Raw genomic sequence first — 55,184 nt, forward strand, 5'->3', positions numbered from 1 at the left:
TTGAAGAAGTCAGCGTGGGCCTCGACGTGGGTGATGACGGCCTTCTGGTCGGCCATCTCGTTGGACTCCTGCAGGAACGCGTGGCTGGGGTTGTCGTTGTTGACGATCTCGAACGCCTTGCCCCCGAGGAACTGGCCCTGTTTCTGCTGGCGGTCGTACTGCATCCCCCACCGCCAGTGGGGGTACCGGTGCTGGAACCCGCCGTAGGCGATGAGTTCGTTCATCTCGTCGAAGTCGACGATCCAGTAGTTCACCGGGAACGGGTCGAGCCCGAGCTTCCGGGCGAGGGCGTTCGCCTCGCGGACCGGTTCCTCCAGTCCCGCGGCGATGCGCTGTCTCCGTGCTCGTTCGGCGTCTGACTTGCTGCTCATGCTTCTATCGCCTCCTGCTCGCGCGAGAGGATGGTGTAGATGGCGTCGACCACGTCCTCCGGCGAGGAGACGTAGGCGACCGCCACGTTCGACTCACGCCCGAAGTGGCTCTCCACCTCCTCGGCGTGGGTCGCGTTGATGGCGTTGCCCGAGGGCTGGGTCTCCACGTAGGCGTGGAGGTTCGCGGGTATCTCCTCCATCTTCGGGATGACCCGCTCCTCGGTGTCGTTCGAGGAGTTCTCGGAGTCGCCAGCCGCGAACACGTAGCGGTTCCACTCGCTCCACGGGTAGCGCTCCTCGAGGATGGCCGCGGCGAGGTCGTACGCGCTACTGATGCGGGTCCCTCCGCCGGAGCGGATGCCGAAGAACTCCTCGCGTTCGACCTCCCACGCCTCCGCGTCGTGGGCGATGTAGACGAACTCCGCGTTGTCGTACTTGCCCGTCAGGTACCAGTCCAGCGGCGTGAAGGTGCGCTCGACGAGCTCGCGCTTCTTCTCGCGCATGCTCCCCGAGACGTCGCGGATGTTCACGACGACGACGTTCTTCTCGCGCTCCTCGATGATCTCGGGGTAGCGGTAGCGCTCGTCCTCCCGCCTGAACGGCACCTCCTTGATGCCCTCCCGTCGGATGCGTGCCGCGGTCGACTCCTGTTCGACGTTCGCCTCCATCTGTTCGATGGACTCCCACGTGCCGAGTTCGTCGCTCGGGACGTCGTCGTACGCGTCCTCGATCCACGGGCGCGAGACTGGGATGTGGTTCTCGCGGGCCCACTCGTACACCTTCTGTGGCCCCCAGCCGTCGATCTTCAGCGCCTCGCGGACGTACTCCTCGTCGAAGTCCATCGCGAGCTTGCGCTTCAGCCCCTCCTTGAACAGGCGCTCGAAGTCGAGCGTCGAGGCCGGCCCAGTCCGGGTCAGGTCGGTGTAGTCGCCCTCCTTCTCCTCGACGACCTTCTTGCCCTTCGGTTCGAGGTCGAGCCCGAGTTCCTCGTCCAGTTCCTGGGCGAACTCCTCGGGGTCCATCTCGTAGTACTCGTGCTCGCCACCCTCCTCGCCCGGCTGGCCCTCCTCGTCGCCGTCACCCGGTTGCGGCTGTGGCTGGCCGACCGGCTGGCCCACGTCGGGCGTGCCGCCCTGCCCCTGTCCGACCCCGCCCATGTCGCGCTGGTCGTACTCGAACGAGGGCAGGTCGACGATCTTGATCGGGATGCGCACCTCGTCGGGCAGCGACTGGCCGAGGTCGCCGTACTGGATGAACTCGGCGAGGTCCTGCCGCCGCTCCTCGCCGACGATGCGGTACCGCTCGAGGTCCTCTCTCAGTCCCATCTGTAACTCACCTGGCTCATGACGTGTCGGCTGGTCAGTTCGGCCGAGGCCGGACTGTAGTCGAACAGCTCCTGCATGTTCCGGAGCGTGAACTCCTTCACGGTCTCCGTCTCCGTGCCGCTGGGCGGGTCGTCCCACTGGCTCGGCTCGAAGTCCTCGAACGCCCGCCGGACGTCGTCCCAGTCGTGGCTCCCGAGCACCGTCTCGATGACGGGGATCTCCTTGACGTTCACGTCGCTGACCCGGAACTCCTCGTCGCGGTTCCGCCACGCGTGGCGGTTGAGAGCGGTGACGACCTTCTCGCGGCGGAACTCCTCCACGCCCTCGTCGGGCACGGAGCCGTCGTAGTCGTCCTCGTCGAACCGGCCGAGGTGCTCCACCTCGAACACCTTCATCTTCAGCGGGTCGGGCTGTTCGGACTCACCGCGGTCGTTCTCGATGGTCTCGCCTTCGACCCACGCGTAGACGTGCTCGATGTACTCCTCGACGGTGGCCTCGTCGACCCGCTTGTCGCGCATGATTGCCTCGAGGACGTCCTGTTCCTGTCGGCCGAACACGTAGTTCTTCACCGGCACGAGGCGGTTCTCGAACTCCGTCCGCTCGGACGGCGAGAACACCGGCGCGTCGCCGAGACGCTCGGCCATCGCGTTCAGCACGTCGCGGGGCATGATGACGTTCTCCACGTCGAGGTCGGGGTGGTGGCGGTCCTGCGTCTCGTTCAGCAGGTCGGCGACGATGTCGCGCGTGTAGGTGACGGGGATGCCGGCCTCCCCGTCGGCCGCGTCGTCGTCGAAGTCGAACTCGTCTTTCTCGCGGCGCTCGTCGCCGTCCTGCAGGTAGCCCCGGTCGAAGATGACGGCCTTGTCGACGAGGTCCAGCCCCGGTGGCAGGTCCTCGCCGTCGAGTCGCGAGACGACGGCGTAGAGCGCGGCCGCCTCGATGGCGTGGGGGGCGAGCTCCCGCTCGCGGACGTTCCGGTGGGCGTCACGGACCGCGATGGTCACCGGCTCGCGAATCTTCGCCGACACCTCGTCGTAGCCGCCGGCCTCCCACACCGGCGTGTCGTTCGTGAGTTCCCGGCGGACGAGTTCCGTCTCCAGCGAGAGGTTCGTCAGGTACGTGAACTCGTGTTTGTCGAGCCGCCGTTTGAGGGCCTTCAGCGGGTCCGAACCCGCCCGCTCGGCGTGCTGGTTCAGCCGTGCCTCGAGGTCCGGGTTCGAGATGATGATCATCTGGGTGTCGATGTCCATCCCGATACCCTTGTCCAGTTTCACGCTCCCCTCGTCGGGGACGTTCAGCAGTTTCTGGAGCAGGTCGGCGTGCTGGGCGGCGTCCTCGACGATGGTCAGCAGGCCGTTGCCCTGCGAGAGCACGCCGTCGTAACTGAACGCCTGCGGGTTCTTCCGACCCCGGCTGTTCAGTTGCTGGAGCATCCCGTGCATCCACGACCCGACGAGTCGCTCCTTCGGGGAGCCGTCGTCCTCGGAGTGGAGCACGCCGATGCCCTGTCCGAGATCCGCGACGTAGTTCTTCACGCGGAGGTGCTGCGGGTCCGTCACCTTCGAGAACAGGTCGCCGGCGTTGCGCCGGCGGTACTGCTCCTCGAGGTAGTCGTAGGCCTCCCGCGAGAAGGGGTCGAGGCGCCCCTCGACGTGGACCGGGATGTGGTCGTCGAGCCGCTCGTTCAGCTCCGCGAGCAGGTCCCGACGGACCTCCTCGGGGAACACCGTCAGCGGGTGGACCTGCACGGGCGAGCCGTACCAGTCGTCCTCGTCCTCGACGGGCACGTCGCCGTAGGTCATCCCGGCGCCGGTGTCAGACGCGCCGGCGATGTTCCACTCCACGGTGTAGCGCCGGCCCGCCTCGGTCTTCGAGTACTCCCGCAGCCCGTTGATGAGACACCGCTTCAGTTCGGACTTCCCCGTGGCGGTCGGCCCGTCGAGCCAGATGATCTTCTCGTCCTTCCCGCGCCGGGCCGCGATGGAGCGCAGGTCGTCGACGAAGGAGTTGAGCACCTCCGTGTTGCCGAGGATGGCGTGCTCGCCGTCGTTGTGCGGGTCGTCGAAGAAGCGGTAGCGCTCCTTCTCCTCGCCCTCCTCGACGACGGTACGGGTGCCGGCGGCCTCGATGGCTTCGAGCAGGTACTTCGAGGCGTGGCTGGCGAGTGCCGGCCGCTCCAGCACGAGGTCCACGTACTCCGAGAGGCTCATCGGCGGCTCGTAGGTGTCCTGCAGCGAGTCGTCCGCCCGCTTCAGGTAGTCCTCACCGGTCATCTCAGTCGTCGCCTTCCATCTCCGTCTTGGCGACCTCGGCGCCGGCGAACTCGAGGACCTCCTTCGCACCGTCCTCGGAGTAGTGCTGGTCGGTCAGCGCCTGGATCCACGAGGAGCGCTGGTCGTCGTCCATCTCCCCGCTCGACACCAGGGCGGAGAAGTTGATGTTGTGCTTCTTGTCCTCCCAGAGCTTGCGCTCCAGCGCCCGGCGCAGCCGGTCGTTGTCCTGCGGGTTGAACGAGGTCCCCTCGCGGGCACGCCGCGAGACCCAGTTCGACACCTCCTGTCGGAAGTCGTCCTTGCGGTCCTCGGGGATGTTGAGCTTCTCCTCGACGTCGCGCAGGAACTTCTCGTCCGGGTCCTGCTCGCGGCCCGTGATGTCGTCCTCGACGGTGTCGTCGTCGATGTAGGCCATCACGTGGTCCATGTACTTCTCGCCCTGCCGCTGGATCTCGTCGACGTCGTAGGCCAGCGCGTGGCGCACGTCCTCGATGGCCCGCTCCTTGTACTCCTCACGGACGAGTTCGAGGTAGCGGTAGTACGTCTCGAAGTTCTCCTCCGGGATGGAGCCGTGGTTCTCGAGGTTCTCCTCCAGGTGGTTGAACGTCGTCAGCGGCGAGAGGAACCGCCGGCCGCGGTGCATCGAGTCCATGATGGCCTCGGCGATCTCGTCGCCGATGAAGCGGGGCGAGACGCCGTCCATCCCCTCGCCGAGGTCGGTGGTCTCGGCGGCCTCCTCGCGGAGTTTCTTCACGTCCACGTCGTCGGCCTCGTCGACCTCGCCGTTGTACGCCTTGGCCTTCTGGACGACGCTGACCTGCCCGCCGTCCGGTTCCTCGATACGGGTCAGGACGCCGAACAGCCCCGCCATCTCCAGGGTGTGGGGTTCGACGTGGATGTCCGGGACGTCGGCGTTCCGGAGCATCTTCTCGTAGATGCGCGCCTCCTCCTCGTACTGGAGGACGTACGGGAAGTCGATGCGCTTCGTGCGGTCGTTGAACGCCTCCATCTTCTCGTCGCCCTTCTTGTCCCGGTACTCGGGCATGTTCGTCCGGCCGACGATGACCTGGTCGATGTCGATACGGGGGTTGTTCTTCGGCTTGATGGTCTGTTCCTGCGTGGCGTGCAGGAAGTCGTAGAGGAACTCGCGCTGGAGCTTCAGCAGCTCCTCGCCCGAGAAGATACCGCGGTTCGCGTTGCAGAACGCCCCGCTGTAGTCGAACGCACGGGGGTCGGACTCGCCGTAGACGGCGATCTTCGAGTAGTTGACGTCGCCGGTCAGTTCGGTCTCGTCCTGGTTCTTCTTGTCCTTCGGCTCGAACGTCTCGACACACTGGCGCTTGTTCTCGTCGGCGACCAGCCGGATGACCTCGACGTGGTTCTCCAGCACCTGCTGCAGGTCGTCGTCGTAGTGTTCGAGCAGGCGGTCCATGTAGAACTCGCTGGCCGGGTCGAGCGACTGCTCGTTCCGGATGGTGTAGGGCGCGTCGTGGCGCTCGTTCATCCCTTCGAGGACGCGGTCACGCTGTTCCTGCGGGACCAGGACGAGGGGGTCCTGGTTCATCGGCGAGCGGACCACGTCGTCGGCCGGGTCCTGGTCGCGGATGACGTCACAGAGGTTCGTCCAGCGGAACGTGTACATCCGGCCGTCGTCCCGGAGCGTGTAGTCCTCGAAGTAGGTGCGGACCTGCCGGTCGAACTCGGACTTCCCGGAGCCGACCGGGCCGAGGAGCAGTTTGATGCGCTTCTCCGGCCCGAGACCGCGGGCACCCGACTTCACCTTGTTGACGAACTCGTGGATACTCTCGTGTATCGACCGGCCGTAGAACGTGTTCTCGCCGCCGTTCAGCGGATCCTCGCTCGCCAGCAGGTACTCCACCACGCCGGCGTCTTCGTCGTACTCCGTGCCGTAGAAGTCGAACATGTCCGCGACGCGCTGGTGCGCGTTGCGGGCGATGCGTGGGTGTTCGTACAGTTCCTCGAGGTACCAGTCGAACGTCCGTGTCTCGCGGAGGTCCGCCGGTATCGAACTCCGGTACTCCTTGCTCAGTTCTTCGAGCGTTTCCATGTCACTCATGCTTTACGTGCCCCCGGGAAGCGGGGACTGGGGGACGGCCACGCGGCCGCAGTTCCAGTGGCGAGGGACCCGCCCCGTCGCTCACGGGTGAGGCGAGCGGCGTGACGAGTCCATCGTGTGCCATGTCTGAACGTACCACCCTCGAGACTGTCCCGACCCGTCGAGGGAAGTCGACGGGAGGACGGCAGGGGCGGCGTCGTACAGGTGGGGCGTGCCACCGATACTATATTGTGTGTGAGGGATGGACCCGTATAAGCCTTTGTCCGAGTCCCTGCCGAGAGTCGCAGACGGCGGGCCGTTTGGTCCTCGAGACACTCTCGAACGCGGGAATCCCGACCACCGCCCGACCACCGCCCGACCACGCGACTGAAACCGTCCCGCCTCCAACACCGGTGTATGCTCACCGACGCGGAACGCGAGTCGCTCCCCGAGGGCTGGCGGGTCTGGAACGCCGACGACACCCGGCTGATACTCGCCTACCGACCCGACGTGTTCGACGGCGCTGGCTTCGACCCGGCCTGTATGCCCACGGTCTACCTGACCCGTGGCCGGAAGACGAAGCGGCCCGAGGGCAACCGCAACCTGCCGCCCGACGCGCCGTGGACGGTCACCCTGTTCCTCGAACCGGACGTGAGCACCGACCCCGAGTTCCACGACGGCCGCGAGCCGGCCGTCGAAGCGGCGCTCTCGCTGGCGGCGTCGTTCGCCGCCGGCGAGCTGGACTACCGCGACCTCTACCAGCTCCCGCGAGAGACGTACCTCGACGAACTGGACAGGTTGACAGGACGGGCCGACTGAACGACGGCCCGGCTGGCTGGACCGCCCGAGCGGGCCACCCCCGCGTGCGACGCAGGTGTTAACACCGTCACCGGCGAACCACCGGGTATGTCCAAGGTCACGCTCATCGGCAAGCGCCTCGCCGAACCCGGCGTCGAGTTCACGTACGGGGGCGAGTCGAGCGCCTGCGAGGGCTGTCCCTACCGGGACCAGTGTCTCAACCTCACGGCGGGCCACCGCTACCGGGTGACGAGCGTCCGCGAGAACACGCAGACCCTCGACTGCGCGGTCCACGACGTGGGCGTGCAGGCCGTCGAGGTCGAGCCGGCGCCAGTCCTCGCCAACGTCGCCAGCAAGGGGGCCTACGCCGGGTCGAAAGCCTCGCTCGAGGGGCCGTGTCCCTACACCGAGTGCCCGAGCCACGCCTACTGCGAGCCCGCAGGCGCCGAGTTCGACGAGTCCTACCAGATAACCGAGGTGCTGGGCGACCCACCACACGACTACTGCATGCTGGGCCGTGACCTGACGCTCGTGGAGTTCGCCGCGCACGACGAGTAGCCACGTCTGGAACCGACAGGTAGAACCGGGCGCTCCCACACCGCCCACCGTGTCCCCCGCTGCGACCAGATTCCAGCTCTGTGGCATCGCCCTGATACTGTTCGCTGGCCTCCGCGACCTGCAGGTGGCGGTCTACGGCTACGGCGACCCCGGCGAGGTCGGCGTGTACATCGCCACGACCGGTGCGCTGATGCCCGTCTCCGGGCTCGTCTTCCCAGTGCTGACCGGGACGTCGGCGGACGACTGAGCCGTCCCGACCACACACTTACGTCACTCACCCGCACACCGCGAGGTATGCCAGTCGACCCACTCGACGGCGTCGTGGCGTTCGTCACCGGCGCGAGCAGGGGCATCGGACGGGAGATCGCGGTCACCTTCGCCGAACAGGGCGCCGACGTGGCCTGCACGGCCCGGAGCGAGGACGCCATCGAGGAGACGGCCGAGATGGTCCGCGACGAGGGGGGCGAGGCCATCGCCGTCCCCGTCGACGTGACCGACGAAGCGGCCGTCGAGGCCGCCGTCGAACGGACTGTCGAGGAACTCGGCGGGCTCGACTGTGTCGTCAACAACGCCGGCGCGACCGGGGAGGTGGAGCCGGTCCACCGACTCGACCCCGAGGCGTTCACCGAGACGCAGGCCGTGAACGTGACGGGCGCGATGACCTGCGTGAAACACGCCGCCGGGCACCTCCGCGAGAGCGACCGCGGGAGCGTCGTCAACATCGCCTCCATCGGCGGGAAGCGGCCGTACCCGAACCGGGCGCCATACGCCGCCTCGAAGATGGCGCTCGTCGGACTCACGCGGACGCTGGCGTTCGAACTCGGGCACGACGACGTGACCGTGAACGCCGTCCTCCCCGGGCCGGTCGCGGGCGACCGCATCGAGGAGGTGATGGAGGCGCAGGCCCGCCTCGCCGACGTGGAGGACGCACACCCCGTCTCGTTCGGGGAGAACGACTTCGCGCTGCCGAACTACGTCGTCGAGGCGCGGGAGGTGGCCGAGCAGGTGGCCCACCTCGCCGGGCCACACGCACGACACGTCACCGCGCAGGAACTGGGTGTCGACGGTGGGGGGACCTGGTACTGAGGCGAGGGACGGCCCCCGGAGGGGCGTGACTCAGTCGTCGGCGTGCTGCGAGTCGGCGCCCAGCCGGCCACACAGGGTACCGGTGTAGCCGAACACGTCCTCGTAGCCGTAGGCGCTCATCAGGATGGGGTAGAACGGCTCGTCGGCCTCCAGTGGCTCCCCGTCGGCGGCGGCGAACCGCTGGCCGGCGTCCACCCGTTCGAAGTTCTCGACGAACACCTCGAAGCGCTCGCCCCCGATCTTCGGGACGGCAGGGCCGAGTTCGAAGACGGGCACCTCGTCGTTCCCGTGTGGCTCGCCCGGGAGCGCACCCATCGCGGCGAGGAACTCCCGGCAGAGCGTGTAGCCGTTCTCGGCCGCCTGGTCGCTCCCCTGCATCCCACACTCCACCTCGATGACGTCCGGCTGCTCGATGAGGCGCCCCTCGCTGAAGCTCCCCGTCTCCACGAGGGCGTCCACCGACAGGTACGGGACGACGGCTCTGGCGAGCGCGTCCAGCGTGTTGCACAGCGCGAACGGCCGGGCGTACGACTGCGTCGAGTGCATCGAGAACACCGTCAGCCCCCGCAGTTCGTGCCAGAGGTCGTGGGCCAGCCGTCTCTCGTGTGTCTCCGCGTCCGGGTCGCCCGGGAACGCCCGGTTCAGGTCCTCGTCGACGTACCGGAGGTTCCGTGACAGTGCCTCCTCGTTGGCGACGACGAGCTTGACCGGTCGCTCGACCGGTGGTTCCTCCCGGAGGAGCGCCTCGATGGCACGCGGGCCACACGGCTCGTCGCCGTGGATGCCGCCCACGATGGCCAACTCCGGCTCGCCCTCCCCCAGCTGCTCGACTCGCATCTGGACGGCCTTCGCCGTCGAACCCTATCAGTCACCCGCTTTGAACTGCGCCGTCAACCCGGGCGGTCAGCGTCACCTCGAGCTCCGTGCCGCAGTGGGTGCAGACCCCAGTCGAGAGGATCTCGCGCAACAACTGGTCGCGGAAGCACGTCGGACACGACACCCCCAGCATCGGCCCCGGGAGGAATTGGAACGTGTTGTCGGCGTCGAGTGTGAACGACTGCCGGTCGGGCCGAACGTCCGCCGTCGGGTCCTGTGCCATGCCCACTGGTACCTCGGTACAGTATCTATAGTTGCTGCCGGAATCGGCCCGCCGGTGCGAGTGGTCCGGCGTCCGCTCAGGCGGCGTCCTCGATGGCGGCCGCGAGGAGGTCGACTCCCATCGTTATCTCGCGTTCGGTCACGTCGAGCGGCGGCAAGACCCGGAGCGTCCGGGTCCCACAGCCGAGCGTGAGCAGGCCACGCTGGACGGCGGCGTCGACCACGTCGTCGCGGCGCTGCTTGCTGTCGAACTCGACGGCGAGCATCAGCCCCTTGCCACGGGCGTCGAGGACGTTGGGGAGCTCGCGCTCACCGAGCAGTTCGAGGAACAGGTCGCCCATCGCGGTGGCGTTCGCCAGCAGGTCGTGGTCGTGGATGGCCTCGATGGTGAGTGCACCCTGCATCGCGTCGGCGATGTCGCCGGCCCCCCACGTCGAGGAGAGCCGGGACGTCTCGGTGGGGAAGGTCTCGGAACTGGCGACGGTCGCGCCCACCCGGAGCCCCTTCGCCGCGCAGACGACGTCCGGGTCGAGCGGGTAGTCGTCGACGGCCCAGAACTCGCCCGTGCGGCCCATCCCGGACTGGATCTCGTCGGCGATGACGAGGAAGCCGTGTTCCTCGCGTAGCGCCGCGAGTTCCTCGACGAACGCGTCGCTCGGGAAGCGGTAGCCTCCCTCGCCCTGCACGGGTTCGAGTATGAGGTAGGCCACGTCGGCCGGGTCGACGTACCCCGACTCTGGGTCGAGCATCCGCCGGAGCTGTGACGGGGTCTCGGCGTTCGGGAAGAAGCCACACGAACAGGTCGCCCGGGTACACGCCCGGTCGTCGCAGTACGGCACCTCGTGGATCCCGTGGATCTCTGGGAACCGCCGACGGTACACCTCCTTCGAGCGGTTGAGCGAGAGTGCCCCGAGCGTCCGGCCGTGGAACGCCCCCTCGAACGTGACGCCGTACTTGCCGTGCGACGCGTCGTAACACACCTTCATCGCGTTCTCGACGGCCTCGGCGCCGGAGTTCGAGAGGAAGACCGTGTCGAGCCCGTAGCGCTCGGTGGTCTCGGTCAGGAGGTCCATCAACTCCGCGGGACCGGGGTAGGCCGGTTCGGTCGGGTCACCAGCCGAGAGGTAGAAGTCCTGACCCGCGATCTTGAGCGGGTCCACCAGGTCGAACTCGGCCATCCGGTCGAGGATCTTCGGATTGTTGTAGCCGAGCGGGGCCGCACCGACGTGGGAGGTGAAATCGAGGAGGACGTTGCTGTCCACGTCGGTGACGAAGGGGCCGGCGGCGTCGGCCAGCGTGTCCCAGACGAACTCGTAGACGTAGGTGGAGGGCGCGGCGAACCGGTGGTGGTACTCGACCCGCTGTTCGGCCTTCGGGCCGGGGAACGAGTCGACTGAGACGGTCGCTGTAGCACGGTCCATGGCCCGCCGTAGGCCGGTGGGTGCCTTAAGAATCGGTGGTGTCCCGTCGATAATTGCCGGTCAGAGCAGTGCCACGGCCGTGACGGCCCCGGCGACGGTGAGCAACGCGGCGCTCCACCCGGCCACCCGGAGGCCGAACGCGCGTTCAGGCGCGAGCATCGTGAGTCCCACCTTGACGCCGATGGAGGCACCGGTGGCGAGCAACACGGCGAGGACGGCCGCCCCCGCGTCGACGGTACCGGCGCGGTAGAGCAGGACCGCCGAGGTCGTGGCACCGGCCGAGGAGACGAGGCCGGTGAGCGCCGCCGTCGCCAGCAGCCCCGCGGTACCGAAGGTGGCCTGTGCCAGTCCGCCGGCGACCACCACCCCGAGGAACAGCCCCCCGAAACCCAGCGCATAGCGGAGGGTGAACGGCGACTCGAGTTCCAGCGCCACCGACTCCGAGCGGTCGGCGACCAGCGCCGCGACGGCGACGCTCCCGGCGACGACGACGCCGAGCGGCAGGGCCACCCCGAACAGCGGACCGGCCGAGAGCGTGAACGCGAGGACGATGCCGAGGTTGCGCAGCGCCATCGCGGCGTTCGCCAGCAACACCGCCGCCAGTGCGTAGTCGGTCGCGGCCGGCCGCCGCCTGACGTGCTCCAGCATCGACCCCACCACGGCCGTCGAGGAGGCCAGCCCTCCGAAGAACCCCGTCACGGCGATGCCGCGCGAGCCGTAGTTCTGGACGACGGCGTAGTTCACGATGCCGATGGCGGCGACGAACACGACGATGGCCCAGACGGCCCGTGGCTCGACGGCCACCGTCTCACCCGCGACGCGGAGTGTCGTCTCGCCGGCCGGCAACAGCGGGTAGCCCACGAACGCGAGGACGGCGAACTCGCTCGCCGCCCGGACCTCCTCGCGCGAGAGGGCGTCGGCGAGGCCGTGGAGTTCCCGCTTCAGGACGAGGACGAGCGCCGACCCGACGGCGACGGTCACCCCCTCGAGCAGCAGGCCGGCCCCGACGAGGACGCCCACCGCGTAGGCGACGAGCAGGGTTGCGGCGGTGGTCAGCGAGAGGCCCCGCTCCTCGGCGAGGAGACCCCGCACGGTGAGCGCCACGCCCATCGCCACGGTGAGGAGGCCGCCGACCACCAGCAACCCCGGCCGGTCCAGCGTCTCGAACGCCGCGCCCAGCAGGGCCACCAGCGACAGCGTGCGGACGCCGGCGTCCTTCTCGGACCACTCCCGTTCGAGACCGAGGAAGAGCCCGAGCGCTCCGGCGAGCACGAGGCGAACCACCTGCGTGTCCAGGCCGGCGTACGACATGTGACATATATTGCCGAATATAGCAAAGTAGGTTCCGCTCCCTCCACCACCGGCCCCCCTACTTATTGCGGTGCCGACGAACCGCGCACTATGGACCTCGAGTGGGAGCGGTCCCGGTACGCGTGGGTGCTCGTCGGCATGGCCGTCGCCCTCACTATCGGGTTCGTCGTCTACTCGTTCGTTGGCACCATCGTGTTCGGCGTCTTCCTCTACTACGCCAGCCGTCCAGTGTACAAGCGGCTGTGCAGACGCATCGGCAACCGGGCGGTGGCCGCGACGCTGTCGATATTCGTGCTGGCGCTCCCGGTGTTGCTCCTGCTCGGCTACGCCATCGCGATCGCCCTCCAGGAGTTCGACCGGCTCTCCCGGACGGCCGATCTGGGGGCACTCGAGACGGCCCTGCAACCGTACCTCGACGTCGCCGGCGTCGTCGACGACCCCACGAGCATCCTGAACGACCCGAACGTCGCCGACTCGCTCCAGCCCCTCCTCGACACCGTGCTCTCCTCGCTGGGGCTGGTCGGCAACGGCCTGCTCCACGCGTTCATCGTCTTCGCGCTCGCGTACTACCTCCTGAAGGACGGCGCGCGCCTCCGCCGCTGGTTCGAGCGACGGTTCGCCGACGCCGACGGCGTGCTCAACGCGTACCTGACCGCCGTCGACCGCGACCTCCACCGCGTGTTCTCGGGCAACATCGCCAACGCGCTGTTCACGGCCGTGCTGGGCGCGTTCGCGTACAACGTCCTCGTCTCGTTCACACCGCCGGCCGCGGCCATCCCCTACCCGACGCTGTTCGGGCTGCTGGCCGGCGCCGCGTCGCTCGTCCCCGTCGTCGGGATGAAACTGGTCTACGTCCCCGTTGCCGGCTACCTCGCGGGTGTCCAGTACCTCTCGGCCGACCCCATCTGGTGGCCCGTCGTCGCGTTCGTGCTCCTGTCGTTCGTCGTCGTCGACACCATCCCGGACCTCATCATCCGGCCGCTCATCTCCGGCGGGAGTCCCTCCGCCCGCGTCGACCGCACGCCCCCGTTCGTCCACCTCTCGCTGAACGGCGAGGGAGGCCTCCACGTCGGCCTCATCATGTTCGCGTACATCTTCGGACCCATCCTGTTCGGTTGGTACGGCCTGTTCCTCGGCCCGATGGCGCTGGTCGCCATCACCCACTTCGCGAAACTGGTGCTGCCGGAACTGCTCGCCGGCGAACGCATCGTCCCCGTCGCCGTCGACCCCGGCGCGCTCGCGAACGAACCGCCGGTCGAGTCGCCGGCCGACCCGCCCACTGACGACCCGCCGGTGGACACCGAGAACCGACCCGACAATCACGACCCCGCGGGGACCGACCCCGCCGACGACTGACTACCCCGGCGGGGACTCCAGTTCCGTCCCGTCGCGGGGACAGTACGCGAACGACGGGTCGCGCGTCTCGAACCCGCAGACCGGACAGGTTCGGCGCTCGGGCCGCGACTCCGGTTCCCCGCGACCCCGGAACAGGAAGGGGACCAGCGGGAGGAACAGGAACAGCAGGAACGTATCGAAGTAGTACCACGCGGCGACGCTGACGACGAGGCTCAGGGCGAGACCGACGAGCGCCGTCAGGGTGCGCGAGGAGAGCGAGACCATCGGCTACGGGGCGGTGAGAACGGGAGGAGTCGCCCGGTCAGAGGACCTCGTCGAAATCCTTGTGGCCCTGGATGCCGACGCCCTCGCTCGTCACCTCGGCGAGGAATACGCCGTTACCGGAGCCGGTATCACGCTCGACGGCGGCCTTGATACCGGCCGCGGCGACCCGCTTGGCCTCCTCGTTGGACATGTCGTCCTCGTAGAGCCGCTCGAGGGTACCGTACGCCACGGTCAGCCCGGAGCCGGTGATGGTGTAGTCGTCCTCCATCACACCCCCGGCGGGGTCGATGGAGTAGACGTGGTGACCCTCGTCGTCGACGCCGCCGAGGATGGGGTTGATGGCGAAGAACGGGCCGCCGCGAGCGAAGTTACCCGCGAGCGTCGCCAGCGCGCCGATGCTGATGTCCTCGCCGCGGCGCGCCTCGTAGAGGTTCGCCTCGGCACGGAGCGAGCGGATGAACGACTGCGCGCCCCCGACGCTGCCGACGAGCGTGAGCGCGGCGTTCGGGTGGATCTGCTCGACCTTCTGGACGTTCTTGTTGGAGACGAAGCGGCCACCCAGCGAGGCGCGCATGTCCGTGGCGATGACGACCCCCTCGGCGGTGGTGATGCCGATGGTCGTCGTCCCGGTGGAGTTGACCTTCTCGAGGTCCTTCTCCGAGACGTCCGGGAGCGTGCCGAGCTCCGGCTCGTAGGGCGACGAGTCGAAGTCACGACCGGTCCGTGGCAGGGAGAAATCTGTCTCGTGCATTACCAGCCGGTACACGCGAGGCGCTGATAAAACCCACCTTTCCGGGCAGTCCGCAGGACCGTCCGGGCCGCTCAGCGGTCCTCGACCGGACCGGCGGCCGTGTACGCCGCGCCGAGTCGCTGGACGACTCGGCCCACCGGCAGCGACACCCCGACCCGACGCGCCAGCAGCGCGACGGGGAGGAGCGCGATGCCGAGGAGGATGCTCAGCTGGTACAGGGCGAGGACGCCTGCGCGGTAGACTGCGGTTGCCATCTGCGTTCACCGGGGCGAGTCCGTACCCCAGTATAAGCTTTCCTCCCCGCTTCGCGTCTGTGATAACGTGTCACGCCCCGCCGACCCCGCCGCCGGCTTGCGATTCAACTGGACTTGTGGCGACCCCAACCGCGGTGAGTCGACCGGCCACGGTGGCGGTCCTTCCCCGTGAGGGGCGGGACGCTTCGCTGTAAGTTACAGGAATACTCGTGGTGGCGTACGCCGACGTGCCCGCGGGGACGCTCCGTGCGGAGTGGCCCGACGGGGACGAATCGGAAGGCACGTGGGGGCGGCCGCCCCACGACCGGTATGAGCAACTACCTCGTCGGCATGGAGGCCGCGTGGCTCGTGCGTGACGTCGAGAACATCGACGACGCCATCGGCGTCGCCGTCAGTTCCGCCGGTCGGCGCCTGAACGAGAAGGACCTGGAGTACGTGGACGTGGACATCGGCGCCACCCGGTGTCCCTACTGTGGTGAGGACTTCGACTCGGGGTACATCGCGGCCGACACCGCTCTCGTCGGCCTCGTCCTCGAGATGAAGGTGTTCAACGCCGACTCGAAGGAACACGCCCAGCGCATCGCCAAGAGCGAGATCGGCGGGGCCCTCCGAAACGTCCCGCTGAAGGTGCTGGAGACGTTCGAACTCGAGGACGACGAGTAGCGCACCCGGCCCCGGTCGGTACCTTTTTCAATTACCCAGAGTTATCGCCGGAGCATGAAGCTCCCGACGTCTGCGGACCTTCGCGAGCGCCGGAACGACCTGGGGTTGACCCAGAGCGAACTGGCGGACATGGCGGACGTCTCCCAGCCGCTCATCGCGCGCATCGAGGGCGGCGACGTGGACCCACGACTCTCGACGCTCCGGCGTATCGTCGAGGCGCTGGACGAGGCCGAGGGCGAGATCAAACGGGCCGGCGACATCATGCACGAGGACGTCACCTTCGTGCGCGAGGACGACGCCGTCGCCGCCGCCATCGACCTGATGGGCGAGGAGGGGTTCTCCCAACTGCCGGTCGTGGACGCCGGCGGCACACCGGTCGGCATCGTCTCGAACTCCGACATCCGCAAGCACCGCGAGGAGCACGACCTCGAGGAGCTCCCGGTCAGCGCGGTGATGAACGAGACCATCACCACCGTCAGCCCGGACGCCACGCTCGACGAGGTGAACAACTACCTCAACTACAACAAGGCCGTCATCGTCAAGCAGAACGGCGAGGTCATCGGCATCGTCACCGAGGCCGACGTGGCCTCGCACCTGTCCTGAGGTTCACGTAGGATCCCGCGCCAGACCGCCCGTGCGATAGACAGCGCCACACGGCGCGAGCGTGGCCGTGAGGCCGACCGGGAGACCGAGACGAGTGCGACACACCGCCGTGTGCCAGCCGCGAGTGTCGCCTGTTCGCCAGTCCTACAGCGAGAGCCCGCGGATCGCCACCTCGTCGCCGGCCTCGACCGTGCCGACGACGCGCCCGTCTTCGGTCGCCTCGACCAGCTCTTCGGCATCCGCCGGCGCCACCGCGGCGACGAACCCCGTCCCCATGTTGAACGTCCGGTGCATCTCCTCGGCCGCGACGTTCCCTTCCCCGGCGACGAACTCGAACACGGAGTGCGCCTCGAACGGGTCGGTCACGTCGTAGCGGAACTGCCCCATCCGCGAGAGGTTCGTCCACCCGCCGCCGGTGACGTGCGCGCAGGCGTGAGTCTCCACGGCGTGGAGCGCCGGCAGGAGGTCCGTGTAGATGCGCGTCGGCTCCAGCAGCGCCTCGCCGACCGTCTCGTAGTCGTCGTACGGGTACGGGTCGGTGTACTCGTGGGCCTTCGTCGCCGCCTTGCGGGCGAGTGTCAGGCCGTTCGAGTGGATACCAGACGACGGGAACCCGACGAGCGTATCACCCACCTCGGCCTCGCCCGCGAACGTCTCGTCCGGTTCTGCGAGGCCGGCGCAGGTGCCCGCGAGGTCGAGTCCACGCACGACCTCGGGCATCACGGCCGTCTCGCCGCCGACGAGTTCGATGTCGGCGCGGTCCGCCCCCTCACGGAGTCCCTCGCCGACCTGTTCGGCGACGGCGTCGTCGGGTGACTCGACCGCGAGGTAGTCGACGAACGCGACGGGCGTCACGCCGCCCGCGACGAGGTCGTTGACGTTCATCGCGATGCAGTCGATGCCGATGGTGGAGTAGTCGCCGAGCGCCTCGGCGACCAGCAGCTTGGTGCCGACGCCGTCGGCGGCGAGCGCGAGGTAGCGGTCGCCGATGTCGAGCAGGCCGGCGAAGTCGCCCTCGAACTCGCCGACGGCGGAGACCAGCGCCGAGGTGGCGGCCTCGCTCGCGTCGATGTCGACACCCGCGCCGGCGTAGGTCATCCCCTCCTCGTCCTCGCTCGCCTCGTCAGCGTGGTCCTCGGTCATACCCCGAGACGGGCAGAGGGGCGCGAAAAGTGCGACGGTTTAGCCGTCCAGCGCTCGCTCGAACAGTCGTACGTTCCGCCGGTTCGCACGGAAGTAGACGTCGAGCACGTTGCCGACGAGTGGGATCAGGCCGATCGCCCAGCCGATACCGACGTTGAGGAGCATCCGGACGAGGTACCACGTCGGGACGCCCGCCCGGAACGCCTCGAAGACGATGACGAGCCCGACGATGGCCGTGAAACTGTCGCCGATGACGGGAATCACCCCGAGCAACGGGTCGATGCCGATACGGCCGACGACCGGGAGTTCGACGGCGTCGTCGAGGAGCGTGGCGAGGGTCTCTGCGCGCTGGAGGTGTGGGTCGGCCGACACGACCACCGGTAGGCGACGCCCGCATTTAGCCGTAGCGCCGTCGTCGGTCTCCCCCCGCGGACAGTCACCAGTACCGCTCGGCGAACAGCGACACCACCACGCCCGCGTGGAGGAGCACCCCGCCGAGCGTCGCGACCCGACCGGCCGTCACGGCCACGGCCGGTCCCGTGGCGGCACCGACCACCTCCGCGAGGAGACCGGCCGCGACCAGCGCCATCGCCACGAGCGCCGTCCGGTCGCCGACCCACCGTCGGCTGGAGACGGCGGGCGGGTAGAACTGGTACGTCGCACCGAGGATGGAGAGCCCGAGGAGCCCGAGCAGGTTCACGCGGAGGTGCGCCCGGACCAGTCCCGACGTGGCCGCGACGTAGGCGAACGCCAGGCCGAGACCGACACCCACGGCGCCGAGACCGACCCCACTCAGGAACCCGGCGAACCCGACGCGTCGCTTGTCGCTCCGGCGGACGGTCACGGCCAGCGCCAGCGCGAACCCGAGGACCGCGACCGACTCGACGACGGCACCCCACTGGAGGCGTGTCCCGGCGGGCAGCCCGGTGGCGAGGAGCCACGGCCCCACCGCCGCCGCGGGGAGGACGACGGCGACGAGGGGACGGGGCGGCCGGGCCGCGAGGAACCGCGGGAGGAGTCGGAAGCCGACGGCGAACAGCAACAGCGTCGCGCCCCCCACCGCGAGCAGGTGGCTCGTCGCGGGGCCGTACACCACCGGCGTCGGCAGGCCGAGTTCGACGGCGGCCGTCACGTACGTCCCGGCCAGCAGGTAGCCGAGCGCCACGACGACGAACGCGTTCGCCACCCGGTCGACCGTCCGGCGGTCGGCGTTGTGCTCGCCAGTCCCCGTCTCGGCCCCGGTGAGGTTCGTCCGTACCGTCCAGCCGAGCGTCGCGAGGATACCGAGGAACCCCAGCGCCCAGAGCGTCGTGGCGACCAGTTCGACGGGTTCGGACAGTCGTGCGTACTCCACGCTCGCCATCCCGACCACGCCCAGCGCCGTCGCCGGGAGCGTCACGGCCGGTGCGCGCGGGAACGCGAGTTCCCGGTCGAAGTACGACGGCACCAGCGAGTAGGCCTTGCCGGCCACCGTGTGCAGGACGAACCCGTGGAGGCCGAGGACCACGCCGACGCCACGTGGTGCCCCGGCGAGTGCCGTGGCCTGCCACGCGACGAGGAAGCCGAGCCCGGCCAGCAGGAAGCGTCTGGCACCACGGGAGACCGTCGCGGCGGACATGCTCGGCCACTCGGTACGGGGGTTCATAGGAGTACGGGGGTGGCCGACCCGCGTGGGCGGTGGCGTGCGAGCCGAACCGCCCCCGGCGGGTGGCTACGCGACGGTCTCGCGGCCGGTCAGGGTCCGTCCCACGTCGGCGGCGTAGATCACGACCGCGAGGAGCACGACCCCCTGGCCGACCTCCGACGGGAGGCCGAGTCGCCCTGCGGCGAGTTCGACGAGGAGCCCGACGGTGACGAGGAGCGTGACGACCGACCCGAGCGGTAGCAGGGCACGCCGGAGGGCGTACCGTGTCCCGGACAGGAGCGCCAGGCCGAGGAACCCCAGCGCCGCCAGTCGGTACTCGACGGGGACGACGTCGGCCACGAGCGTGAACCGCGAGAAGGCGCCGCCGAGCAGTAGCATCCCGCTGCCGAACAGGAGGCCGAAGACGAGGCTCCCGGTCCCGGCCGGACGGGCGGCCGCGGTGAGAGCGGTGTAGACGAGTGCGACGAGGAGCGCCCCGAGCGCCACCGCTTCGAGGGTCGCCCCGACGCGGGCGAGCACCCCCGCGGGGAGACCGAGCGCGACCAGCGGGGGGCCGAACGCGGCCGCCGGGAGGGCGACGGCCACCAGCGGCCGCGGGAGCGACCGGCCGTAGGCGCTGGGGGCGAGCGCGACGAGGCCGGCCGCACAGGGCACCGCGATACCCCCGAGCAGCAGGTGTGCCACCGCCGGTCGCGTGCTGACGGGTGCCGGGAGGCCGAGCGCCGCGGCGACCGTGGCGTAGACGCCGACCGCGAGCGTCGCGTACCCCACGTGGAGCGTGAGGAGGACGAGGCGGCCCGTCTCGCTCGCGTCGCCGAGTCGCGCCGGGAGGCTCGGGAGTGTCTCGGCTGCGAGGACGAACAGCGCGAGGAGGACGCCGACGCCCAGTACCACCAGCGGGCGTTGTCCCCACCCCTGGAGGTATCCCCACTCGACGGCGGCGACCGCGACGGTCCCGCCCGCGGAGAGGAGCGTCGCGAGGCCGAGGAGCGGGCCGACCCAGCGCGAGCGGTCGGTCACGACGCCTCGACGACCCACCACCGAGAGCCAGAGCACCGTGTGGACCGCGAAGCCGTACCCGCCGAGCGCGACGAGGACGCCGAGCGGCGCGTCGAGGAGGACGGCGACGGCGCCGGCGACCAGCGAGAGCGTGGCGACTGCGCCCAGGAATCGGTCGAGGTGCGTCGGCGGCCGAGGGACGATGAGCGACGGCACGGTCGACTCAGTAGGGGAAGCCCACGTAGAGGATGGCGATCACGGCGAGGCCGGCACAGACGAGGAACGCGGCGCCGAACCCGACGGTCGACCAGTTCCGGACCTTCCGGCCGTCGAGTGGGCCGAACGGGAGCATGTTGAACGCCGCGAGCGCGGCGTTGATGGTCACACCGAGTTGCCCCACCTCGCCGAGGAACCCACCGAGCAGGAACAGCGGGAAGAACGCCACGGCGAGCGCGACGTTCGTCAGCGGGCCGGCCAGCGCGATGAACGCGTTCTCCCGTTCGTTCAGGTAGCCGCGGTGGTAGACGGCGCCGGGCGCGGCGAAGAGGAAACCCGCGAGCCCCGCCCCCACAGCGAGCGCCAGCATCGTGTAGTCCGCACGGAACTCCGCGACCTGCCCGTAGTGGATGGCGACCACCTTGTGGGCGAGTTCGTGGAGCAGGAACGCGACGCCGACGGTGAGGAACGAGGCGACGAACACCTCCGCGACGAGGCCCTCGCCGGCCCGCTGTAGCAGCGACAGCGGCGAGTATCCCGCGCCCGCGGTGGAGACGATGAAGAACGTGAACGCGACGGCGAGGGCGACCCACGCGAGGCCGAAGTCTCGCAGCTCGCGCCCGGAGAAGTCGATGTTCACGTCAGCGCCCCCGCGATGAGGTCGAGGCTGTTCTGTGCCCCGCGGAGCATCAACGCGGCCACGTCGGCGGCGCTGTCGATGCCCGCCCCCGCGAACAGCGCCGGCACGACGAGCGCGACGAACAGGATGCTCCCGACGAAACTCCCGACGTTCGTCAACGCGACGACCATGATGAGTTTGAACAGCGGCACCTCGAGCATCCGCCGGACGAGGTCCGGGATGGGGATGGTCTCGTCGCCGAGCAGTTCGTTCAGCGTCCCGATGTCGGAGACGTTCACGTCGACGTAGCGCAGTTCGACGTAGCCCGCGAACCACCCCGGCGCGAGCAGGGGGTTGACGCTCGTGAGCCACGCGACGGCGCCGCCGACGCCCGCGCTCGTCCAGTGGGCACCCGCGAGTTTCGCGAGGCCGAACGAGAACACGAAGTTCACGACGAACCACAGCCCGAGCAGGCGAAGCAGGAACCCCTGTTGCACCCCGGCCATCGCCACGAGGACGAAGAACACGAGGAAGCCGAGCGTGAACAGGTAGCCGAACAGTTTGTACGGCGAGAACCGGCTCGACTCCTGCCGTCCCGTGATGGACTCCATCGGCGGGAGCGTCTCGGGGTGCTCGAGATACGCCTCGATGCCCGCCCGGTGGCCGGCGCCCACGACGGCGACGACGTTCTTCCCGGCCTCGCGGAGCGCGTGGATGTTGTGCGCGAGGTAGGCGTCACGCTCGTCGATGAGCGCCTCGGCGCCCCCTGGCGAGAACCGGCGGAACTCCTCCATCATCGCCGTGACCACGTCCGTGTCGGTCAGGTTCTCGAGGTCGAACTCGTCCAACTCCTCCTCGTCCGGCGCGGTGAGCGTGAACACGGCCGCCAACAGCCCACCGACGACGGCGGTGACGAGGCCGACGATGGCGAGGCCGTCGAGGAGACTCACGACGATTCCGGGCCCGAGCGTCGCGGGGACGAACAGCGGCCCGGCGAACGCCTCCAGCAGGATGCCGAGGAAGAGGCCGACGCTCGCGCCGACGCCGAGCCCGATGGCGAGTGGGTCGCCCGCCCCAACGGCGAGGCCCCCCACGAGCTTCAGTTTCTCCAGCCCCGACAGCCGTGCCCAGAACCGCTGGATGGTGACCTGGATGTCGCGGTCGACGAGCGCCACGTCGATGCCGTGTTCCTCGGCCGTCTCGACGGCGGCCATCATGTCCGCGCCGGGCTTCACGTCGAAGCGCTCGCCCATCCGCGACTGGACGTACGAGAGCATCCAGTAGGCGATGAACTGGAAGACCGTGTTCCCCTTCAGCAGGTCGGCGGCGTCGAGGTCGTCTGGGGTGTCACCCTTCAGCTGGCGGAACCGACCCTCGTCGAGTTCGACCGCGACCACGTCCGGTCGCTCCTCGGCGATGACCTCCTCCACCTCGCGGGCGCTCGCCTCGGAGACGTGTGCAGTGCCGACGACGCGGACGCTGCCGCGTGCTTCGGACGGGTCGGACGCGGACCCGGCGACGTCGCTCATTACCCGCAGGAAGCGGTCCCTCCCGTTTACAGCTATCGACACGCACACGAGGTGTCACGCGCCTCGGGCCGCGGGTCGGGAACGTTTTGCCACCGCCGGGACACGCTCACGGTATGTCGAACGCGACGGCCACGCTCGCCACCTCCCGTACCGAGATGACCGAACTCCTCCTCCCCAACGAGACGAACAACCTCGGCCGCGCGCTCGGGGGGACGGTCCTGCACTGGATGGACCTCTGTGCCGCGGTGGCGGCGATGCGCTTCTCGGGGCGCCAGTGTGTCACGGCGTCGATGGACCACACCGACTTCCTCTCGCCCATCGACCTCGGCGAGGTGGTCGAACTCGACGCCTACGTCTTCCGGACCGGACGGACGAGCCTCGACTGTCGGGTCTCGGTCCACGCCGAGGACCCGAAGGGCGGCGAGACGAACCGGCGCAAGACCACCACCTCGTTCTTCACGTTCGTCGCGCTGGACGACGAGGGACACCCGACGGGGGTGCCGGAACTCGTCTGCGAGACGGAGACCGAGGAGGCGCTCCGCGAGAGAGCCATCGAGGAGCAGCGCGAGCAACTGGCGACGGTGGTGGCACGGCTGGAGGACGACTAGTCGGGTGGGCCATCGGCCACCGACAGCCAGCAGGCCACGAACAGCGCCGACAACCCCAGTAGCGGCGGCGTGACGAACGTGAAGACGGGAGCGAGCACGGCCAGCACGGAGTCGCCGAACCCACCGAGCGGCGCGAGCAGCACCCGGAGGTCGTCCAGGCGGAGCGAGCAGGCGAGCAGGAGGCCCCCGGCGACGGCCCACCCGCGCGCCCGTCCCTCGAAGTGGTAGACCATCGGGACCAGCGGGTACGCGAGGAACAGCAGGTAGACGGGGAACGACGGGAGGAACGCGAGCAACCCGCCGAGCGTCGCGTAGACGCCGACGAGGCGGCCTCGAACCGTCGCCACGTCGGTTCTCGTGTAGAGGGCCGCGACGGGCGGCCCGACGACGAGCGCGGCGCCGGCGGTGAGTGCAGTCCCCGTGAGGCCGAGGACCGAGAGCGGCCGCCGGACCGTGACGTAGGACGCCTCGGGCGGGAGGCCACCGGGCAGGTCGAAAGCGCTCGGGGCGGCGGGCGAACGTGAACCCGAGGTACGCGAGGCCGAACAGGAGACTGACGAGGAGGACGGCGCGTGGGCCACGCCGGGGTGTCGACGGGACCCGAGCCATACCGCGGCGTCGGCATTCCCGGCCTTCGCCGTACCGGTCCGGCGGGGCACGGTTTATCCCCACCGCCGACCTCCTGTCGGCCATGAGTCTCGACGTGGACGCGCCCGAACCGCCGGAGCTCGAACCCGGCGTGGACGCCAACGAGTACGAGGACGCCACCATCGTCGGGGACACCGACTACCGGCGTGAGGAACTCGACGAGTACCTGCAGGACGGGGCGTGGGAGCGCTCGTTCTACGAGTGGGCCGAGCACACCGACCTCGGCGTCGAGGAGTGGGCCATCGTCACCGACCTCGAACTGGTGCGGCGCTTCGACTTCTTCTGGGACGACTTCGCCGACCGGGTGGGCTACCACGCCCCCGGCCTCCCCGAGGACTGGAAGGAGCGTGACCTCCACCCCGACCTCTCCTCGTGGGGACAGGTCTCGGCGATCAACGCGGGCCTGACCGAGCTCGGCCAGGTCGTCTCCGACGTGCTGAAAGAGGAGTACATCGAGTGGGAGTCGGCCTTCGAGGCGCCGGACGACCTCCCGGAGTTCGAGTAGGGCGAGGACCCGAGTGTGCGAAGCGAACGAGGGTCCTCGAGATCGTGAGCGGGAGCGACCGGAGGGAGCGACACGCGAGGCGAGTGTGCGAAGCGAACGAGGGTCCTCCAGGGTCACCGGCATCCGTCACGGCGTTCGAGACAGTCCCAGTGCCGTGATTGGCGCGCGCCCACTCGGGATTCTTCAGCGACCGTGGGCTATCCACCTCCAGTGATTCGACGTGTTCGAAACGATACTGGTCGCGGTAGACGGTAGCGAACGGGCAGAACGAGCCGCGGACCTGGCGGTCGGACTCGGCGCGGAACACGGCGCGACGGTCCACGGCGTCTACGTGGTCGACACGGGCCTGCTCGGTGAGCCGGCGCTCTCCTCGGCGGAGCTCTCGGTCGACGCCGTCGAGGACTTCGGGCACGAGGTCCTCGATGACGTGGCGTCGACCGCCGCCGAGCGGGACGTGGAGTTCGTCACCCGCGTCTGCCACGGCATCCCGAAAGAGGAGATACTGGACTACGCCGAGGAGATCGACGCCGATCTCGTCGTGGTCGGCGCGTTCGGCAACAACCCCGGTCACCGGACCGGGAGCGTCGCCGAGCACGTGGTGAAGAACGCGCCCCGGCGCGTGCTGAAGGTCTGACCCGGGTGCGGCAGCGAACGCGAGCGTAGCCTTTTGTCCGGTGGCCGGCAACGTACCGTATGCCGGAACACCCGCTGAAACAGCGGTTCGTCCTCGACACCTCCCTGTTCCTCACCGACGAGATACGCGAGGACGGAGAGTCGCTGGCCGACGCCCTGGAGCGGTTCCTCGATCTGCTCGCCGAGGCGAAGCTCGAACTCAACATCTCCTGTTACATCCCGCCCTCGGTGTACGAGGAACTGACCGGGATGCTCGCCGACCGGTCGGTGCCAGAGGCCACCGTCTCGAAGTTGAACACCTGGCTCATCAAGAAGCACCCCGACCGCTACGGCGTGACCGTCCCCGCCGACGTGGTCTACGAGTACATCGACGAGATGACCGGTCGTGTCAACCGGGGCCTCCGCGTCTCCGAGCGCGCGGTCCGTCGGGCGGAGGACTCGATGGCCGACGCCGCCGAGGGAGACGAGAGTCCCATCTCCGCCGTCGACCGGGTGGTCTCCGAGCTGCGCGACGAGTACCGGGACGCGCTCCGCGGGGGCATCCTCGACTCGCGCGAGGACTTCGACCTGCTGGTGCTGGCCCGCGAACTGGAGGCTGGCGTCGTCACGGAGGACCAGGGCATCGTCGACTGGGCCGAGGCGTTCGGCCTGCGGTACATCCGCGGCCGTGACTTTCCGACGCTACTGGACGAGTACCTGAGTGCGAGCGTCGACCGGCGGTATCCGGAGTGATGACTCGGCGGTTGTAGAAACGGGACGAGAGCCCGCGAATGGAACCCGGACGGGAGACGTTTTCCACAGCCCGTACGGCACTTCCGGCACCGGCCGTTCGTACTGCGCCGGGTTCTCGAACGCCCCTCACGCGGCGTCCGGTACTTCGCCTTCTCGCCAGTCCGTCGCGACGGACGGGTCCTGGGCTGCTGCGGTTCTCCTTCGGAGCGTTGACCTCGTCGCCCTGTTACGGGCCCTTCGGTTGTTGCCCCCAACCGGAACCGTACTCCCTTGAAGGGTTTCTTGCTCCGGTCGTCCGGTGTGTTCTCGCGGCTCCCGCCGCACACCGTGGTATGTCACGACACATCATAAACGTTGCGCCTACAGGTGCTCGACCACCGACTCCCCCGGCGGTCGGACCCGGATGGGTTCGCTCCCGACGAGCAGGCCGCGTGCCTCCTCCAGTTTCTCCTCGTGTTCGGCGTAGACGGTGAGCAGCGCGTCGCCCTCGGCCACCTCCTCCCCGAGCCGCCGCTGGAGTTCGAGGCCCGCGCCGGCGTCGCGGGGCGCACCCGCCCGGCGGGCCACCTCCGAGACGAGGCCGTTGTCGACGTGGCTGACGACGCCCGGCCGGCGCGCCTCGAGGGTGTGAGTGTGCTCGCCCGGCGTCAGGTCAGCCAGCGACACGTCCCGGTCGCCCCCCTGGGCCGCGACGATGTCGCGGAACGCCCGCTCTGCGGCCCCCGACTCGAGCAGTTCGTCCGCGTCCGCGTTGACGCCGCAGGCGTCCAGCAACAGCCCCGCGAGCCGCACGCTCTTCTGTCGCAGGTCCTCCGGGCCGTCGCCCGACAGCACCGCGAGGACGTCGCGCGCCTCCAGCACCGGCCCGATGCCGCGGCCGATGGGCGCGTTCCCCCGCGTGATGGCGCAGGTGAGGTGGAGCCCGAGGTGGTCGGCCACCTTCTTGAACTCCTCGGCGAGTTCCCGCGCCTCCTCCAGTGACCCGGTCTTCGCGTCCTCGCCGTACGGCACGTCGAGGACGACGTGGGTCGACCCGGCCGAGCGCTTCTTCGAGAGGACGCTCGCGACGAGCTGGCCCTGCGGGTCGAGTGAGAGGGGGTACTCCGCCCGGATGATGCGGTCGTCGGCCGGCGAGAGGTCGACCCCGCCACCCCAGACGAGACAGCCACCCGCCTCGTCGACGATGCGCCGGATGCCGTCGGCGTCGAACGACACGTTACAGAACACCTCCATCGTGTCCGCGGTGCCGGCGGGCGAGGTGATGGCCCGCGAGGACGTCTTGGGCACCGTCACGCCCGCGGCGACGACGATGGGGACGAGGACGGGCGTGACGCGGTTGCCCGCCACGCCGCCGATGGAGTGCTTGTCCGCCACCACGTCCGTGTCCCACGAGAGGCGGTCGCCCGCCCCGGTCATTGCCTCGGTCAGCGCGAGCGTCTCCGCCGAGGAGAACCCGCGGGTGTAGACGGCGGTGACGTACGCCGAGAGTTCGATGTCCGAGAGCCGGTCCTCCGTGATGTCCTCGGCGATCCGTCGGACCTCGGTGGGTTCGAGTTCGATGCCGTCGAGTTTCTTGCGGACGTACTGGACCGACCGGGGCCGCGGCGCGAGCGTCACCTCCACCATCCCGTCGAGGTGCCCGACCCGCTCGGTGGCGCCGAGTTCGCCCGGTGGTACCAGTTCCTCTGTCACCTCGACGATGCAGACCACCGACCGGCCGTTCCAGCGGACCTGGACGCGGTCCAGCGGGTTGACGCCGAGTTCCCGCGCGTCGGCCGCGTTCAACACGACCGTCGGTGACCGCGTCACGAGGTCGATCGCCTCCGCGTGGAGTTCCATACCCGCTGTCGGGCGTGGGGGTACGTGACTATTGTGCCGCCGTCCCGGTGTCCCGTGCCCACCGCCGGGACAGCACGGCCGAGGCGACGAAGCCGGGGACGGCGAGCACCAGCGCCCCGCCGATGAGCCCCCAGTCGGCCAGCGAGAGCGGCACCGTCCCGAACGGCCCCGAGAGCGGCGTGTAGAGCACCGTCAGGTGCAGGAGGAACGAGACGACGACGGCCACCTCGAGCCACCGGTTCGTCCCTGGCAGAGTCCCGCGCGCCCACCGGACGACGTAGAGTTTCGTGAACTCGAAGACGACGAACGCGGTGAACACCATCGTCACGGCGTACTCGGTGGCGGTGGGCGCCCCGTCCAGCGTCAGGAACGTCAGGCCGAGGAGGACGACGGTGGTGGTGAGCGCCACACCCCCGCCCACCCGGAGGAGGCCGCCGTCGATGACCCCCTTCTCCGTGTCCCGCGGCGGCCGCTCCATCACGTCCTCGCTGGCGGGGTCCGCGCCGATGGCGAGCGCCGGGAGGCCGTCTGTCAGGAGGTTGATCCAGAGCAACTGGACCGCCGGCAAGATGAGGTAGCCCGCGAGCGACGCCAGCAGGACGAGGAGGACCTCCGCGAGGTTCGCCGAGAGCAGGTAGGCGACGAACTTCCAGACGTTGTCGAAGATGGTCCGTCCCCGTCGGACCGCGTTGCGGATGGTGGCGTAGTTGTCGTCCAGCAACACCACGTCGCTGGCCTCTCTGGCCACGTCGGTCCCGCGGATACCCATCCCGATGCCCACGTCGGCCCGGCGGAGCGCGGGCGCGTCGTTCACGCCGTCGCCGGTCATCGCCACCGCGTGGCCGTTCTCCTGCAGCGCCTCGAGCAATCGCACCTTCCCGCTGGGCGTGACGCGGGCGAACACGTCGACGGACTCGACGCGCTCGGCGAGCGTGGCGTCGTCCATCCCGTCGACCTCGCTGCCGGTCAGCACCTCGCCGCCGATACCGACCTGTTCGGCGATGGCCGCCGCCGTACCGGGGTGGTCACCGGTTATCATCTTCACCGCCACGCCCGCGTGCTTGGTGTCCTCGATGGCCTCGGCCACCTCCTCGCGCGGCGGGTCGAGCATCCCCACCAGTCCCAGCAGTGTCAGCGAGGACTCCGGGTTCGCCGGGTCCGACCCCTCGGCGACGGCCAGCACCCGGAGCGCCCGGTCGGAGAACGCCTCGACCTGTTCGAGGACCCGGTCACGGGTCGCGTCGTCGAGCGGTTCGTCGCCGTCCGACCCGCGGTAGGCGGTGGCACGGTCGAGCACCGCCCCCGGCCCCCCCTTGACGTAGACGTCCTCGCCGTGGACCGTCGCCATCCGCCGCCGGTCGGCGTCGAATGGCCGCTCGTCGGTCCGGGGTCGGCGCTCGCGAAGCGCCGCCACGTCCATCCCAACGTCCTCGGCGGCGAGGACGAGGGCGCGCTCGGTCGGGTCCCCGTCCTCCACGGTCGCGTCGTTGCAGAGCGCGCCGGCCTCGAGGAGGCCCCGGAGGCGCTCGTCCTCGGCCACGTCGTCGAGTTCGAACGTCTCGTCGGGCACCCACGCCTCGGTCACCCGCATCTCCCCCTCGGTGATGGTGCCCGTCTTGTCGGTACAGACCACGTCGACGGCACCGAGCGCCTCGACCGCGGGGAGTCGACGGACGAGGGCGTTCTCCGCGGCCATCCGGCGGACGCCGAGCGCGAGGGTGAGCGTCACCACTGCCGGTAACCCCTCCGGGACGGCCGCCACGGCCAGCGAGACGGCCGTGAGTGCCGCCTGCACCGTGTCGGTCCCGCCGAGGACGAGCAGGGGGAGCACGACCGCCGCGACGACGAACACGCCGACGGCGAGCCGCCGCCCGAGCTGGTCGAGGTCGGCCTGCAGCGGCGTCTCCTCGTCGGACGACTCGCGCAGCGCGGTGGCGATACCGCCGAGTTCGGTGTCGCTCCCGGTGGCGACTATCACGGCGCGGGCCCGCCCCCGGGCGACGCTCGTCCCCCGGAAGACGAGGTCGGTCCGGTCGGCCAGCGGCGTCTCCGGGTCGAGTGGGTCGGTCGACTTCTCGACGGGGACGGACTCGCCGGTCAGCGACGCCTCCTCCGCCGAGAGCGACTCCGCGGTCACGAGGCGGGCGTCCGCGGGGACGCTGTCGCCAGACTCGAGGACGACCACGTCGCCGGGGACGAGTTCGCGGGCGTCGACCCGTTCGGTCCCGTCGGGGCGACTGACCGTGGCCTCCAGCGCGGCCATCTCCCGCAGCGCCTCCAGCGCCCGCTCGGCCCGGTAGTCCTGGACGAAACCGAACAGGCCGTTGGCGACGAGGATGCCGGCGATGAGGACGGCGTCGATGACGTGGCCCGTCGCGGCCGAGAGCGCCGCCGCGACGACGAGGACGAGCACGAGGACGGAGCGGAACTGGTCTGCCAGCACCGAGAGGGCGCTCCGGCCGTCGGCCGCCGGGAGTTCGTTCGGGCCGTACCGCTCGCGACGCGTCGCCGCCTCCGCGGCCGAGAGGCCGTCCGCGCCGCTGTCGAGTCGGTCGAACGTCTCCTCGACCGAGAGGGCGTGCCAGTCCGTGCCGGTGCTGGTGCCGGCGTCGGTGGGCTGGTCGTCGGTCGTCGTGGCCGCCGCGTCGCTCACGGGGACAGTCGACGACGGGGGGAGACAAAAACAGGTGGGGCGGTCGGAGGGCTGGACCGGGACAGTGGTCGGTCGACTGGCCGGCGGCTGGACGGCGACCTACTCTCTCGGGACGGCGATGTTGCGGACCTCGCCGGTACACTCGGGACACTCCCCGCGGTGACCCGAGACGGTGACCCGGTGGCCACAGTCGTGACACTCGTACGTGGACAGTTCGGGGGTGTAGGGGTCGATTCCGCGCATGTGATAGACAGTCGCAATCGAGCGGATAAAACGGTTGTCCTGCAAGCCATACAGAGAATATAATTCGTTAATACGCCACCGAGTGGACGTTCGTCAAGAAATCACTCGGCGCGGAGGCTGGCGACGAACGTCTCCCGGCGCTCGGAGCCGTGCTCGACGACGAGGCCGGCGGCCTCGGCCATCGCCTCCGCGTCGGCGAGGGCGTACCGCTCGTCACGGGGCGGGCCGGCCTCCCCCCGGCCGTTCGCGGACCAGTCGGCGACGCCGAAGCGGGCGCCCGGCGCGAGGACACGAGCCACCTCTGCCATCGACTCCTCGGTGGCGAACTCGTGGAACGTCATCGTGGTGAACGCGCCGTCGAGGGCGTCGTCGTCGAACGGCAGGTCGGCCACCTCGGCGGTGACGAACGCGACGTTGTCGGGCGCGCCTTTCTCCCGGTAGAACGCGTGCATCTCCTCCTGGACGTCGACGGCGTGGACGGTGTCGACGTACGGCGCCACGTCGTCTGTGTAGAACCCCGTCCCGCTCCCGAAGTCGGCGACGACGTCGTCCTCGCTCGGGTCGAACAGTGCGAGCAGCTCGTCCACCGAGACGTACCGGTAGCGCCCCTCGTCCTCGAGTCGCTCCGCGTGGCCCGCGTCGAACGTGTGGAAACCCATACCCGCCGTAGGATGCGGGGTGACATGAGTCCGGCCATCGGGCCGCGGGTCTACTCGAGCGGCGTCCGGGTGGCCGTCCCCCCGGCGTCGTCGCTCCCCAGCGGTCGCCGGAAGTAGGTCGTCAGCCGCTTCGACGCGAGCGTGGCCGTCTCGAGCGCGTCGTCGACCGGGTCACGCTCGCTCCCGGCGGGCACGTCGAGTTCCCGACGCAGGGCGTACAGCGTGAGCCAGTAGCGCTGTGGCTCCTCGGACGGCGGGGGACAGGGACCGACGTACCCGACCCTGCCGGTACCGTTCTGGCCCTGGACGCCACCGTCGAGTTCGGGCGGCGACGAGTCGGTCGGCACCGCCTCCGGGACGCGGTCGGTGTCCGCCGGGAGGTTCCACGCCACCCAGTGGGTGAACGTGCCACCGACGCTGTTCGGGTACTCGAAGACGAGCGCCAGCGCCTCCGTCGGCGGCGGGACGCTGGTGATCTCGATCGGCGGCGAGACGCCGACGCCGTCGTCGGCCTCGCAGGTGTAGCGGGTCGGGACCGTCTCGGCGGCCGTCGGGAGGGAGAACTCGAGCAGGTCCGGGGTGGTCGGCCCGCCGGCGTCGGCACACCCGGCGAGACCGAGTGAGCCGCCGGTGCCGAGTGCCGCGAGCAGGGACCGTCGACGTACCATCGCCCGACGTAGGGCCGCCCCGGTAAAAGTGCCACCGGCCGCGGCGTTCAATACCCCCGGCGACCCAGAGGGGGTATGACCGTCGAGATCGTGCCGCCCACCGAGCGGGCGTGCACCCGCTGTGGCCGCCGGGACGTCTGGGACGCGGAGACGGAGAACTGGGTCATCGAGACCGTCGACGGGGAGCGTCGAGTCGGCCGGCCCCACTGCGTCCACGAGTGGGACATCAACGGCTCGTACAACCCCGTCCGCCGCACCGCGTAGGATGCCGACCGCGTACGTCACCGCCCCGCCCGAGGCGGCCGCGGACATCGCGCGGACGCTCGTCGAGGAGCGTCTCGCGGCCTGCGTGAACCGGGTCGACTGCGACTCGACCTACCGCTGGGAGGGCGAGGTACACGAGGAGCGCGAGGTGGTGTTGCTCTGCAAGACGACCGACGCGGGGTACGACGCGCTGGCCGAGCGGGTCGTCGACCTCCACCCGTACGACGTGCCCTGCGTCGAACGCTTCGAGGAGGACGACGTGTTCGCGCCGTTCGCCGCGTGGCGGGCGGACGTGGTCGGCCCCGAGTGATCGGTCTCGAGTCGCCCTCGTCTCAGAACGGCGTCGGGATCGTGTTCTGGGTCAACACCCCGGCCACGTCGAGGACCGCGAGGAGGAACGACGTGAGGAGGATGGCCACCATCGGCGGGTCGAGGTGGGTGTCGGCGTGCGCGTAGAGCACGCGCTGGGCCACCTCACCGACGAGCGCCGCGAACGTCCCCACCAGCGCGCCGGCGACGAGGGCGACGGCGGGTGAGACGGCCGCGGCGACCGCCCCGCCCGTCGCACTCCCCGCGAGGCCGACGACCGCGACGCCCGCCGGCAGCGCGACGTGGTAGGTCACGGGGAACGCGTCGGGGATGCGCTCGTCGTCGACGAGGACGAACGCGAGCGAGGCGACGGCCAGCCCGAACGCGAGGAGCGGCCGGCCGGTGAGGTAGGTGACGAGCGCCGCGAGGACGCCCGCGCCAACGCCGACGAGCGCGACGCGCACCCAGTCGGACTGCTCTGGGCGCCACGGTTCGACGACGAACCGCGAGAGGTGGGTCGACGCCAGTTCCTCGGCGTCCGGGGGCGAGGCGTCCTCGTCGCTCCGGGTCGGAGGCGGCCCGCGACGCTCGCCCCGGGCGTAGGGCCGCATGTCGAGGACACCCCCGCGGACGGTGCCGACCAGCGGGTAGCCGAAGGCGAGGCGGTGGAGGAACCCCGAGACGACGATGGAGAAGGCGAGCGGGTCCCAGGGGAGGCCGGGCCAGGGGAGGGTCCCGCCGACCGGGCCGAAGGTCCCGGCCGAGAGGCCGGTCAGCAGGAGGCCGACGACGCCGAACGCGCCACCGGCGACGAGGGCGTCGGCGCGGAGTCCCAGTGGGCGGGCCACGGCCTTCGCGTGGTGGTACGGGAACGGGTGGTCGAGGGAGCCCTTCCGGGCGGCGAAGGCGGCCGCCGCCGCCCCGCCGGCGAAGGCGACCTGCGGGCCGAGGAAGGGGCCGAGCCCCACGCTCGCGGTGAGACCGGTCGCTCCGAGCGCCACGGGACTCCCGGCCGTCGGGGGAGGCGCGCCCCCGAGGAGCTCCGCGAGTTCCCCGACGACGAGGGCGACGCCGGCGAGGGTGAGCGCCGGGAGCGCGCCGACGGCCGCGCCGAACGCGCCGCCCGCGAACGCGGCGACGACGACGACGAGGAGCCCGACGGGGTCAACCACGGTGCGACCCCTCCGCGGTACAGTCCATACGGGGGCGTCTCCGGGTGGCGTGTAAAGCCTTCCCCGTTCGAGAGGGCGGCCGCTCGGCGAGGGGATAACGTGAGAAGTGGGGAGGTGGTCGTCGAACGCGCTACAGGTCGCCGGCGACCTCCTGCAGGAACGCCCCGAGCAGGAGGTGCTGGCGGGCCGCGGCGGCGACGCGCTCGCGGGACAGGTCCGCGTCGTCGACGGCGTACTCCTTCGTGCGGACGAGTTCGCGGGTCTCCAGACAGCCGTCCTCCTCCAGGTCGTGGAGGCTGGGGTAGACCGTCCCCGGCGAGAACTCCGCACCGAACGCCGTCGCGAGCGTCTCCATCAGGCCCTTGCCGTGCGTGTTGTGGTCCTGCGTCGCCACCAGCGCCAGCAGCACCGCGTCGAGGTTCCCCTTGACGACCGACTCGTCGAGTTCGACCGCCTCTCCGGGGAAGAGTGCATCCGAGACGTCACCGAGCAGGTCCGTCGGCGACTCGATGTCTCCGGACCCACCGCCGCTACTCAGTTCGCGGTACAACATCTCGACGGTGACACTACTCTCCTTGTCCTCTCGGTCGATGCCCGGGGCGAATGCCATACTCGCGCAATGGGGTGTGCACATATAAACACTCGCTCGGGCTTCAGAATCTGAGCCGGCCGTTCCGCACCCCGTGAGCGCCTCTACCTCGCCTCTGTCTGTCGGTTTCACTTTCACTCCGGGTGGCTGACGTTCATAGTCCCGAGACACTTACGCAGTGTATGGCCATCGACACGATACACACCAGGCCGGACCGCCAGCGACGGACGCTCCCGGGGGCCGTCGACGTCTCCGACCTCCCCGCCGACCGCGTCCCGGAGATCGCCGCCGACGAGGAGGTCTACCTCGAGCGCCGCGGCGGGCGCACCTACCTCGTCCCCGCGAACTGACCGAGCCGAGTCGACCGGACCGTCGCGTTCTTCCCGCCGCCGCCCCACTCCCAGCGCGTGCAGGCCGTCGTCCCCGCCGCCGGCCGTGGCTCGCGCCTCGGCGCACTCACCGCCGACCGCCCGAAGCCGCTGGTCCCCGTCGGCGGCACGCCGCTCGTCGAACACGTCCTCGACGCGCTCGCTCCGGCCGTCTCCGAGTACGTCGTCGTGGTCGGCTACCGGGGTGACCGTCTCCGTTCGCACCTCGGCGACCGGTACGCGGATTGCCCCGTCACCTACGTCGAACAGGCCGAGCCTCGGGGGCTGGCCGACGCCCTCCTGTGTGCCGCACCGGCCGTCGACGGCCCGTTCCTCCACTGCAACGCCGACAACGTCTTCGCCGCCGACCTCTCCCGGCTGGCGACCCACCGCGAGGCCACGGACGCCGACGCCGTCCTCCTGACCGAGCGCGTGAGCGAGGACGTGGCCCGCGAGACCGGCGTCCTCGTCCGCGACGAGGCGGGCCTGCGCGTCGTCGAGAAGCCCGACGACCCGCCGTCGCTGGAGGTACAGACGGGCGCGTTCGCGTTCTCGCCGGCCGTCTTCGACGCCTGCCGGGCCGTCGACCCCTCCGCACGTGGGGAGTACGAACTGAGCGACGCGGTCACCCGTCTCGCGCGCGACGGGCGCGTGGAGACGCTCACACTGGCGGCCGACGAGTGGCGTGTCAACGTCAACACGGCCGCCGACATCGCCGCGGCCGAGCGCCGACTCCGCTGACACTGCCCCGAACGCCGGGGTTTAGCCGCCAGCGGTCGACCCCCCGCCGTGCTCTGCATCTACGGCGCCTACGGCTACACCGGCGAACTCGTCGCCGAGACGGCGGTCGAGGCGGGACTCGACCCCGTGCTGGCCGGACGGAACGGGGCTCGACTCGCCGACGTGGCCGCGGCCAACGACTGCGAGTACCGTGCGTTCCCCGTCGAGGAGACGGGCGCGAACCTCGACGGCGTCGACACCTTGCTGAACTGTGCGGGGCCGTTCGTCGACACCTACGAGCCCGTCGTCGACGCCTGTCTCGAGCACGGCGTCGACTACCTGGACATCACCGGAGAGATAGCGGTGTTCGAGGGTATCGCGGCCCGCGACGGGGTGGCCGCGGACGCCGACGCCACCCTGCTGCCCGGCGTCGGCTTCGACGTGGTGCCGACCGACTGCACCGCCCGCCACCTCGCTGACCGACTCCCGGACGCGACGCACCTCGAACTCGCGTTCGCGGGCCTCTCCTCCGTCTCGCGGGGGACGGCGCTCTCGGCACTGGAGAGTCTCGGACAGGGGGGCGCGGTCCGCCGCGACGGGAGACTGCTCCACAGGCCGGTCGCCCACGCCACCCGCAGGGTCCCGTTCGCGGACCGCGAGCGGACGGTGACGGCCATCCCGTGGGGCGACCTCGCGACGGCCCCGTGGACCACTGGCGTCCCGAACGTGACGACCTACGCGGCCATCCCGCAGGTGGCCCGGCTCGGGATGCGCGGGTCGCGGTTCCTCCCGTCGGCAGGGCTGCGGCTGGCGAAGCCACTCCTGCAGACGCTGGTGGAGCGCACCGTCGAGGGGCCCAGCGAGCGACGGCGTGAACGCGGCCGGGCGGAGGTGTGGGGCGAGGCACGCGACGAGCGGACCGGCGAGTCGGTCCAGACACGGCTCACGACGCCCGAGCCCTACGCGCTGACCGCCGACGCCGCCGTGGCGGCGGCCGAGCGCGTCCTCGGGGGGGACGCCGATCCGGGCTTCCAGACGCCGGGCGGCGCGTTCGGTGCCGCGTTCGTCACCGACCTGCCGGGGGTCTCCGGGTTCGACGACCTGTGACTACGCGTCCCGGTCCTCGGCCTCGTACCGGTCGCGGAGTACGGTCACCACCGGGCAGGTGGCCTCCAGGAGGAGGTCCTGTGTCACGTCGCCGAACAGCGCCTTGCCGACGGGGCTCCGGCGCTCGCCGCCGGCGACGATGTAGCGGGCCTCGCGGTAGCCGGCCTCGCGGATGATGGTCTCGACAACGTCGCCGACCTCGCCGGCCACCTCGACGCCGTCGAACCCGCCGAGCGTCGCGCGGACGACGCGACGGGCGGTGCTCCGGGCGTCCTCCTCGGCCGTGTCGAGGTAGTAGTCGGGTTTCTCCTGCCGGTCCGCGAACTCCTCGTCCGGCATCACGTGCAGGACCACGAGCGTCTCGTCGTGAGCCTCCGCCAGGTCCTTGCCGACGGCGACCACGCGGTCGTAGTCCCGTTCGCCGTCGACGGCCGCGAGTACGGTCATGCTCGATTCTCCGCTGCGGGGCCTGAAGAAACCCCGGCAAGTACTGCGAGACACGGGTCGCGGTGACACGGGTGACGGGGCAGGCACGGCGCGCTACCGGGGGTCCCCGACCCGTGCCGCACGGCTCGTTCCGCGCGCGCCACGACGAGGTGCCGCGCGCGCCCTCACTCAGTCCGCTGCCCACCCCTTCGCGCGTTCGACGGCCTCCAACCACCGGTCGTAGCGGTCGGCCACCGCGGCGTCCGGGTCCGGGTCGAACGTCCGGTCGACCCGGTGGTTCGCCCGCAGGTCGTCGAGGTCGTCCCAGTAGCCCACCGCGAGGCCCGCGGCGTAGGCCGCCCCGAGCGCCGTCGTCTCGTCCACCTCCGGGCGGACCACGGGTACCCCGAGCGCGTCGGCTTGCAACCGGCACAGGAAGGAGTTCTTCACCGCCCCGCCGTCGACCTGCAGGCTCTCGACGGGGCCAGCGTCGGCCGCCATCGCCTCGACCACGTCGCGCGTCTGGAAGGCGATGGCCTCCAGCGTCGCCCGGACGAGGTGTTCACGACCCGTCCCGCGGGTCATCCCGACGATGGTGCCGCGGGCCCGGCCGTCCCAGTGGGGCGCCCCGAGGCCGGTGAAAGCGGGGACGAAGTAGACGCCATCGGGCGAGTCAACCGACCGGGCGAGGCGCTCGGTCTCGGCTGCCTCCTCGACGAGGCCGACGTCCGTGAGCCACTCGACGGCTGCGCCGGTGACGAACACCGACCCCTCCAGCGCGTAGCGTGGGGCCTCGCCCGATCGCTGGAACGCGACGGTCGTCAGCAGGCCGTGGTCGCTCTCGACGGCCTCGGTGCCGGTGTTACAGAGCAGGAACGACCCCGTCCCGTAGGTGTTCTTGGCCTCGCCGGCCTCGAAACAGCACTGGCCGAACAGGGCGGCCTGCTGGTCGCCGAGCGCGGCCGTCACCGGCACCGCGGCGCCGAGCAAGCCGTCCGGGTCGGTCCGGCCGTACTCCGCCTCGTCGCTGGAGGGCCGGACCTCGGGGAGCACCGCATGCGGCACCGAGAACTCCGCCAGCAGGTCGTCGTCCCACGCCAGCTCGTGGACGTCGAACAGCATCGTCCGCGAGGCGTTCGTGACGTCCGTGACGTGCTCGCCGGTGAGCTTCCAGACCAGCCACGAGTCTATCGTGCCGAACGCGAGGTCGCCGGCCTCGGCCCGCTCGCGGACGCCCGGCCCGCTCCGGTCCGGTTCGATGGGGTCGGCCTCCTCCAGCAGCCACTCCAGTTTCGTCGCCGAGAAGTACGCGTCCGGCTCCAGCCCCGTCCGTCGGCGTATCTCCGGCGCACGACCCTCCTGTTCGAGTCGCTCGACGCGCTCGGTCGTCCGGCGGTCCTGCCAGACGATGGCGGGGGCGACCGGCTCGCCGGTCTCGCGGTCCCAGAGGACCGTCGTCTCGCGCTGGTTCGTCACGCCGATGGCCGCGAGGTCGGACCCGGCACAGTCGGCCGCCTCGAGCGCGTCGCGGACCACCGCTACCGTGTTCTCCCAGATCTCGACGGCGTCGTGTTCGACCCACCCCGGCTCGGGGTAGAACTGCTCGTGGGTCTCGTAGGCACTCCCGACGACCCGGCCCGCTCGGTCGAACACCATACACCGGGTGCCGGTGGTCCCCTGGTCGACGGCGGCGACGTACTCGGACACGGCTCAGCCCTCGTCGTCGGCCGGCGGCCACTGCTCGTACAGCACCTCGCTCTCCGTCGCGTGCGCGTCCGCGAGGTCTGTGTACACGTCGGCGGCGAACGCCCACGGGGACTCGCCCTCCCCCCCCTCGCGCACCACCTCGGCGGGCGTTCCCATCGCCACCGCGTAGTCCGAGATCTCGGTCCCCTCGGTGACCAGTGCGTTCGCGCCGACCATCGCCTGTTCGCCGACGACGCAGTCGTCGAGGACGATGCTCCCCATCCCGACGAGCGCACGCTCGCCCACCTCGCAGCCGTGGACGATGGCCGTGTGCCCGACGGTCGCGTACCGACCGATGTCCGCACCCTCGTGGACGACGCTGTTGTCTTGGACGTTCGCGCCCTCCCGCAAGCGGATGGCGCCGTGGTCGCCGCGGAGGACGACGTTCGGCCAGACGGAGGCGTCGGCCTCGATGGTCACCTCGCCGATGACGGTCGCCGCCGGGTCGACGTACGCGTCGGGGTGGATGTCCGGTTCGGTGCCCTGGTACGAGCGGATGGTCATGGCTGGCCTTCCGCCGGCGACGCCAAGACTGTTCGGCCCAGACGGAGACGGCAAGGAACACGTACCCGCCGAGCCAAGCGCGGGTATGGACCACGAGACGGACGTCGTCGTCGTCGGTGGGGGCGCGACGGGCGTCGGCGTCGCTCGCGACCTGTCGCTGCGCGGTGTCGACGTGACGCTGCTCGACCGGGACGGCCTCTCGGCGGGGACGACGGGCCACACCCACGGCGTCCTCCACTCCGGCGGTCGGTACGCGAACGACGACCCGGACGGTGCCCGCGAGTGCATCCGCGAGAACCGTGTCCTCCGGAACGTCGCGCCCGTCGCCGTCACGGACACGGGGGGCCTCCTCGTCTCCTGCGAGGCCGACGACCCCGCGTACCTCGAGGAGAAGCGCGAGGCCTGCGAGGCGTGTGGCATCCCGACCGAGCGACTCGAGGGCGCGGCCCTCCGCGAGCGAGCGCCCGAACTCCCGGAGACGGTGCGGGCCGCCCTCGCCGTCCCGGACGCCGTCGTCCACCCCTCACCGCTGGTCGCGGCGACGGCGGGCGACGCGGCCGACCGGGGCGCACGCATCGAGACGCACACCCCCGTCACCGACCTCGTCGTCGAGGACGACACCGTCGTCGGCGTCGAGACGCCCGCGGGCACGGCCCGTGCGGCCCACGTCGTGAACGCGGCGGGCGCGTGGGCCGGGCAGGTGGCGTCGACGGCCGGCGCCGATCTCGAGATGCACCCCTCGAAGGGCGTGATGGTGGTCGTCGACCGCGAGGCGTCGGCGGTGCTGAACCGCGCCCGCCCCCCGAGCGACGGCGACATCGTCGTCCCCGTCGGTGGGCGCGCCATCCTCGGGACGACGAGCGAGACCGTCGCGGACCCGGACGACTACCCGCGGGAGGGCGCGGCGACCGCGGCGATGGTCGAGGCTGCGCACGCGCTCCTCCCGGACCTGACCGAGGACGAGGTCGTCCGGTCGTACTGGGGGGTCCGCCCGATCCCCGCCGTCGCCGGCGAGGGGCGGGACGCCTCGCGCGGGTTCCTCGTGCGAGACCACGGCGAGACAGACGGCGTCGCCGGCCTGACCAGCGTCGTCGGGGGGAAGCTCACCACCCACAGGCTGATGGCCGAGGCGACGGCCGATCGGGTGTGCGAGGAACTGGGCGTCGACGCCGACTGCGAGACGGCCGAGACGCCGCTCCCCGACGACGCCGACCGGGTCGCGTCGCTCGTCGAGCGATACGACGCCGCCTCCCCCGCCGACGCGGACCGGCGGTAGCCGGCGACGTCGGAGGACCGGCCGCCGCTCAGGGGTCGTGGCCGTGCCCTAGCGAGAGCGCGACGGCGTGGGCCGCGAGCAGCCCGACGAACAGGGCCAGCTCCCGACGACCGTCGAACCCGTCGGCGACCATCGGTAGGTAGGCGGACGGGAGGACGACGGCGCTCCAGCACGCGACGCTCCTGAGCGGGACGGCCACGTCCGGGACGTTGCGGGACGGGTGCATACACCGACTGGGAGCCGGGCCACCACGTTCGTTTCCCAGATTCCCCCGGACGCTCCCCCACGCGTCACCGTTCGGTCACGACCGGGCGGGCGTCCGGGCTCTGGAGCAGTCGACGCCGGCCGGCCAGCAGTCCCAGCAACAGGCCGGTGAAGTGGGCGACCAGCGCGAGTCCCGGCCCGGCCGTCGCGATGGTGAGCACCAGCGCGACGGCGACGTAGAGGCCGAGCGTGAGCGACCGGTCGAGACGCACTCGACGACCGACGGCCCCCACCGCGCGGTTCCCGGCCAGCGCGTACCCGAGCAGGGCGAACACCGCGCCCGAGGCGCCGACGACCGCCGTCCCCCCCGCGAACAGCGCGGCGACGAGCAGTTCCGCCACGCCCGCGAGCGCCCCCGCGAGGAGGAAGAACGCGTGGAACCGGAGCGGGGTGGTTCCACGTTCGACGACGAGGCCGACGAGCACGAGCGCGAGGAGGTTCGCCACGAGGTGCGCCACCCCGACGTGGGCGTAGGTAGCGAGGACGAGCGTCCACGGCCGCACCCAGAGCGGGAGGGAGAGCGCGAACGCCCCCACGCCGACACCGAGGACGCCCAGCACGGACTGGACGACGAAGACGCCGAGACACGCGAGGGCCGTCTGGACCGTCGGTCGGTCGGTGAGCGACACGACGGGAGGAGGCCCGCGAGCGAGATAGGCGTGGCGGCCTCGCTACAGGAGGTCCTCGGTGAAGTGGTCGAGCGCCAGCACCGCCCCCGCGCCGACGACGGCGGCGAGGACGAGTGGCGCGACGACGGCGGGCGTGAACTCCGGCGTGGCTCCGAGCACCCGTTCGGCCGGGAGGCGCAGCGCCCCCACCATCAGGCTCACGAGGAACGTGAGCGTCGCCGGGCGGTAGTGTTCGAGCGCCCACTCGATGACCCGCGAGATGGTGAGCAGGCCGACGACGGCGCCCGCGGCGAACGACGCGAGGACGGACCCGTCGGCCACGAGCGCCGAGGCGTCGAACGCGACGACGGCGTCGGTGAACTGCCGCAGCGACCGGACGACGTACTCGTACTGTCCGAGGACGAGCAGGAGGAACGACCCCGAGATGCCGGGGAGTATCATCGCCGAGATGGCGACGACGCCCGCGAGGAAGACGACCAGCGGCGTGTTCGGCAGGATGGCCGTCACCTCGCCCGTGAGGACGAACGCGAAGACGAAGCCGAAGACGGCCGCCGCGACGCGACGCGGGGTGTTCACGTGGACCTCGCCGTAGAGGACGACGGCGCTCGCGGCGATGAGGCCGAAGAAGAACGCGAACGTGAGCGCGGTGTACTCGACGAGCGCCACCTCCAGCACCCGTGAGACGGTGATCAGCGCCGTGGCGACGCCGAGACCGAGCGAGACGAGGAACGCGAGGTCGAGCGCCCGGACCCGTCCGAGGAACTCGGCGCGCCCGTCGGCGGTGTGGACGCCGAGCAGTGACCGCAACAGGTCGACGTCGAAGTCCGTGATGGCCGCGATGAGTCGCTCGTAGATACCCGCGATGAGCGCGATGGTCCCGCCGGAGACGCCCGGGACCGCGTCCGCGGTCCCCATGGCCGTGCCCTTCAGGTAGACGACGAGGTAGTCCCGAAGGCCGTCGTCGGTGTCGAGTCGGGGGGTAGCGCCGGCGGTGTCCGTGCCGCCGTCACCGGCCGTCGGCGACTCGTCCGTCACGCTAGCCTCGCGTCGGTGCGACGACCGGCGGTCGCACGAGCGACGCCGTGTCGTTCGTGCTGGTGGTGTTGGTCGACGTGCTGTTCGTCCCGTCGGTGCTCGTCGAGTCGCTCGAGTTCGTGCTCGTGTCGGTCGTCGAGTCCGACGTGTTCGTGCTGTCCGTCCCGTTCGTGTTCGCGCCCTCGGGCTGGGAGAGCACCTGCTCCTCCATCGTCACCTGCACCGGGCCGTCCTCGGCACCGACGACCTGTCCCTCGCTCACGTCCACGCTGGCGAACGAACGCGTGATGTACGCCGACTCGTTGGCCGTCGGCTGGGTGCTGAACTGGTACGGACCCGTCGCCCGGACGCTGACGTTCGTGTAGCCGTTCTCCGGGCCGTACTCGTCGTAGCCCGTCGTGGAGTACGGGAGCACCATCTCGAACTGCCCGTCGGCGTCCGTCTCGGCGTGCTGGACGTAGGTGAAGTTCCCCGCGCCGCCGGGCACCTGCATCCGGACGCGCGCGGTGACCGTGGTGTCGGCCGGCCCCTCACCCTCGACGGTGGCGCCCTCGACGCGCTCGAACGTCTTGACCCACGGCTGGACGTTGATGGGCTGGAGCGCGTTCGGGTTCTGCTGTGTACGAGCGGCCTCCGTGAACCGGAAGATGCGACTCGCAGGGGTCTCGCTGGCCGTGTTCTGCGGGCTGGTGTCGACCAGCCGGTAGTGCTGGAGCGCGGGCAGGTCCGTCGGCGGCTCGCCGAGGACGCCACCCACCTGCGCGGTGCCGTCCTGCCGGACGAACTCCTCGGCCTCCGAGAGGTTACCGAACGCGCGGAGCGGCTGGTTGTTCGACGGCAGGACCGGGTACTGCTGGCCCTGGATGCTCGTCGTCTCCCAGTCGACGACGACCACCGTGCTGCCGAGCGCGCTGTTCGCGGACTCCGGCCCGACGGCGCTACCGTGGTGCTCGTAGAGTCGGGTGCGCATCGAGCGCATCCCGCGCTCGGTCTTCGCGGAGAACCCGAGCTGGAGGCTCCCCTGAGACTGGACGAGTACCGGCTGCGAGAGTTCGCCCCCGGTCACGTCGTGCGCGGACTCCCAGGCCGCCGGCGCGGAGTACTTCCGCGTGCCGGCGAGCCCGAGCTGGTAGTCGAGCATCACGTAGCGGGTCTGCTCGCCACTCTCGCTCACGAGGACGCCACTCGCCTCAGTCTCGTTGGTCGCCAGCAGGAAGTTCGCCGCCTGCTCGGCGTTCTGCTGGAACGGGTTGGCGAACGCCGGCCGCTCGCCGAGCGTCGTGATCCAGTGGCCGTAGTCCCACCACGATATCACGCCGTAACTCCCCTCGGAGTAGGCGAAGTCGTCCTGTCGCGGGTACGTGCCGTAGTACTCGAGGAGTTCGCCCTCGTCGCCGGTCCCGTAGGCACCGACCTCGGGGGTCTCCGTGCTCATCCACGCCAGCGACTCGTCCCAGTTCTGGACGAGGCCGGGACCAGCCTGCTGGTCGGCCGACTGCATCGCGTTGGCGTAGGTACCGCCCGGCCGGTAGGTCATCGGCACGGTCAGCACCATCACGACGGCGAGGATGGTCAGCACCTGGTAGGCGCTGAGGTTCGAGACGTCGCGGGCGAGCGAGCCGAGGTCGACGAGGTCGAACACCCACGAGAAGAAGACGGCGTTCGCGCTCGCCACCGCGAGGACGAGGTAGTAGTCGAAGCGCTGCTGGGTCATCGTCGCCAGGAAGAGGAACACGCCCCAGACGGCGAGGAACAGGAACTTCGGGGCGAGTTCGCGGTCGGTCGCCGAGCGGTAGAGCGCCAGCACGAGGCCGGCGACGGCGGTGAAGAACGCGAGGCCGTAGGAGTCGTAGATGAACTGCGAGGGGTTCGACGGGGGCTGGGCCTCGCCGACGGTGAGTGCCGTCGCCGTGCTCGAGAGGCCGACGACGCGGGTCACCTGCGTGCTGAAGAAGCCGAACACGTCGGGGAGCACGAGCGCGACGACGAACGCCGACCCGAACGCGAGGGTCAAGAGCGCGAGCGGGAACCCGCGCTTGTCGAGGTCACGGGCGTCCCAGACGCGGGCGCCGCCGGCGACGACGGCGGCGCCGGCGGCGAGTCCGAGGGCGAGCAACGGCTGGGCCAACGAGAAGTTCGTCGCGCTCAGGCCGAACTCGCTGATGGGGACCAGCGCGAGGACGGCCGCGACGAGGCCGACGGTGACGCCGACGATACCGAGGTGGTCCGGACTGACGCCGCTGACGTACTGGAGGAGCATGGCGACGCCGAAGAAGACGCCGAGGATACCGACGAAGAAGACGCCCGGTGGCCACACCCAGATGTAGAGCGCGGCGGCGACGCCGGCCAGCCCGCTCCAGAGCAACGTCGGGCGGAGCGCGTCGAACTCGCCGGCGCGGAGGAGTTCCCAGGCGGGCTTGTCGCGCATCGCCACGTCGATGGCGACCAGCAGCGCGAGCGCCGCCAGCGCCATGAACATCGTCTCGGCGACGTGGTGGTCGGCGAAGCCGACGAGCGAGCGGGTGAGGAACTGGCCGGGCGTGAGCGCGACGACGAGCGCCGCGACCAGCCCACCGACGCGGTTCGAGAGCCGCGCGCCGATGAGGTAGACCGGGACGATGACGAGCGCGCCCATCACGGCGGGCGTGAACAGGACGACCATCCGGATCTGCTCGGTGGTCGGGGAGCCGAGGCCGACGATCAGGGCGGCCAGCGCCATCAGCTGGTCGAACAGGGTGCCGAACTGGCCGACGCTCGTGCCCTCGGGGAAGCGGGTCCACGGGTCGAACGGCATCGTCGCGGGGAAGTTCCGGACGGTGTACTCGACCATCCGGTAGTGGTACCAGGCGTCGTTGCCGGAGAAGAGCACCTGTCCGTCCACCTGGAACCGCTCCCAGTGGCGGGCGCGGACCCAGAGCATGAACGCGAACATCGCCCCCAGCAGGGGGACGTGGTACACCTCACGGAGGCTGTCGAGAGCGCCGTCGAGGCCCTCGATGCGCTCCGAGAGCGACTCGGACTCGGAGGGTTGACTCATTGGTCGAAACACCGGGAAAACGCGCATAAGCCTTTTGTCATCGGCGCGCGCTCCGTCTCGGCCGCCAGACTCTTGAGGCTCCGATCGCCGTGCGACGCCCCCGAAGCGAAAACGGTAGGGTGGCGGGTCCAGACCCCCCGGTAAGGATGCGCGTCTCCGTCGTCCTCTGTACGCACACGCTGGACCGCTACGAGCACCTCCGGGAGGCGGCCCGGTCGGTCCAGCGGGGCACCTACGACGACTGGGAGCTGGTCCTCGTCAGCGACGGCAACCCCGAGGTGGCCGAGCGGATGCACGAGGAGTTCGCCGCCGAGCGCGAGGTCGGCGACGCGGTGGTCCACGAGAACGACGAGAACCTCGGCCTGCTCGGCGCCCGGAACAACGGCGCTCGGATCGCGTCGGGCGACGTGGTCGCCTTCCTCGACGACGACGCTATCGCCGACGAGCGCTGGCTGGAACTGCTCGTCGCGGCCTACGAGGAGCGCGACCCCGTCGCCGTCGGTGGCCGGATGGTCCCCGCGTGGGTCGCCGGCAAACCCGCGTACCTCCCCGCGGAGTTCTACTGGCTCGTCGGCGTGACCCACCGTGGCTTCGGGCCGGACGGCGGCTGGGACGGCTGGACCACCGCGGGCGAGGTGCGCAACACGAAGGGGTCGAACATCTCCTTCCGCGCCGAGGTGTTCGAGTCGCTCGACGGCTTCGAGACGGACATCGGGGGCCGGAAGGGCGACAACCACCTGCAGGGCGGCGAGACCGAACTCTGTGCCCGGATGCGCGCCGAGTACGGCGAGGGCGTCTGGTACGTCCCCGAGGCCGAGGTCGCGCACAAGGTGTTCGAGTACCGGACCGAACCGCGCTGGCTCCTTGAACGCGCGTTCTGGCAGGGCTACTCGAAACGCGGGATGGAGCACTTCGTCCCCGAGTCCGCGGGCGAGGAGGACGCGTTCCTCGCTGACCTGTTGACCGAGTTCGTGCCCCGTCGACTCCGGTCGCTCGTCCGTCGTCCCTCGACGGCGAAGCTATCGCAACTCCTGTTCCTCGGCCTGTTCACGGCGTTCGTGGGGGTCGGCTACCTCTACGGCGCGACGAAGTGGCGGTAGCGGGCCAACGGTCTTTGTCGTCGGGTCCGAACCGGCCGTCATGTCCTTCCGACTGACCCCCGAACAGGAGGCCATCCGCGACGCCGTCCGGGAGTTCGGCGAGCGCGAGATTCGGCCGGTCGCCAGCGAGTACGAGGCCAAGGAGCGCTACCCCGAGGAACTCCGCCAGCAGGCGGCCGACCTGGACCTCGTCGCGCCGCACGTCCCCGAGGCGTACGGTGGGGCCGGGATGGACGCCGTCTCGACCATCGTCGTCACCGAGGAACTGTGGCGGGCCGACCCCGGCGTGGGCGGGGCCATCGCGGCCGCCGACTTCGGGACCGGGATGATACACGACTACGGCGAGGAGTGGATGAAAGAGGAGTGGCTCCCGGCCATCACGGGCGGGGAGACGCCCATCGCCACCTGCATCTCGGAGCCGGCCCACGGCTCGAACGTGGCGGGGATGGAGACCCGTGCCGAACGCGACGGCGACGAGTGGGTCGTGAACGGCGAGAAGATGTGGATCACGAACGGTACCGTCGCGGACGTGGCAATCGTCATGGCCAAGACTGACCCCGAGGCGGGTCACCGCGGCATCACCGCGTTCCTCACGGAGACCGACGTGCGGGGCTACGAGGCCAGCCGCATCGACAACAAGCTCGGCATCCGGGCGCAGGACACCGCCGAGGTCCACCTCGACGACCTGCGCATCCCCGAGGGGAACGTCGTCGGCGAGGTGGGTCGCGGGTTCTACCAGTTGATGCAGTTCTTCGCGCCCGCACGCGCCGACGTGGCCGCGCAGGCGACGGGCGTCGCGCAGGCCGCGTTCGAGGCCGCCCGCGACTACGCCGGGGAGCGCGAACAGTTCGACCAGCCCATCGCCGAGTTCCAGGCCATCCGGCACAAGCTCGCGGAGATGGCGACCAGCATCGAGGCGGGCCGGTCGCTCGCCTACCGGGCCGGCACGGCCATCGACGGGGGGGACGACGCGCTGGCCACCCGGCTGGCGTCGATGGCGAAACTGTTCTGCTCGGAGCACGCCGTCGACGTGGCCGACGAGGCCCTGCAGGTGTTCGGGGGTGCCGGGTACGTCTCGGACCACCCCGTCGAGCGTTACTACCGCGACGCGCGCATCACGAAGATCTACGACGGGACCTCGGAAATCCAGAAGAACATCATCGCGGACGACCTGCTGTAGCGGGGACCCGTCTCACGGGTGGGAAACGGCTAACTCCGTCGAGGCGAACCCCCCGGCATGAACGGTACAGGCGAGGTCGTCGCCCTCCACACCGCTCCCGCGCCGGGCGAACCGACCGAGGCGCGAGAGACAGTCGAGGTCGTCGCCGGCAAGGGCGTCCGTGGCGACCGGAAGTTCCGCGAGGACGGCGCGGGCCGGGGCGCGGCGCTCACGCTCATCGAGGCGGAGGCCGTCGAGGCCGTCGCACGCGAGTACGACGTCGACGTCTCGCTGGCCGACCACCGGCGGAACGTCACCACCCGTGACGCCGCGCTGAACCACCTCGTCGGCGAGCGCTTCCGCGTCGGCGACGTGGTGTGTGAGGGCGTCCTCCTCTGTGAACCGTGCAGCCACCTCGAGTCGCTCACCGAGGCGGGCGTCCGCGAGGCGTTCGTCCACCGCGGCGGCCTCCGCGCGGACGTGCTGGAGGGCGGGCGCCTCCGCGTCGGCGACACCCTCGAGCCGCTCTGAGACGTCGGAACCGTTCGGTCGGTCGGGTGAAACGGATTTCAGTAAGGTCGCCTACAGAAATACCATTCAGATTACACTTATCCCGCTCACGCCCGTCCGTCTAGCCGTGATGCGACAGAACCCCGGTCAGTTCGCGCCGCGTACCGCCCCGGAGCCCGGCCTCCAGGAGACACTCGTCGGGACGGCGCTGGCACTCGGCCTGTTCGCCGTCCTGTTCCTCGCGCTGCTGTTCCCCGTCGTCGGGGTGGCCGTGCTCACGGTGTTCCTCGGCGCCGTCCTCGTCCGGGTCGGGGGCACCCGCTTCCGAGGGGCGGGTGTGGCCCTCCGACGCCGTGGCCGACGTGCCCGCCTCGCCGTCGAACGCTCCCGGACCGGCCCCTGAGTCGACGCGTGACCCGGCCGTCGGATCAGCCGCGGAACAGCGCCTCGCAGTGGACGAACTTCGGGTCGAGTTCCGTCCGGGCGTACCGGAGCAGCTCCTCGAACTGCTCGCGGAACCGCTCGGATCGGAAGTCGTGGTAGTGCAGCGCGAGACAGAACTTCCCCTCGAGCGCGTCGGCCAGCCGGAGTTGGCGTTTCACCCGCGCCAGCCCGGCCGACTCGACGAGCGAGACGGCCGTGAACTCCCAGCCACCGTCGACACGGTACGGTTCGGGCCGACTCGCCAGCCCCACCGACCGGTCGCCGATGGCCCACAGCCGGTAGAGGTCCTGCAGGAACGTGAGTCGCCCGCCCGTCCGGTGGCGGTACTTGAACAGCGCGTCCGCGGCGAACGTCCGGACGACGGCCGGACTCCGCGTCCGACCCCGGAGCGTGAGGTAGTGGAGGGTCCGCATCCGCTCGCGTTCGAGTGCGCGCGACCCCGCGCTCGAGAGAGCCCCGTCCGGCGGCACGAACACGTCCACGTCGACGTCGAGCGTCGACTCGAGGTGCTCGCGGCCGTCGACCAGTCGCTCCTGCAGGTCGCCGTGTCTGGCGAACTCCGGGCCAGCGGGAGTGCGGACGTGGTCGTAGCCGTGCTGGAGGACGGAGTACCGGTCCGCCTCGACACCGTCGCGCAGGTACTCGACGAGCGCCTCGTTGTCCGCGAGCGGGAACCGCTCGTCCGGGTCCCGGTCGTACCAGTAGTCCTCGGGGACGGCGGGCGACCGGGTCGGGCCGTGCTTCGGCACCACCGCGAGCGACACCGGCAGGTCGTACCGGCCCCAGACCCGGTCGAGTTCCTCGGGGTCGGTGTGGTAGTTGGTGTCTGCGTCGCGGATGGCGAACTCGAACATCGGCGTGTTCGGCCTCGCTTCGCCCACGCCGGACATGAAGGTTGAGGAACCGCGCTCGGACGGGGGGCGGCTCCGAGTCCCCACCACGCGACCCGAACCCGCGGCTTTTTGTCGGGGCGTTCCGACCCCGAGACCGATGGACGACTCGCTCCCCGGCGTCTGTGTCGTCACCCACCCGCTGTCGGCCGCCGGGGAGAACGCCACCCGTTCGCTGCTCGACATCCTGAGCGCGATCACGACCGTCACACTGGTGACCGCCGACCTCCCGGCCGACTCCGAGATACGCGGCCGTCACGAACTCGTCGAACTCACGCGCGAGGGTGTCGGCGACAGCGTCCCCGTCGCCGCCGCCCGATTCGTGCTGAACCAGCTCCGGATGTGTCGGGTCCTGCTCGGTCGGGACGAACCAGTCGTGCTGTTCTACGGCGCCACCGCCTACCTCCTGCCGATGGTCGTCGCGCGCCTCGTCGGAAAGACCGTCCTCGTCGAACCCCGCGGTGACGTGCCGCTCACGCTGCGGCTCGACTGGGAGCGTCGGATGCCCGCTCCGCTCGCCCGCTTCCTCGCCGGGCTCGTGCGGGCGCTCGAACGCACCGGCTTCGCCGTCGCCGACGGCGTCGTCACCTACACGCCGAACATGGCCCGCCAGCTCGGGCTGGACCCCGAGGCCCCCGGCGTCTACCCGGACGGTGCCCGCTACGTCCGGACCGAGACGTTCACCGTCGAGACGCCCTACGCCGAGCGACCGAATCGGGTGGGCTTCCTCGGCCGTCTCGCCGAGGAGAAGGGCATCCGCGACCTCGCGGCCGTCGCGAAGCGCCTCCCCGAGGACGTGACGTTCACCTTCGTCGGCGACGGTCCCCTCGCCGACTGGCTCCGCGAGGAACTCGCGGACGAGATCGCCGCGGGGCGAGTGGAGCTGCGCGGCTGGGTCGACCACGACGAGGTGCCCGCCGAACTCAACCGCCTGCGACTGCTGGTGATGCCCTCCTCGCCCACCGAGGGTCTGCCGACCACGATTCTGGAGGCGATGGCCTGCGGGACGCCCGCGTTCGCCACGCCCGTCTCCGGCGTCCCCGACGTTGTCCGTGACGGCCAGTTCGGGTTCCTGATGGAGGAGACGGCACCCGACGCCATCGCCGCCGAGGTAGTGCGTCTCCTCGCCGAGGAGGACCTCGAGGGGGTCAGCGCGAACGCGCGAGGGTTCCTCGAACGACAGTTCAGTTTCGAGGCGGCCACGGACCGCTACACGGCGATACTCCGAGCGGCTGGGACTCGGGCGAACGCCTAAGACCCGGCGCCTCCACCGCCCGCCATGGCACACCTACGAGACGACGCCCTCGGCGAGTTCGAGGTGCCGGACTACGAGGACCTGCCGGAAGACCTGCAAGCGCGCATCGACGAGGAGTCCGAACGCGCCGGCTTCACGCCCAACGTGTTCTCCGCGATGGCGCGCCGGCCCAGCCAGTTCCGTGCGTTCTTCGACTACCACGACGCGCTGGTCGAGGAGTCACCGCTCGAACGTCACGAGATCGAGATGCTCGTCGTGGTCACCTCGGGGGTGAACGGCTGTCTCTACTGCGTCGTCGCGCACGGCGCGCTCGTCCGGGTGTACGCGAAGGACCCCAAGCTCGCCGACCAGTTGGCGACGAACTGGCGGACCGCCGACCTCTCGCCCCGCCACGAGGCGATGTGTGCGTTCGCCGAGCAACTCACGGCCGACCCGGCGAGCGTGAGCCACGCGGAGATGGAGGCCCTGCGCGAGCACTTCACCGACGAGGAGATCTGGGACATCGCCACCACGGTGGGGTTCTACAACCTCTCGAACCGGCTGGCGACGGCGTTCGACATGCGACCCAACGAGGAGTTCTACGCGATGGGTCGGTAGGTCCGAAAGCCCACGAGCCGAACGACTTAGGAATCCAAAGCGACTAGCGTCGAGTATGCGCGAACTCGACGCCACCGACCGCGAGATACTCTCGCTCCTGCTCGAGGACGGCCGCCGGCCCTGGGCCGACATCGCGGAACACGTCGACCTCTCGGCGCCCGCCGTCGCCGACCGCGTGGAGCGACTGCGCGAGGTGGGCGTGGTCCGCGGGTTCAGCGTCGACCTCGACCGGAGCCGGCTCCGGGAAGGGGTGGAGGTGCTCGTCGAACTGACGACCGAACCGGGCGAGACCGAACGCGTCCGGGCGGCCACGAGCGGTCTCGACGGCGTCGAGCACGTCTTCACCACCGCGGGCGGCGGCGTCGTCCTCACCGGCACCTTCCCGGCCGACGTCGACGCCCACCTGGCGAGCGAGGTGCCGATGGACGCCGTGCGCGAGTACGAGGTGCGACTACTGACCGACGTGGCGTGGCACCCGTCGCTCGGCGAGGCGAAACTGGGGTTGCCCTGCGCGGAGTGCGAGAACACCGTCACGAGCGAGGGCGTCACGGCGACGCTCGGCGGTGAGACGTACGCCTTCTGCTGTTCGTCCTGCAAGAGTCAGTTCGAGGAGCGCTACGAGCGACTGGCGGAGGGTGCCTAGTCAGTTCTCCAGGGTCTCGCGACGACGACGGAACTCCTCCTCGTCTATCTCGCCGGCGGCGTATCGCTCGCGGAGTCGTTTGAGGGCGGTGTCGCCGCCGTCGTCACCACGCCGCACGAGGAGCAGGCCCAGGAACGGGAGGAGGACGATGGCGAGGAGTCCGCCCAGCATCCAGAGCCAGCCGAGACCCACGCCCCACCAGCTGCCGTCGTGCATCCCGAAGGTGCCTTCGTGGTGGTGGCGTCCGTCGTCGCCGCCGTGGGCGGCGGCCCCGCCGGTGGCGAGGCCGACCGCCAGCACCACGAGCCCTACCGCAGCCAGGACACCGACCCGGTGCCGATTCCGTGCGGTCATGGCTAGTGGTACGCACTGCCCGTTCAGTGGTGTTACGCTTCAGAATCGAAAGTCGGGGTGCGGGCCGGTCGGCTCGGGCGGTGACCTCGTGGGCGGCGGCGGCGACGGCCGCGACGAGCAGGCCGACGTCGGCTCCCCCCTCGACGGTCGCCGCACAGCCAGTACCGCTCGTGCCGGCGACGGGCAGCGGGACGCTCGTGCCTGCTGGTGCGGCCGCGACCCACCCGCCGGGGTCGACACGGGCGGCCGTTCGACTTCGGAATCGAATTTCTCGGCCGAGTTCGACGTTCGTTCCGAAAGCAGAAACCGAATCAACCAGGCACCCCTCTCTAGACCTATGAGCGAGCGCACCAGACGCGAGCGGGTGGCCATCTCCGGGATGTCCTGCGCCAACTGCTCGCAGACGGTCTCCGAGGCGGTGGCGGGTCTCGACGGGGTGAGCGACGTCTCGGTCAACTTCGCCACCGACGAGGGGACGGTCGAGTACGACCCGGATCGGACCTCGCTGGCCGAGATATTCGGCGCCATCGAGGGAGCCGGCTACGACCCCGTCACCGACTCCGTGTCCGTCGCCATCTCCGACATGCACTGTGCGAACTGCGCGACGACGAACGAGGACGCCCTGCTGGCGCTCCCCGGCGTCGTCCACGCGGACGTGAACTACGCCACCGACGAGGCCACCGTCGTCTACAACCCCGAGTCCGTGGCCCTCTCGGACCTCTACGACGCCATCGAGGGGGCCGGCTACACCCCCGTCCGCGAGCACGACGAGAGCGGCGACGGCGGGACGGCCGACGGGTCCGGCGACGGCGCCCGCGAGACGGCCAGGAAGGGCGAGATCAGCCGGCAGTTACGGCTCACCCTGTTCGGCGCGGCGCTCTCGGTGCCCCTGCTGGCCATCATGGTGGGCCACCTGTTCGCGCCGGACCTCGTCCCCGACACGGTGTTCGGCGTCGACTTCGGCTGGGTGTCGTTCGCACTCGCGACGCCCGTCTACGTCGTCCTCGGTCGCGAGTTCCTCGAGAACTCCTACACCGCCGTCGTGAGGAACCGGCGGGCGAACATGGACGTGCTCATCGCGCTCGGGTCGACGACGGCCTACGGCTACAGCGTCGTCTCGCTGGTCGGTCTGCTCCCCGGTGCCGGGCTCTACTTCGACACGGCCGCGTTCATCCTCGTGTTCATCACGCTCGGGAACTACCTCGAGGCCCGCTCGAAGGGGCAGGCCGGCGAGGCGCTCCGGAAACTGCTGGAGATGGAGGCCGACGAGGCCACCCTCGTCCGCGACGACGGGACCGAGGAGGCCGTCCCTCTCGACGAGGTGCAGGTCGGCGACCGGATGAAGGTCCGGCCCGGCGAGCAGATCCCGACGGACGGTGTCGTGGTCGAGGGCCAGAGCGCGGTCGACGAGTCGATGGTCACCGGCGAGTCCGTCCCCGTCGAGAAGACCGAGGGCGACGAGGTCGTCGGGTCGACCATCAACGAGAACGGCGTCCTCGTCGTGGAGGCGACGAAGGTCGGGAAGGACACGGCGCTCCAGCAGATCGTCCAGACCGTCAAGGAGGCCCAGTCCCGCCAGCCCGAGATACAGAACCTCGCCGACCGCATCTCGGCGTACTTCGTCCCCGCGGTCATCGTGAACGCGGTGTTCTGGGCCACCGTCTGGTACGCCTTCCCCGAGTTCCTCGCGGGCGTCGTCGGGGCGCTCCCGCTCTGGGGACTGGTCGCGGGCGGCCCGGGCGCCATCACGGTGTTCGAGTTCTCCATCGTCGTGTTCGCCTCGGCCGTCCTCATCGCCTGTCCGTGTGCGCTCGGCCTCGCCACCCCCGCAGCCACGATGGTCGGGACCACCATCGGCGCCGGCAACGGCGTCCTGTTCAAGGGCGGTGACATCCTCGAACGCGCGAAGGACGTCGACACGGTCGTCTTCGACAAGACGGGCACGCTGACGAAGGGCGAGATGGAACTGACAGACGTGGTCGCCATCGACGCGGCGATGCCGGACGGGGGGCAACTGGAGCCGCCCGAGACACTCACCGAGGAGGACGTGCTCCGCCTCGCCGCGAGCGCCGAGTTCGACAGCGAACACCCGCTCGCGCAGGCCATCGTCGAGGGCGCCCGCGAGCGTGGCCTCGACGTCTCCCCGGCCGACTCGTTCGAGAACGTCCCCGGCCACGGTGTCCGGGCCACGGTGGACGTCTCCGGCTTCGCCGGCGGCTCGTCGGACGGGCCCGACGGTGGCCGCGAGGTGCTGGTCGGGAACCGGAAACTGCTCCGTGACCACGGCGTGGACCCCGACCCCGCCGCGGAGGCGATGGAACGCCTCGAACGCGAGGGGAAGACCGCGATGCTCGTCGCCGTCGACGGCCGCATCGCCGGCGTCGTCGCCGACGCGGACACCGTCAAGGAGAGCGCGAAGCAGGCGGTGAGCGAACTCCGCGAGCGTGGCCTCGACGTGATGATGATCACGGGCGACAACGAGCGGACCGCCCACGCCGTCGCCGAGCAGGTCGGCATCGACCCCGAGAACGTCCGGGCGGAGGTGCTCCCCGAGGACAAGTCCGACGCCGTCGAGGCCATCCAGGCGGAGGGCCGCAAGGCCATGATGGTCGGCGACGGGGTCAACGACGCGCCCGCGCTCGCCGTGGCCTACGTCGGGACGGCCATCGGGAGTGGCACCGACGTGGCCATCGAGGCGGCCGACGTCACCCTGATGCGGGACGACCCGCTCGACGTCGTGAAGGCCATCCGCATCTCGGACGCCACGCTCCAGAAGATACGCCAGAACCTCGTCTGGGCGCTCGGCTACAACACCGCGATGATTCCGCTGGCCTCGCTCGGCCTGCTCCAGCCCGTGCTCGCCGCGGGCGCGATGGCCCTCTCGTCGGTGTCGGTGCTGTCGAACAGCCTGCTGTTCCGGCGATACACGCCGGACCACGACTACCGGCTGCTCGGCTTCCTCCGGCGATAACCGACCGCCCACGCGGTCACACCCGCGCCGTCGGTGGCCGTGGTACTGCGTCACGCGTGACTTTCTTCGCACGTTCGCCCCTACCGTGTGTGTGAACGATTCGTCTCTCTCGTCCCGCCACGGGTGGTCCGGTCGGTGACCACACTCGTCTCGGCGCTCCGGGACCGCCTCTCGGTCGGTGCTCGGTACCGCGATGCGGCCCTGTTCGTCCTGCTCGCGGCCCTGTTCGGCATCTCGTTCGTCGCCATCAAGACCGGCCTGCGCGAGTTGCCGCCGGTGTTCTTCGCC

60 protein-coding genes (2 of these 60 only partly in view) are annotated in these 55,184 nt (G+C 70.3%); 26 read left to right on the forward strand and 34 right to left on the reverse strand.

From position 1 onward, the window contains the following. The 4 genes in view from N0B31_RS08485 to N0B31_RS08500 are tightly spaced (at most 1 nt apart) and all read right to left on the reverse strand, a layout consistent with a single transcriptional unit that may run on beyond the window. On the reverse strand, positions 1-371 hold the start of the coding sequence (locus N0B31_RS08485) for a SpoVR family protein (RefSeq protein ID WP_260643434.1). The gene continues 1,630 nt to the left of window position 1, outside the view; the window shows 371 of its 2,001 coding nt (coding positions 1-371); the start codon lies at positions 369-371; its stop codon lies beyond the left edge, outside the window. Next, entirely contained in the window at positions 368-1,696 is a 1,329-nt protein-coding gene (locus N0B31_RS08490; protein WP_260643435.1) for a YeaH/YhbH family protein, read from the reverse strand. The genes N0B31_RS08485 and N0B31_RS08490 overlap by 4 nt, the downstream gene beginning before the upstream one ends. Beyond that, complete coding sequence (locus N0B31_RS08495; RefSeq protein WP_260643436.1) at positions 1,687-3,969, reverse strand: PrkA family serine protein kinase; 2,283 nt, start codon at positions 3,967-3,969, stop codon at positions 1,687-1,689. Before N0B31_RS08495 ends, N0B31_RS08490 begins: the two co-directional genes overlap by 10 nt. Position 3,970: 1 nt before the next feature. Further along, a complete protein-coding gene (locus tag N0B31_RS08500) occupies positions 3,971-6,046 on the reverse strand; it encodes a PrkA family serine protein kinase (protein WP_260643437.1) in 2,076 nt (691 codons plus the stop codon). Positions 6,047-6,442: 396 nt separating this feature from the next. Between N0B31_RS08500 and N0B31_RS08505 the strand changes: the two genes are divergently transcribed. The 4 genes from N0B31_RS08505 to N0B31_RS08520 all read left to right on the forward strand — a co-directional run bounded on the left by N0B31_RS08505 (position 6,443) and on the right by N0B31_RS08520 (position 8,467). Beyond that, the gene (locus N0B31_RS08505) at positions 6,443-6,844 is read left to right on the forward strand and encodes a DUF5820 family protein (RefSeq protein WP_260643438.1); all 402 of its coding nucleotides are present in this window, start codon (positions 6,443-6,445) and stop codon (positions 6,842-6,844) included. An 87-nt stretch (positions 6,845-6,931) separates the two neighbouring features. Beyond that, positions 6,932-7,381, forward strand: coding sequence for a UPF0179 family protein (locus N0B31_RS08510; RefSeq protein ID WP_260643439.1), 450 nt, complete (start codon positions 6,932-6,934; stop codon positions 7,379-7,381). Positions 7,382-7,430: 49 nt separating this feature from the next. After that, positions 7,431-7,628, forward strand: coding sequence for a hypothetical protein (locus N0B31_RS08515; RefSeq protein WP_260643440.1), 198 nt, complete (start codon positions 7,431-7,433; stop codon positions 7,626-7,628). Positions 7,629-7,675: 47 nt separating this feature from the next. Continuing rightward, the gene (locus N0B31_RS08520; RefSeq protein ID WP_260643441.1) at positions 7,676-8,467 is read left to right on the forward strand and encodes an SDR family NAD(P)-dependent oxidoreductase; all 792 of its coding nucleotides are present in this window, start codon (positions 7,676-7,678) and stop codon (positions 8,465-8,467) included. Positions 8,468-8,497: 30 nt separating this feature from the next. On the opposite strand, the gene N0B31_RS08525 is transcribed toward N0B31_RS08520, so the two are convergent. The 4 genes from N0B31_RS08525 to N0B31_RS08540 form a co-directional block, all read right to left on the reverse strand. Next, entirely contained in the window at positions 8,498-9,304 is an 807-nt protein-coding gene (locus N0B31_RS08525) for a M14 family metallopeptidase (RefSeq protein WP_260643442.1), read from the reverse strand. A 31-nt stretch (positions 9,305-9,335) separates the two neighbouring features. Next, positions 9,336-9,566, reverse strand: coding sequence for a hypothetical protein (locus N0B31_RS08530; protein WP_260643443.1), 231 nt, complete (start codon positions 9,564-9,566; stop codon positions 9,336-9,338). A 76-nt stretch (positions 9,567-9,642) separates the two neighbouring features. Then, the gene (locus N0B31_RS08535) at positions 9,643-10,986 is read right to left on the reverse strand and encodes a class-III pyridoxal-phosphate-dependent aminotransferase (protein WP_260643444.1); all 1,344 of its coding nucleotides are present in this window, start codon (positions 10,984-10,986) and stop codon (positions 9,643-9,645) included. A 60-nt stretch (positions 10,987-11,046) separates the two neighbouring features. Then, positions 11,047-12,297 (reverse strand): MgtC/SapB family protein, encoded by a 1,251-nt coding sequence (locus tag N0B31_RS08540; protein ID WP_260643445.1) that lies wholly within the window; start codon positions 12,295-12,297, stop codon positions 11,047-11,049. A 90-nt stretch (positions 12,298-12,387) separates the two neighbouring features. On the opposite strand from N0B31_RS08540, the gene N0B31_RS08545 reads away from it, so the two are divergent. After that, positions 12,388-13,653 carry an AI-2E family transporter gene (locus N0B31_RS08545; protein ID WP_260643446.1) on the forward strand — a complete coding sequence of 422 codons (1,266 nt, stop codon included), beginning with the start codon at positions 12,388-12,390 and terminating at the stop codon, positions 13,651-13,653. Here the strand turns inward: N0B31_RS08545 and N0B31_RS08550 are convergent, their stop codons facing one another. The 3 genes from N0B31_RS08550 to N0B31_RS08560 all read right to left on the reverse strand — a co-directional run bounded on the left by N0B31_RS08550 (position 13,654) and on the right by N0B31_RS08560 (position 14,922). Continuing rightward, positions 13,654-13,917, reverse strand: a complete 264-nt coding sequence (locus N0B31_RS08550; RefSeq protein WP_260643447.1) for a hypothetical protein — start codon at positions 13,915-13,917, stop codon at positions 13,654-13,656. Between the two features lie 37 nt (positions 13,918-13,954). Next, the gene (gene psmB, locus N0B31_RS08555) at positions 13,955-14,668 is read right to left on the reverse strand and encodes an archaeal proteasome endopeptidase complex subunit beta (RefSeq protein ID WP_260643448.1); all 714 of its coding nucleotides are present in this window, start codon (positions 14,666-14,668) and stop codon (positions 13,955-13,957) included. A gap of 71 nt (positions 14,669-14,739) precedes the next feature. Beyond that, positions 14,740-14,922, reverse strand: coding sequence for a hypothetical protein (locus N0B31_RS08560; protein WP_260643449.1), 183 nt, complete (start codon positions 14,920-14,922; stop codon positions 14,740-14,742). Between the two features lie 309 nt (positions 14,923-15,231). Between N0B31_RS08560 and N0B31_RS08565 the strand changes: the two genes are divergently transcribed. Both N0B31_RS08565 and N0B31_RS08570 read left to right on the forward strand, forming a co-directional pair. Continuing rightward, positions 15,232-15,585, forward strand: a complete 354-nt coding sequence (locus N0B31_RS08565; protein WP_260643450.1) for a DUF555 domain-containing protein — start codon at positions 15,232-15,234, stop codon at positions 15,583-15,585. Positions 15,586-15,639: 54 nt separating this feature from the next. Then, complete coding sequence (locus N0B31_RS08570) at positions 15,640-16,188, forward strand: CBS domain-containing protein (protein ID WP_260643451.1); 549 nt, start codon at positions 15,640-15,642, stop codon at positions 16,186-16,188. 144 nt (positions 16,189-16,332) lie between these two features. Here the strand turns inward: N0B31_RS08570 and purM are convergent, their stop codons facing one another. The 6 genes from purM to N0B31_RS08600 all read right to left on the reverse strand — a co-directional run bounded on the left by purM (position 16,333) and on the right by N0B31_RS08600 (position 22,339). Continuing rightward, positions 16,333-17,331 (reverse strand): phosphoribosylformylglycinamidine cyclo-ligase, encoded by a 999-nt coding sequence (gene purM / locus N0B31_RS08575; protein ID WP_260643452.1) that lies wholly within the window; start codon positions 17,329-17,331, stop codon positions 16,333-16,335. A 39-nt stretch (positions 17,332-17,370) separates the two neighbouring features. Next, positions 17,371-17,703 carry a DUF4112 domain-containing protein gene (locus N0B31_RS08580; protein WP_260643453.1) on the reverse strand — a complete coding sequence of 111 codons (333 nt, stop codon included), beginning with the start codon at positions 17,701-17,703 and terminating at the stop codon, positions 17,371-17,373. A 64-nt stretch (positions 17,704-17,767) separates the two neighbouring features. Then, positions 17,768-18,949: a hypothetical protein gene (locus tag N0B31_RS08585; protein WP_260643454.1), complete on the reverse strand. Its 1,182-nt coding sequence runs from the start codon at positions 18,947-18,949 to the stop codon at positions 17,768-17,770. 93 nt (positions 18,950-19,042) lie between these two features. After that, complete coding sequence (locus N0B31_RS08590; RefSeq protein WP_260643455.1) at positions 19,043-20,191, reverse strand: hypothetical protein; 1,149 nt, start codon at positions 20,189-20,191, stop codon at positions 19,043-19,045. A 7-nt stretch (positions 20,192-20,198) separates the two neighbouring features. Continuing rightward, the gene (locus tag N0B31_RS08595; protein ID WP_368389220.1) at positions 20,199-20,831 is read right to left on the reverse strand and encodes a zinc metalloprotease; all 633 of its coding nucleotides are present in this window, start codon (positions 20,829-20,831) and stop codon (positions 20,199-20,201) included. After that, complete coding sequence (locus N0B31_RS08600; RefSeq protein ID WP_260643456.1) at positions 20,828-22,339, reverse strand: TraB/GumN family protein; 1,512 nt, start codon at positions 22,337-22,339, stop codon at positions 20,828-20,830. The genes N0B31_RS08595 and N0B31_RS08600 overlap by 4 nt, the downstream gene beginning before the upstream one ends. 113 nt (positions 22,340-22,452) lie before the next feature. Here N0B31_RS08600 and N0B31_RS08605 point away from each other — a divergent pair, with 113 nt between their 5' ends. After that, positions 22,453-22,947 carry an acyl-CoA thioesterase gene (locus tag N0B31_RS08605; RefSeq protein WP_260643457.1) on the forward strand — a complete coding sequence of 165 codons (495 nt, stop codon included), beginning with the start codon at positions 22,453-22,455 and terminating at the stop codon, positions 22,945-22,947. Here the strand turns inward: N0B31_RS08605 and N0B31_RS08610 are convergent. Beyond that, positions 22,944-23,528, reverse strand: a complete 585-nt coding sequence (locus tag N0B31_RS08610; protein WP_260643458.1) for a hypothetical protein — start codon at positions 23,526-23,528, stop codon at positions 22,944-22,946. The two genes, N0B31_RS08605 and N0B31_RS08610, sit on opposite strands and share 4 nt — an antisense overlap. Before the next feature lie 110 nt (positions 23,529-23,638). Here N0B31_RS08610 and N0B31_RS08615 point away from each other — a divergent pair, with 110 nt between their 5' ends. The 3 genes from N0B31_RS08615 (at position 23,639) to N0B31_RS08625 (ending at position 25,465) form a co-directional block, all read left to right on the forward strand. Next, the gene (locus tag N0B31_RS08615) at positions 23,639-24,100 is read left to right on the forward strand and encodes a DUF7992 family protein (RefSeq protein ID WP_260643459.1); all 462 of its coding nucleotides are present in this window, start codon (positions 23,639-23,641) and stop codon (positions 24,098-24,100) included. Between the two features lie 220 nt (positions 24,101-24,320). Beyond that, a complete protein-coding gene (locus tag N0B31_RS08620; RefSeq protein WP_260643460.1) occupies positions 24,321-24,734 on the forward strand; it encodes a universal stress protein in 414 nt (137 codons plus the stop codon). A gap of 59 nt (positions 24,735-24,793) precedes the next feature. Next, positions 24,794-25,465: an RNA ligase partner protein gene (locus N0B31_RS08625; protein ID WP_260643461.1), complete on the forward strand. Its 672-nt coding sequence runs from the start codon at positions 24,794-24,796 to the stop codon at positions 25,463-25,465. 360 nt (positions 25,466-25,825) lie between these two features. Here the strand turns inward: N0B31_RS08625 and N0B31_RS08630 are convergent, their stop codons facing one another. From N0B31_RS08630 to N0B31_RS08650, 5 genes are all read right to left on the reverse strand, one after another. Then, positions 25,826-27,304 carry an AMP phosphorylase gene (locus N0B31_RS08630; RefSeq protein ID WP_260643462.1) on the reverse strand — a complete coding sequence of 493 codons (1,479 nt, stop codon included), beginning with the start codon at positions 27,302-27,304 and terminating at the stop codon, positions 25,826-25,828. Between the two features lie 28 nt (positions 27,305-27,332). Then, entirely contained in the window at positions 27,333-29,957 is a 2,625-nt protein-coding gene (locus N0B31_RS08635) for a cation-translocating P-type ATPase (RefSeq protein ID WP_260643463.1), read from the reverse strand. Positions 29,958-30,056: 99 nt separating this feature from the next. Further along, positions 30,057-30,200: a rubrerythrin-like domain-containing protein gene (locus tag N0B31_RS08640; protein WP_260643464.1), complete on the reverse strand. Its 144-nt coding sequence runs from the start codon at positions 30,198-30,200 to the stop codon at positions 30,057-30,059. A gap of 101 nt (positions 30,201-30,301) precedes the next feature. After that, complete coding sequence (locus N0B31_RS08645; protein ID WP_260643465.1) at positions 30,302-30,859, reverse strand: class I SAM-dependent methyltransferase; 558 nt, start codon at positions 30,857-30,859, stop codon at positions 30,302-30,304. A gap of 50 nt (positions 30,860-30,909) precedes the next feature. Then, positions 30,910-31,527 (reverse strand): YbhB/YbcL family Raf kinase inhibitor-like protein, encoded by a 618-nt coding sequence (locus N0B31_RS08650; protein ID WP_260643466.1) that lies wholly within the window; start codon positions 31,525-31,527, stop codon positions 30,910-30,912. 75 nt (positions 31,528-31,602) lie between these two features. Between N0B31_RS08650 and N0B31_RS08655 the strand changes: the two genes are divergently transcribed. Both N0B31_RS08655 and cutA read left to right on the forward strand, forming a co-directional pair. Beyond that, complete coding sequence (locus N0B31_RS08655) at positions 31,603-31,791, forward strand: HEWD family protein (RefSeq protein ID WP_260643467.1); 189 nt, start codon at positions 31,603-31,605, stop codon at positions 31,789-31,791. Between the two features lies 1 nt (position 31,792). Then, a complete protein-coding gene (gene cutA, locus N0B31_RS08660; RefSeq protein ID WP_260643468.1) occupies positions 31,793-32,101 on the forward strand; it encodes a divalent-cation tolerance protein CutA in 309 nt (102 codons plus the stop codon). Between the two features lie 22 nt (positions 32,102-32,123). Here the strand turns inward: cutA and N0B31_RS08665 are convergent, their stop codons facing one another. Next, positions 32,124-33,272 (reverse strand): DUF7973 family transport facilitator, encoded by a 1,149-nt coding sequence (locus tag N0B31_RS08665; protein ID WP_260643469.1) that lies wholly within the window; start codon positions 33,270-33,272, stop codon positions 32,124-32,126. A 130-nt stretch (positions 33,273-33,402) separates the two neighbouring features. Continuing rightward, positions 33,403-33,882, reverse strand: coding sequence for a PadR family transcriptional regulator (locus N0B31_RS08670; protein WP_260643470.1), 480 nt, complete (start codon positions 33,880-33,882; stop codon positions 33,403-33,405). Between the two features lie 161 nt (positions 33,883-34,043). On the opposite strand from N0B31_RS08670, the gene N0B31_RS08675 reads away from it, so the two are divergent. From N0B31_RS08675 to N0B31_RS08685, 3 genes are read left to right on the forward strand one after another with little or no spacing between them, the layout of a single operon-like run. Next, positions 34,044-34,211, forward strand: a complete 168-nt coding sequence (locus N0B31_RS08675) for a hypothetical protein (protein ID WP_260643471.1) — start codon at positions 34,044-34,046, stop codon at positions 34,209-34,211. Between the two features lie 57 nt (positions 34,212-34,268). Then, entirely contained in the window at positions 34,269-34,970 is a 702-nt protein-coding gene (locus N0B31_RS08680; protein WP_260643472.1) for a sugar phosphate nucleotidyltransferase, read from the forward strand. A gap of 48 nt (positions 34,971-35,018) precedes the next feature. Then, positions 35,019-36,056 (forward strand): saccharopine dehydrogenase family protein, encoded by a 1,038-nt coding sequence (locus N0B31_RS08685; RefSeq protein ID WP_260643473.1) that lies wholly within the window; start codon positions 35,019-35,021, stop codon positions 36,054-36,056. Here the strand turns inward: N0B31_RS08685 and N0B31_RS08690 are convergent, their stop codons facing one another. The 3 genes from N0B31_RS08690 to N0B31_RS08700 all read right to left on the reverse strand — a co-directional run bounded on the left by N0B31_RS08690 (position 36,057) and on the right by N0B31_RS08700 (position 38,732). Continuing rightward, positions 36,057-36,503, reverse strand: a complete 447-nt coding sequence (locus N0B31_RS08690) for a universal stress protein (RefSeq protein ID WP_260643474.1) — start codon at positions 36,501-36,503, stop codon at positions 36,057-36,059. Positions 36,504-36,671: 168 nt separating this feature from the next. Continuing rightward, positions 36,672-38,189: a glycerol kinase GlpK gene (gene glpK / locus N0B31_RS08695; protein WP_380627405.1), complete on the reverse strand. Its 1,518-nt coding sequence runs from the start codon at positions 38,187-38,189 to the stop codon at positions 36,672-36,674. Between the two features lie 3 nt (positions 38,190-38,192). After that, the gene (locus tag N0B31_RS08700) at positions 38,193-38,732 is read right to left on the reverse strand and encodes a gamma carbonic anhydrase family protein (protein ID WP_260643475.1); all 540 of its coding nucleotides are present in this window, start codon (positions 38,730-38,732) and stop codon (positions 38,193-38,195) included. An 85-nt stretch (positions 38,733-38,817) separates the two neighbouring features. Between N0B31_RS08700 and N0B31_RS08705 the strand changes: the two genes are divergently transcribed. After that, complete coding sequence (locus N0B31_RS08705) at positions 38,818-40,008, forward strand: FAD-dependent oxidoreductase (protein WP_260643476.1); 1,191 nt, start codon at positions 38,818-38,820, stop codon at positions 40,006-40,008. A gap of 28 nt (positions 40,009-40,036) precedes the next feature. Here N0B31_RS08705 and N0B31_RS08710 read toward each other — a convergent pair whose 3' ends face one another. The 4 genes from N0B31_RS08710 to N0B31_RS08725 all read right to left on the reverse strand — a co-directional run bounded on the left by N0B31_RS08710 (position 40,037) and on the right by N0B31_RS08725 (position 44,973). Further along, positions 40,037-40,234 (reverse strand): DUF8028 family protein, encoded by a 198-nt coding sequence (locus N0B31_RS08710; RefSeq protein WP_260643477.1) that lies wholly within the window; start codon positions 40,232-40,234, stop codon positions 40,037-40,039. A 64-nt stretch (positions 40,235-40,298) separates the two neighbouring features. Beyond that, positions 40,299-40,901 carry a rhomboid family intramembrane serine protease gene (locus N0B31_RS08715; RefSeq protein ID WP_260643478.1) on the reverse strand — a complete coding sequence of 201 codons (603 nt, stop codon included), beginning with the start codon at positions 40,899-40,901 and terminating at the stop codon, positions 40,299-40,301. A gap of 42 nt (positions 40,902-40,943) precedes the next feature. After that, positions 40,944-41,936: a DUF368 domain-containing protein gene (locus tag N0B31_RS08720; protein ID WP_368389221.1), complete on the reverse strand. Its 993-nt coding sequence runs from the start codon at positions 41,934-41,936 to the stop codon at positions 40,944-40,946. 1 nt (position 41,937) lies between these two features. Beyond that, positions 41,938-44,973: an oligosaccharyl transferase, archaeosortase A system-associated gene (locus N0B31_RS08725; RefSeq protein WP_260643479.1), complete on the reverse strand. Its 3,036-nt coding sequence runs from the start codon at positions 44,971-44,973 to the stop codon at positions 41,938-41,940. Positions 44,974-45,119: 146 nt separating this feature from the next. Between N0B31_RS08725 and aglG the strand changes: the two genes are divergently transcribed. From aglG to N0B31_RS08745, 4 genes are all read left to right on the forward strand, one after another. Beyond that, positions 45,120-46,073, forward strand: coding sequence for a glucosyl-dolichyl phosphate glucuronosyltransferase (aglG, locus tag N0B31_RS08730; RefSeq protein ID WP_260643480.1), 954 nt, complete (start codon positions 45,120-45,122; stop codon positions 46,071-46,073). Positions 46,074-46,113: 40 nt separating this feature from the next. Beyond that, positions 46,114-47,253, forward strand: a complete 1,140-nt coding sequence (locus tag N0B31_RS08735) for an acyl-CoA dehydrogenase family protein (RefSeq protein WP_260643481.1) — start codon at positions 46,114-46,116, stop codon at positions 47,251-47,253. 57 nt (positions 47,254-47,310) lie between these two features. Next, positions 47,311-47,763, forward strand: a complete 453-nt coding sequence (locus N0B31_RS08740; protein WP_260643482.1) for an MOSC domain-containing protein — start codon at positions 47,311-47,313, stop codon at positions 47,761-47,763. Positions 47,764-47,872: 109 nt separating this feature from the next. After that, positions 47,873-48,145: a hypothetical protein gene (locus tag N0B31_RS08745; RefSeq protein WP_260643483.1), complete on the forward strand. Its 273-nt coding sequence runs from the start codon at positions 47,873-47,875 to the stop codon at positions 48,143-48,145. Between the two features lie 25 nt (positions 48,146-48,170). Here the strand turns inward: N0B31_RS08745 and N0B31_RS08750 are convergent, their stop codons facing one another. Next, complete coding sequence (locus tag N0B31_RS08750; protein WP_260643484.1) at positions 48,171-49,067, reverse strand: DUF2334 domain-containing protein; 897 nt, start codon at positions 49,065-49,067, stop codon at positions 48,171-48,173. Between the two features lie 109 nt (positions 49,068-49,176). On the opposite strand from N0B31_RS08750, the gene N0B31_RS08755 reads away from it, so the two are divergent. The 3 genes from N0B31_RS08755 to N0B31_RS08765 are packed head-to-tail and all read left to right on the forward strand — an operon-like array spanning position 49,177 to position 51,571. Beyond that, positions 49,177-50,331 carry a glycosyltransferase family 4 protein gene (locus tag N0B31_RS08755; RefSeq protein ID WP_260643485.1) on the forward strand — a complete coding sequence of 385 codons (1,155 nt, stop codon included), beginning with the start codon at positions 49,177-49,179 and terminating at the stop codon, positions 50,329-50,331. Positions 50,332-50,355: 24 nt separating this feature from the next. Next, positions 50,356-50,928, forward strand: coding sequence for a peroxidase-related enzyme (locus N0B31_RS08760; protein WP_260643486.1), 573 nt, complete (start codon positions 50,356-50,358; stop codon positions 50,926-50,928). Positions 50,929-50,983: 55 nt separating this feature from the next. After that, positions 50,984-51,571 (forward strand): AsnC family transcriptional regulator, encoded by a 588-nt coding sequence (locus N0B31_RS08765; protein WP_260643487.1) that lies wholly within the window; start codon positions 50,984-50,986, stop codon positions 51,569-51,571. Here the strand turns inward: N0B31_RS08765 and N0B31_RS08770 are convergent, their stop codons facing one another. Further along, positions 51,572-51,925: an SHOCT domain-containing protein gene (locus N0B31_RS08770; RefSeq protein WP_260643488.1), complete on the reverse strand. Its 354-nt coding sequence runs from the start codon at positions 51,923-51,925 to the stop codon at positions 51,572-51,574. Between the two features lie 337 nt (positions 51,926-52,262). Here N0B31_RS08770 and N0B31_RS08775 point away from each other — a divergent pair, with 337 nt between their 5' ends. Both N0B31_RS08775 and N0B31_RS08780 read left to right on the forward strand, forming a co-directional pair. After that, a complete protein-coding gene (locus tag N0B31_RS08775) occupies positions 52,263-54,896 on the forward strand; it encodes a heavy metal translocating P-type ATPase (RefSeq protein ID WP_260643489.1) in 2,634 nt (877 codons plus the stop codon). Positions 54,897-55,031: 135 nt separating this feature from the next. Then, positions 55,032-55,184: the 5' end (the start) of a DMT family transporter gene (locus N0B31_RS08780; protein WP_260643490.1), read on the forward strand. It continues 879 nt past the right edge of the window; only the first 153 of its 1,032 coding nucleotides appear in the window; it begins with the start codon at positions 55,032-55,034; its stop codon lies off the right edge, out of view.

The organism is Salinirubellus salinus (assembly GCF_025231485.1).
GTDB classification, from domain to species: Archaea; Halobacteriota; Halobacteria; order Halobacteriales; family Haloarculaceae; genus Salinirubellus; species Salinirubellus salinus.

Coding starts and splice junctions, on each gene's coding strand:
- N0B31_RS08490 (WP_260643435.1), bottom strand. CDS start 1,696: ATGGGACTGAGAGAGGACCTCGAGCGGTACCGCATCGTCGGCGAGGAG.
- N0B31_RS08565 (WP_260643450.1), top strand. CDS start 15,232: ATGAGCAACTACCTCGTCGGCATGGAGGCCGCGTGGCTCGTGCGTGAC.
- N0B31_RS08500 (WP_260643437.1), bottom strand. CDS start 6,046: ATGAGTGACATGGAAACGCTCGAAGAACTGAGCAAGGAGTACCGGAGT.
- N0B31_RS08540 (WP_260643445.1), bottom strand. CDS start 12,297: ATGTCGTACGCCGGCCTGGACACGCAGGTGGTTCGCCTCGTGCTCGCC.
- N0B31_RS08735 (WP_260643481.1), top strand. CDS start 46,114: ATGTCCTTCCGACTGACCCCCGAACAGGAGGCCATCCGCGACGCCGTC.
- N0B31_RS08560 (WP_260643449.1), bottom strand. CDS start 14,922: ATGGCAACCGCAGTCTACCGCGCAGGCGTCCTCGCCCTGTACCAGCTG.
- N0B31_RS08630 (WP_260643462.1), bottom strand. CDS start 27,304: ATGGAACTCCACGCGGAGGCGATCGACCTCGTGACGCGGTCACCGACG.
- aglG (WP_260643480.1), top strand. CDS start 45,120: ATGCGCGTCTCCGTCGTCCTCTGTACGCACACGCTGGACCGCTACGAG.
- N0B31_RS08690 (WP_260643474.1), bottom strand. CDS start 36,503: ATGACCGTACTCGCGGCCGTCGACGGCGAACGGGACTACGACCGCGTG.
- N0B31_RS08605 (WP_260643457.1), top strand. CDS start 22,453: ATGTCGAACGCGACGGCCACGCTCGCCACCTCCCGTACCGAGATGACC.
- N0B31_RS08765 (WP_260643487.1), top strand. CDS start 50,984: ATGCGCGAACTCGACGCCACCGACCGCGAGATACTCTCGCTCCTGCTC.
- N0B31_RS08745 (WP_260643483.1), top strand. CDS start 47,873: ATGCGACAGAACCCCGGTCAGTTCGCGCCGCGTACCGCCCCGGAGCCC.
- N0B31_RS08600 (WP_260643456.1), bottom strand. CDS start 22,339: ATGAGCGACGTCGCCGGGTCCGCGTCCGACCCGTCCGAAGCACGCGGC.
- N0B31_RS08520 (WP_260643441.1), top strand. CDS start 7,676: ATGCCAGTCGACCCACTCGACGGCGTCGTGGCGTTCGTCACCGGCGCG.
- N0B31_RS08670 (WP_260643470.1), bottom strand. CDS start 33,882: ATGGCATTCGCCCCGGGCATCGACCGAGAGGACAAGGAGAGTAGTGTC.
- N0B31_RS08700 (WP_260643475.1), bottom strand. CDS start 38,732: ATGACCATCCGCTCGTACCAGGGCACCGAACCGGACATCCACCCCGAC.
- N0B31_RS08505 (WP_260643438.1), top strand. CDS start 6,443: ATGCTCACCGACGCGGAACGCGAGTCGCTCCCCGAGGGCTGGCGGGTC.
- N0B31_RS08625 (WP_260643461.1), top strand. CDS start 24,794: ATGCCGGAACACCCGCTGAAACAGCGGTTCGTCCTCGACACCTCCCTG.
- N0B31_RS08585 (WP_260643454.1), bottom strand. CDS start 18,949: ATGTCCGCCGCGACGGTCTCCCGTGGTGCCAGACGCTTCCTGCTGGCC.
- N0B31_RS08525 (WP_260643442.1), bottom strand. CDS start 9,304: ATGCGAGTCGAGCAGCTGGGGGAGGGCGAGCCGGAGTTGGCCATCGTG.
- N0B31_RS08545 (WP_260643446.1), top strand. CDS start 12,388: ATGGACCTCGAGTGGGAGCGGTCCCGGTACGCGTGGGTGCTCGTCGGC.
- N0B31_RS08650 (WP_260643466.1), bottom strand. CDS start 31,527: ATGGTACGTCGACGGTCCCTGCTCGCGGCACTCGGCACCGGCGGCTCA.
- N0B31_RS08645 (WP_260643465.1), bottom strand. CDS start 30,859: ATGGGTTTCCACACGTTCGACGCGGGCCACGCGGAGCGACTCGAGGAC.
- N0B31_RS08710 (WP_260643477.1), bottom strand. CDS start 40,234: ATGCACCCGTCCCGCAACGTCCCGGACGTGGCCGTCCCGCTCAGGAGC.
- N0B31_RS08675 (WP_260643471.1), top strand. CDS start 34,044: ATGGCCATCGACACGATACACACCAGGCCGGACCGCCAGCGACGGACG.
- N0B31_RS08740 (WP_260643482.1), top strand. CDS start 47,311: ATGAACGGTACAGGCGAGGTCGTCGCCCTCCACACCGCTCCCGCGCCG.
- N0B31_RS08705 (WP_260643476.1), top strand. CDS start 38,818: ATGGACCACGAGACGGACGTCGTCGTCGTCGGTGGGGGCGCGACGGGC.
- N0B31_RS08530 (WP_260643443.1), bottom strand. CDS start 9,566: ATGGCACAGGACCCGACGGCGGACGTTCGGCCCGACCGGCAGTCGTTC.
- N0B31_RS08775 (WP_260643489.1), top strand. CDS start 52,263: ATGAGCGAGCGCACCAGACGCGAGCGGGTGGCCATCTCCGGGATGTCC.
- psmB (WP_260643448.1), bottom strand. CDS start 14,668: ATGCACGAGACAGATTTCTCCCTGCCACGGACCGGTCGTGACTTCGAC.
- N0B31_RS08495 (WP_260643436.1), bottom strand. CDS start 3,969: ATGACCGGTGAGGACTACCTGAAGCGGGCGGACGACTCGCTGCAGGAC.
- N0B31_RS08755 (WP_260643485.1), top strand. CDS start 49,177: ATGGACGACTCGCTCCCCGGCGTCTGTGTCGTCACCCACCCGCTGTCG.
- cutA (WP_260643468.1), top strand. CDS start 31,793: ATGCCGACCGCGTACGTCACCGCCCCGCCCGAGGCGGCCGCGGACATC.
- N0B31_RS08760 (WP_260643486.1), top strand. CDS start 50,356: ATGGCACACCTACGAGACGACGCCCTCGGCGAGTTCGAGGTGCCGGAC.
- N0B31_RS08640 (WP_260643464.1), bottom strand. CDS start 30,200: ATGCGCGGAATCGACCCCTACACCCCCGAACTGTCCACGTACGAGTGT.
- N0B31_RS08725 (WP_260643479.1), bottom strand. CDS start 44,973: ATGAGTCAACCCTCCGAGTCCGAGTCGCTCTCGGAGCGCATCGAGGGC.
- purM (WP_260643452.1), bottom strand. CDS start 17,331: ATGACCGAGGACCACGCTGACGAGGCGAGCGAGGACGAGGAGGGGATG.
- N0B31_RS08550 (WP_260643447.1), bottom strand. CDS start 13,917: ATGGTCTCGCTCTCCTCGCGCACCCTGACGGCGCTCGTCGGTCTCGCC.
- N0B31_RS08570 (WP_260643451.1), top strand. CDS start 15,640: ATGAAGCTCCCGACGTCTGCGGACCTTCGCGAGCGCCGGAACGACCTG.
- N0B31_RS08770 (WP_260643488.1), bottom strand. CDS start 51,925: ATGACCGCACGGAATCGGCACCGGGTCGGTGTCCTGGCTGCGGTAGGG.
- N0B31_RS08535 (WP_260643444.1), bottom strand. CDS start 10,986: ATGGACCGTGCTACAGCGACCGTCTCAGTCGACTCGTTCCCCGGCCCG.
- N0B31_RS08510 (WP_260643439.1), top strand. CDS start 6,932: ATGTCCAAGGTCACGCTCATCGGCAAGCGCCTCGCCGAACCCGGCGTC.
- N0B31_RS08655 (WP_260643467.1), top strand. CDS start 31,603: ATGACCGTCGAGATCGTGCCGCCCACCGAGCGGGCGTGCACCCGCTGT.
- N0B31_RS08615 (WP_260643459.1), top strand. CDS start 23,639: ATGAGTCTCGACGTGGACGCGCCCGAACCGCCGGAGCTCGAACCCGGC.